The organism is Rugosimonospora africana (assembly GCF_016862975.1).
Lineage (GTDB): Bacteria > Actinomycetota > Actinomycetes > Mycobacteriales > Micromonosporaceae > Rugosimonospora > Rugosimonospora africana.
Map to the genome: position 1 here is coordinate 57,672 of NZ_BONZ01000031.1, position 57,671 is coordinate 115,342.

Below are 57,671 nucleotides of genomic sequence, written 5' to 3' on the forward strand. Positions count from 1 at the left end.
GGGCGACGGCGACCTGGTGAAGCTGCCGATGACGGCGATCCGGTTCACCCCGGACCTCGACATCGACAACCGGGCGCCGGCCGACCGGCTGTTCGCCATCCCGGTCTCGCTCGATCGTCAGGTCGGGGCGGCGAAGGCCCGGACCACGACCTTGACTGTCGAGGCATCGTTCGACGATGGCAAGACCTGGCAGAAGCTGACCGTGCTGCGCTCCGGTGAGAAGGCGCTCGCCTGGGTACGCAACCCGGCCGGCACTGGCTTTGTCTCGTTGCGGGCCGCCGCGACGGACAGCAGCGGTAACACGGTCAACGAGACCATCATCCGCGCCTACCGGTACTGAGAGTGGGTCCCGGACGCGGCGCGCACCGGCGCCGCGTCCGGGTCACCGGCGCCGGTGCGGCCGCTGGCCCAGCCGGCCCGCTCGATGGCGGCGCTCCGTTCGATGGCGGCCCGCCGCTCGGCCGCGTCGTCGTGCTCCTCTCCGAGTTCCGCGGCATAGGCGCGCAGCAGACAATGCATCCGCCACCGGCCGTCGCCCGGCTGGATCAGTTGCTGCGCCTCGAGTTCGGCGAGCAGGCCGTGGGCGCGGCGCGCGGACACCCCGCCGACCGCGGCCGCCGACCGCCAGCTCAGCTCCCCGCTCGGATGCAGGGGCAGCAGCCGGAAGAGCCGGGCCGCCTCAGAGGTCAGGGCTCGGTAGGACCAGGAGAAGACCGCCTCCAGATCAGCCCTGGCGTCCCCGAAACCGGCCAGCCGGCCGTCGGCCCCGGCCAGCTCACCGGCGACCGCGGACAGGCCCAGCCCGGGCCGGCCGAGGCTGCGGGTGGCGACCAGCGCCAGGGCCAGCGGCAGCCGCTCGCACCGCGTGATGATCTCGTCGACGGCGTCCGGGTCGGCGACCGCCGCGTCGCCGAGCCACCGGATGAGCAGTTCGCGCGCCTCGGCGTCGGTCAGCGGGTCGAGGTGCAGCGAGTGAACGCCGACCAGCCCGGAGATCCGGCGGCGGCTGGTGGCGATGACCAGACTGCCGCCGGTGCCGGGCAGCAGGTGCCGGATCTGGTCGCGGTCGCGGCAGTTGTCGAGCAGGATCAGCATCCGGCGCTTCGCCAGGATGCCGCGGAACAGGCCGGCCTGGGCGTGCAGGTCCGCCGGGATGGCGCCCGGCGCGACCCCGAGGGACCACAGGAAGCCGCGCAGCGCCTCCGCCGGTCCCATCACCGAGTCGCCCGGGCCGAAGCCGCGCAGATCCGCGTGCAACTGCCCATCGGGGTAGCGGCCGGCCAACCGGTGAGCCAGGTGCACCGCGAGGGTGGTCTTCCCTACGCCGGGCATCCCGTCGATGACCAGCGCGGAGGCCCGCCGGTCCGCGGGCAGCAGCTCCCGCGCGGCGGCCAGGATGCTGTGGCGGCCGGTGAAGTAGGGGTGGTCGGCCGGCAACTGCATCGGCGGCTCGGCCCCGGCCGACGGCTTCGGGCCGCGGCGCGGCGTCCGGCGCGTCGAGCTGAAGTCGTCGGAGTCGGCGTCGAGCAAGCTTTCGCGGGCGTCGACCAGGCTTTCGCGGGCGTCGACCAGGCTCTCCCGGGCGTCGAGCAGGCTTTCGCGGGCGTCGAGCAGGCTGTCGCGGGCGTCGAGCAGGCTGTCGCGGGCGGCGCGCAGGTCGTCGCCCGGCTGGATGCCCAGCTCGTCGGCGAGCCGGTGCTCGATCTCGGCATAGGCCGCATGCGCCTCGGCCCGCCGGCCGTCCGCGGCCAGCGCCAGCAACAGTCGCGCCTGCAGCGCCTCGTCCAGCGGCTCGTAGTCCGCGGCCTGCCGGATCGCGGGCAGCACCGCGTGGACGCACCCGGCCCGCACGGCGGCGTCGGCCGCCGCCCGGACGGCCGCGGACCGCTCCCTGTCGACCGCGGCGAAGTCCGGATGCGCCCGGCCGCCGGCCCGCAGGCCGGCGGCACACCGGTCGCGCCACAGCGCCAGCGCCTGCCGGTAGAGCTCGACGGCCGGCTCGCCGGAGCTGTGGCCGGCCTCGGCGACCAGGTGGCGGAACCGCAGCAGATCCAGCGACTGCCCGTCGACGCACAGCTGGTACTGCGCGCCGTCGCGGATCAGCACCGAGCCGGATGCCCGCGTGGGCAGGCTCGGCTCGAAGAGCCGCCGCAGCATCCCGACGTGCCGGTGCACCACATTGACCGCGCTGGGCGGGGGATCGGACTCCCAGAGCAGGTCGACGAACTCGGTGATGCTGACCGCGCCGCCCGCTCGGGCCAGCAGCAACGCCAGGATCAGCCGCTGCTGCCGGGTACCCAGGTCGATCTCGGACTGGCCGCGCCAGGCCCGCACCGGGCCGAGGACGGCGAAAGACAGCGGGCCGGTCATCCCTGATGCGATCCCTGTGCGTGTGCGGTGCTGGTTGCCTCGTCCGCCGAAGCATGGCAGGGCCCGCACCGGGAAACGGGCGCGCCGCCGCGGCAATGTGAGCTTCGACTCGGCGGCGCCGGATTGCCGGGCGGTGCCCTCGCGCCCGCTCAGGCCGCTTGCAGGCCGGTACGAAGGGCGCGCAGCGCATAGTGGGTCCGCGACTTCACCGTGCCGATCGGTACGCCCAACCGGCCCGCGACCTCGGCCGGTGACCGCCCGACCAGGTAGACCTCGCAGAGCAGGCGGCGTTGCGCCGGACTCAGCCGGTCCAGCGCGTCCCGGATGGCGTAGGACGCCAGCGCCGCGCCGGTGGTGTCCTCACCCGCGGGAATCCAGGTCATGTCGACGAGCTGGACCTCGTCCGGGCGGCCCCGCTGCAGCCGGACGCGGTCGACGACCAGCCGCCGGGCGACGGTGAACAGCCACCGGCGGGCGGCATCGGGCTCGGCGGGCACCGCGTCGAGGTGCCGCCAGGCTCGCAGCATCGTCTCCTGGAGCAGATCCTCGGCGCTCTGCCGCTGGCCGCGGGTCAGGACGAGCAGCAGACGCAGCACGGCGCGGGCGTGGTCGGCATGCAGCGCGGTCATGCGCTCGGCCCGGCCGGCCGGTGATCTCTCGGGTTCCCGCGGCACGATGTCCCCCGTAACCAGTAGCAACGGTGAATGAGGCATGAGCCTAGGGACGATGCGGAGGGATGGACTGACGCGTGAGTGCGAATCGAGTGCCGTCGCCGATCGCGATCGGTCAGGTACCCGACGTGACCGCGGCGAGCAGGCCGGCCAGCCGCTGGCTCACCCGGGTCTGCGCGGGCGGGATCAGGGCAAGCGCCTCCTGCCATGCCCGTACCGCGGCGTCCTGCTCGCCGGCGGCGGCCAGGGTGTCGCCGAGCAGCGTGAGCACCTCCGCGGCCGGCGCCGGTGCCGAGGCGTCCTGGTAGACCAGCGCCGACTTGCGCCAGCAGTCGACCGCCTGGCCGAGTTCCTGCCGGCCCGAATGCGCCTGGCCGAAGACCTCCCACGCCTCGGCGATGCCCAGCTTGTAATCCGCCGCGCGAGAGAGCGTCATCGCCTGCTCGGCGCAGCGCACGGCCTCGTCCTGGCGGCCCAGTTCGGCGTAGCTCGCTCCCATGATGACCAGGACGTCCGCGCGCAGTTTGTCATGTCCGGCCGGCCACGGCTCAAGGGCCGCGGACAGCGCCCGGACGACCTCCTCGTGCCGCCCCAGGGCGCGCAGGATCATCGCCCGGTTGAACCCCGCCCGGGTCATCTCGCCGTGCAGGCCGAGCCGGGCCAGCAGTTCCACCGCCCGGTCCAGATGCCCGAGTGCGGTCTCGTGCTCGTGCTGGAAGTAAGCCGCGCCGGCCAGGCTGCGGTGCATCCGGGCCTGCCCGACCAAGTCGCCGCCGGTCCGGGCGGCATCGAGGGCCACCTCGCCGGTCGCCGTCCAGTCGGCCCACCGGCCGCTGCGTTCGAAGAAGTGCTGCATGCCCAGGGCCAGCTGCCAGGCGTCGGTGTGCCGGCCCTGCCGGGCGGCCCGGCCGACCAGCGCGATCAGGACCTGCCGCTCGGCGGTGAACCAGCGCATCGCCTCGCCGTGGTCGGCGAAGCGCAGCGGCGTCTGGCCCGGCCCGGGCTCGATCATCGGTTGGTACTCGGAGGTCAGCAGCCGCCGGTGCGCCTGGTAGCAGGTGGCCCGGTAGAACTGGAGGCAGCTGCGCTGCGCGGCGGCGCGCTCGGCCGGACTGTCGGTCTCCTCGCCGAGTTCCGTGGCGTAGGCCAGCAGCAGGTCGTGGGTGCGGAAGCGGCCCGGCGGGTCCTCGCTGATCAGGTGCGCGTGGCTCAGCTCGCCCAGCAGCGCCCGCGCGCCGCGCAGCGGGACGCCTGCCAGGCCCGCCGCCCCCGCGATCGAGATGTTCGGTCCGGGATGGATCGGCAGCAGCCGGAACAGCCGGGCGGCCGGGGCCGACAGCGCTCGGTAGGACCAGGAGAAGACGGCACGCAGGCCGGTCTGCGTGCCGTCGCCGTCGAAGCCGTCCAGACTCCCGGGCGCTCGGGCCAGCTCGGCGGCGATCTGCGCCGCCGGCGTGCGCGGCAGGCTCGCCGCGCGGGCGGCCACCACCGCCAGCGCGAGCGGCAGCCGACCGCAGCGGGCGATGATGGCGTCGATCGCGGCTGGGTCCGCTGCCACGCGGCGGGCGCCGAGCGGCCCCAGCAGCGCCGCGCGGGCCTCCTCGACGCTGGGCAGTCCGACCGGCAACGGGTGGGCGCCGGCCGTGGTCAGTAGCGTGCCGAGCCGACTGCGGCTGGTGACGATCACCAGGCAGCCGGGGCTGCCCGGCAGCAGGTGCCGGATCTGCTCGGCGTCCCGGCAGTTGTCCAGCACGATCAGCAGGCGCCGGCCGGCAAGGCGGCTGCGGTACATGCCCGCCTGGGCGTGCAGCTCGGCGGGGATGCCGTCCTGCGGCACTCCGAGCGAGCCGAGGAAGCCGCGCAGTGCCTCGGCCGGGCTCATCCTCGGCTCCCGCCCGTCGTAACCGCGCAGGTCGACGTACAGCTGCCCGTCCGGGTAGTCGGCGGCGAACTCGTGAGCGAGATGGACGGCCAGGGCGGTCTTGCCGACCCCGGGCATGCCGTCGATGGCGAGCACCGCCGGCCCGCCCGGACGCGTCAGCGCCACGCGGGCCTGCGCGATCAGGTCGTTCCGGCCGCTGAAGAAGGGCAGGTCCGGTGGCAGCTGCGCGGGCCGCGGCGGTGGCGGCTGCGACTGGGTACGCGCCGGCCGGATGCGCTGGTGCAGCAGCCGGTCGTAGGCCTCCCGCAGTTGCTGGCCCGGGTCGATGCCCAGGTCCTCGACGAGCCGGCGGCGCACCACCCGGTACACCTCGACGGCTTCGGCCTGCCGGCCGTCGGCGGCCAGTGCCAGCAGCAACCGGCTCTGCAGCGACTCGTCCAGCGGGTGCTGCTCGGCGGCGTGCCGTAACGGCGACAGCACCGCGCCCAGCCGGCCGCAGCGCTCGGCGGCGTCGGCGGCGTCCCGTACGGCCTGAGCGCGTTCGGCCTCCACGGCGAGGAACGCGGGATGCACGCGGGAGACCGGTTCCAGGCCGGCGGCGCACCGGCCCCGCCACAGGCGCAGACCGTCGAGGAAATGCCGCAGCGCCGTCTCCGCGTCGCCGTCGTGCAGGCTCCGGCCCGCGTGCCGGATCAGCGACCGGAATTTCAGCAGGTCAAGGGACTGTTCGTCGGCGGCAAGCCGGTAGCCCGACGGCTCCCGCAGGATGTAACGGCCCGCCGAACGGGTCGGCAGACCGGGCTCGATCAGCCGCCGGAGCACCCCGACGTGCCGGTGCACGACGTTCGCGGCGCTGGCCGGGGCCTCCTCGTCCCAGAGCAGGTCGACGAGCTCGGCCAAGGGGACCGGTGAACCGGCCCGGACCAGCAGCAACGCGAGCACCAGGCGCTGCTGGCGGGCGCCCAGACGCAGCTCGGCGCCGGCGCGGACCACCCTGATCGAGCCGAGCACCGAGAAACCGATCGTCTCGCCCGCCTCCGTCCGCACCCGGCAACGGTAACCGGCCGACAGGATCCCTTCGACAACCGATCACCACGTCAGCCGGTACGTCGGGCCGGCGTGGCGGCCTTCTTCGTTCCGGTGCCCCGTTTTGCCACGGTAGCCGGGCGAGCCGGGGTCGCCTTTGTCGGCGCCTTGCGAGCGGCCGTCGTCTTGGCCGCCGTGGTCCTTTTGGCGGTCTTGGCAGCCGTCGTCCGCTTCGACGCGGCCTTCTTCGCGGGGATCGTCCTGGCCGCGGCGGTTTTCCGTGCCGGAGTGGCCTTCGTCGCCGGAGCGACACCGGCCGTCGCGGTGGACTTACCGGCGGCGGTCCGTTTCGCCGGTGCCGTCTTGGCGTTCGATGTCTTCTGGGCCTTCGATGCCGTCTTGGCGTTCGATGTCTTCGCGTCGGCTCGCTTGGCCCGGGCCGCATTGGTAGCGGAGGTCTTCTTCGCAGCCGCACGCGGGGCGGCTGGTTTCTTCGTAGCGTGCTTCGCAGCGGCCATGGTGTATGTCTCCTGACGGGAAGGGCCACGGCTTTTCGTCTGGCTAGCGGGCGTCGTCCTCCATATGCCACCCGCCCGTTCCGCTCGGTTACCTTCTCCAGGCTGGCGGAGCCTCGGCCTCGCTGCTCCTCATGACATCACGGTTGCACCGCAAGGTCCCACGCGTTGCCAATTCTCACAAGGGTTGTGTCCACACCGGAATCGCTGGTGGTCTCGCACGACCGGTCCTCTGGCAATGCCGCCCGGACGGGTCCTTCCGCAAGGTAGCTTGGGCGAGAGGGCGCCCTTCAGCACCGCAACGAGAACGAGATGGGCTGGAGGGGCCGCTGAAATGAGAGAGCGGGGACCGCTGGCCGGCCGGTATCCGGCGGTGGCGACGATGGTTGCCCTGGCCCTGATCCCGTACCTCGTGCTGTCGGCGGCGCTGCAGCCGGTGATGCCGATCATCAGCCAACAGCTCCACATGAGCACGGAGGAGATCAATCTGGCGGGGGGCCTGGCGAACGCCGGCTACGCGTTGGGCACCGTACTGTCGGTGCAACTCGCTCAGCACCTGCCACAGCGCCGGATGCTGATCGTCTACGCCACCATTCTCGTGATCGGCTCGGTGCTCGCGGCCGCGGCGAACGGGCCGGCCCTCTTCATCACCGGACACGTCCTGCAGGGACTGTGCACCAGCCTCCTGCTGATCGCCGCCGTACCTCCGTTGGTCACCGGGTTCCCGCTGGCGAAGGTGCGCCCGACAGCGGTGATCATGAACCTGTCGATCTTCGGAGGGGTCGCGCTCGGCCCGCTGATCGGTGGCATCCAGGCCGAGGCGAACGGTTGGCGGCCGCTGTTCTGGGTGATCGCGGGTATCGCCGCCGTAGCGTTGGTGCTGGTGGTGCTCACCTTCCAGGACGTACCGCCGGCGGCGCCTGACGCCACGCGCTCTCCCGTCGCCGTCGTACTGGCGGCATCCGGTTGCGTGGCAGCGTTCTTCGGCGCCACGCAACTGCTGACCCGCAAGTCTCTCGATGCCTCCACCCTGGCGCCGCTGACGGCGGGCGTCGCGCTCATCGGCATCCTGCTCGTTCAGCAGGATCGCGCCAAGCGCCCGCTGCTGACCGTGCGTCCCATGACGAGTACGCTGCCGGTGGCTGGGGTCCTGGCCGCGATGTCCGCGGCGGCTGCCTCCGTATCCGCGATCGCGTTGATCGGCGTTCTACTCCAGGATCGGTTCTCGCCCCTGCGGCTCGGATTGGTCTTCCTGCCCGAGTTCGCCGGAGCGGTGATCACCGCGCTCGTGTTCGGGGCCGTGTTCGCGACCCGAGGGCTGCACTATTTCGCGCTGACCGGGATGGCCTCCCTCAGCGCGGGAATCGCCCTCGTCGCCGCTTCCGTTCCGCCCAGCACCACTGTGGCCCTGATCGGAACGACACTGATCGGCATCGGTGTGGGCGCCTCGGTGACCCCGGCTCTGTTCATCGCCGGTTTCTCGCTGCGCAACATCGCCCTGCAGCGGGTGTTCGCGATCGTCGAGTTGCTGCGGGCGGTGTCCGCGTTCATGATCACGCCGATCCTGCTGTACATTGCCACGACCGTCGGGAGCAGACCGTCCGATGGCCTCCGAACCACCCTCTGGATCTGCCTCGGTATATCCGTCGGCGGTACGCTGCTCGCCATCGCGCTGTACGCACTCGGGGGAGTGCGCCCACCGGCCCCCGCCCTGCAGCGCTGGTTCGGCGGCGAACCAGCGTGGGACTCTCCGCCCCTGCTCACCAAGGTCCGCCGCGGCGCCCACAGGCCGGAGCCACCGACCGAGACGAACGCGCCAACAGCCTTCTGACACGGACACGGACACTGACACTGAGGCGGAGGCGGTGCTCGACCGTGCTCGCGAGCACTCGGTCATGCGCGACCGGGACGTGATCAGCCGGAGCGGGCGAGGGCGATGACGCGGTCACGTACCGGGGCCAGGCAGGTGGACGGGCTGCACGCCGCATAGCTGACGACCACCTCGGCCCGCCCCTTCCCGGTTCTGTTCACCGGCACCGTAATGGTTACCGGGCCGTCGGGATAGACGGTCAGATCGACGTCCAGATCCTGGATCCGCAAGGTTTTCACCGGCGCGTCCGCGGACGGGCTGCCCGCCTCGCGCAGGGTGCCGCGCACGGTCACCGTGGTGGCCAGGCCGAGGCCGTCCACGCCTCCCGGTGGCAGATCCATGCTGTACAGGTGATAGCCGGTCTTCTGCGGAGTGAACGTCGCTCGCACGTGCTGGGTTCCGTCCGGCCCGGCAGTCAGCGTTGCCACCACGGTGACGCCGCTGTCATCCAAACGACCGGACAGGTCGGCCGGTGGGTCGCCCGCGTCGGCTCCAGCGCATCCGCCCGCGAGAACCGCGACGGTCATCGCGGTCATCAATGCGCGGCGCACGGTCAGCTCTTGGGCGCCCAGTGGGTCAGGAACCCGTTGACCTGATCACTGTTCATGGTGCGTGCGTTGGCGAACGAACCGTCGTTGGTGGCCACGAGAACCTTGCCGTCGGGCGCCAGCACGACCAGCGCGGGGATGCCGCTCGTCCGCAGCGTCACGTACTTCTCGGCGAAGTCGAGGTTGTGGTCGAACTGGCCAACGTCCACCGCCACCACATGATAGTCGCGCTGAAGCAGCGGCTTGGTCTCCTTCGACTGGAACAGCTTGTCGAGGACTCTGCAGTCGGGACACCAGTCGGCGCCGAAGTCGATGAGGACCTCTTTGTGATCGGACGCGGCCAGCGCGACCGCCGCTTTCAGGTCCGCGGCCGGATCCCGTGCCGGGTTGTAGTCCTCCGGGATCGTGTCCACGGCGGCAGTCGGCGGCACCGGAGCCGCCGATGAGGTAGAGCCGGCGGGTGCGGGGGCAGCCGCCTTTGGCGCACCCGTGGCGGCGCATCCGGCCAAGAGCAGCGCGGCACCGATGACGGCCGCAGGGCCAATTCGTCGCAGCATCGACCGGTCCCCCCGTTAACGAATTGGTCGGGCGCGCACGAGAGTAGCGCACAATGCCCGGCGCCTCTGTCCCTACTGTTCATGCCCAGATCGCACGGCACGCCGACGCGCCCCGCGGGCGTTCGCCTGCGGGGCGCGTCGGATCGGGCGGGACGGCTACGGCAACCAGGCCGGCCCCTGTCCGGTCCAGCTCACCACGAACAGGATGTCGTCGAGCGTGCCCGCGGCGAACAGCGCCGCGGCATCGTCGCCGAAGCTCAGTTGCCAGTCCCCGGTCGGATCGGCGCCCACGAGGGGAAGCCAACCCGCCGCGTTGCCTCGCCTCGTGCTGGCGATGCCGTTGGTGGCCAAGGCGTCGCCGCCCTGCGCGCCGCGGCGCAACGAGACCGTCGTGTCGGGTACCCCGTGGTCGCTCGAGAGACTCACCGCCACGTCCGCGGTCGACAGGCCGTCGATGCCGAGCGGGAAGTCCACGTCGCGCAGGGTCAACGTGACCGACCGGTTGCCGGGATCGGCCGGATTGTTCAGGTCGTACCACTGGTCGGGGAAGTCTCGGGCGAGACTGAACACGCAGTCGGCGCCGCGCTGGCGGTTGGCGTTGAGCCCGGCCACCACTTGACTGCGGTAGCTGTCGCTGGACAGGGCCGTGTATTCGATGGTCACCAGTACATCGACGATGCTGGAGTAGTCGAACGGGTTGGCGGCTCGGGGAAGCTGAAGCTCCCAGGTGGTGTCCACACCGCCGGACTCGAACGGCAGCAGCATGTCCGACTGCAGGTCCAGTTCGAACACCCCGCTCGCGTTCAGCGGCGAGGTCAGCGCGACCACACCGGGGTCATGGCGCACCACGATGTCGGTGAAGACGCCGTCCTTGCCGGTGGTGACGCGGGAGATGCCGTTGGAGTACAGGGTGGCGCGGATACCCCGCTCCGGTGGCGTGAGCGCCACCAGGCTCGTGCGTACCTGACGGATCAGGCGCAGGTAGTGGCCCGGGAAGTCGTTGTCGAACAGGGCCATCGGAGTGGCGAAGGACAACACGCCGGTCTGGCGGAACTGGAGGAACTCCACCGGCATGAGCCGGGCCAGTGAGAAGGTCTGGCTCAGGTTGAGCCGGCGCCGCTCAGAACTGAACGCGTACTCGTCGAGGCGGGTCAGGTCCTCGCTGAGCTGTTCGGCACCGGTGAGGCCGCGGCGGCTGGTCTGCGCCCCCGAGGTCAGCTCGGCCGGCGACTGCCAGTAGTCGTTGCGGATCAGGGTCTGCGCCGGCTCGGCCCGCTCGAAGGAGAGCTGCGCCTGGGCGAGCCGGGCCGTGGCCGTGGCCTGTTGCAGGAAGTACCGGTAGACCCCGCCGAGCGTGTTGCTCATCCACAGGTACAGGTCGGCGTTGGTGAACTGTCCATTGAGGAACTTCAGGGTCGCCACGGCCTGGTCGTACTGCAGCGACGCCACGGACTGTTCCTGGATCGCGATGGTCACCTGATCGTTGGCCGTGACCACCTGAGCCTGGGCCACGAGCGAGTCCTGCTGGGCCGAGGTCTGCTGCACCCCCCAGTCGCTTCGCCGCTGCTCGATGCCGGCCTGGAGCTGGTTCGCCTGCATCTGCGCCTCAACGTCGTTGAGCTGCATCTGGGACCGCCCCTTGAGGGCGATTCCGGCGGCGGCCACTGCCGCCATCGCCGGTTTGAACCCGAAACTCAGTACGTCGTCGAGCGTGTTTCCGGCGGACTCGGCCGCCTGTGCCACCCCGATGACGACGTCCTGCAGGGCGAGGTCGTCCTTGATGCCGCGCATCTGCGCGTACTCGCCCAACAGGTTCGTCTCGTACTGGTTGGGCCCCGAGGCGAGGAGGTCGCCGTACGTCGCGGACATGGTGTCGGCCTTGACGCGTTGCGCCACCGCGGCCGTGACCGCGTCGTTGGCCTCCTTGACCCGGCTCGCCGACAGGGAGACCTGAGCCGCGTTCAGGTCGATCGCCTTGAGCGCGTCGACGAGCCGCAGGTTGCGATCGTCGTACTTCTCCAGCGCCGCCAGGTAACCCGCCTCCATCTGGGCGGCCTGGGCGGTGATCTGCCGAGCCCGATCCAGCAAAACCTTGAACCGGTACGGGGTCGGCTGGGTGACTGTCGTGGCAGCACCGTTCAGCTGCATGCGCGGCATGCCGGCCACGTTGCGGCCCTGGCGCAGCTTCGCGAGTTGCACCTGTGCCAGGGATCGCAGCTCGTCGAACTCCGGAACGGGCAGCGCCGGCTCGCCCGGATTCAGCGGGAGCTGCGGCTGGAGCACCGGCAGATCAAGCAGGCGCAGCGCCGCGAGGTAGAGCGCACGGGCGTTGGCCACCGACTCGTCGGTCTCCCGGCTGAACTCGGCGTCCGCGAAGTCGAGGTGGCACCGGATGATGGAGAGCAGGGTGTAGCGGGTGTACGGCGTTGGCCGGTTGGCCACGAGCGTGAACGGATCGAGCCTCGTCGACCAGCCTGGCAGGAAGGTGAGGTTCGGCCGGAACGACGTCTCCAGATCGATCCGGTCGTAGATCGAGACGGGTTGCCCATCGACGTCGTACGGGTAGACGAGCCAGTACCAGTCCAACGCCGACTGGTAGTCGCCGGCCGACTGCAGCCGCTGCGCCAACAGCATCGGCACTACCCAGAAGACCTCCTTGGCGACCTGGTCGGACTGCCGCGTCGAGATGTCGTGCACATCCTGCTGGTGCTTCGCCGAGCGGTGCGGGTCCAGGTAGGTGAAGGACGGGGTGAACTTCGCGTCATGCAGGTACTGGGCGGCAAGCTGACTCGCCGCGGCACCGGTGAACGGCCCCGAACCCCGGATGTTGTCGAACAGCGTGTCCAACGGCGCGGGCGGATCGGCACCCGGCACGAGCAGCGTCGGGTCCAGGTGCCGCTCGGGGAAGAGGAAGGCCATGGTGGCGGCCTGCCAGGTGCCCAGCTCGCCCAGCCATGCCCAGGCCGGGGTGAAGGCGTCGATGTCGATCGTCCAGCCGGAGGCGGGATGGTTGTGGGTCAGCTCGCCCGAGCGCTTCGCCGACAGCAGTGCCTGCACGCTTTCGATGCCCTGCCTGAGCCGGGTCGTGCGCAGGGTGCCGGTCGCGAGCATGTCAACGAGGAACAGCGCCGACATTTCCTCCCCGATGTCTCCGGTGGTGCTGGGGGCCAGGTCGGCGAGGAGGGCGTCGCGCAGGATCGGCAGGGCCAGTTGTTCGGTGTCCGCGACTGCCCGTGCGCTGGCGTCGACGACGTTCTGGCGCTGGGCGGTCCGGGAGCGCAGCACGGTCTGCCAGTCGCCGCGCACCCGTGCGTCCACACGGTACGAATTGACCTGTGGCGCCGCGTCAGCCAGTACGAAGAAGTCCGGCGAGAGGACAAAGGCGGTCTCCTGTGCCTGCCAGGCGGCATAGAGCGTCTGCTTGTGCGCGCGGGTGAGCACGGCGATGCCGTCGCTCCACTCGGCCGCTGTGACAGTGCCGGCGGCCGCGAGGCGGCTGAGCTGGCGCAGGTACAGGAAGCCGGCCCGGGTCAGCCCGACCGCCGCGAGCGCCGCGGTGATGTCGACACCCTGGCCGTCCTTGGTCTCCAGGGCGATCAGGTCGACTCCGGGCAGGGCCTGCGCCTGCATGGCCGCCAGTGCCTTGGTCGGGTCCGGATTCGTCGCGCGCATGCCGTCGAGAAGGGTGACGTAGTCGCTCAGTTGCTTGGTGCGCTGGACGAGCAGGTCGCGGATGGGGTCGCTGTTAGGGCCGGGCGCCACGTCGGCGCTGCCGATCACGTCGGGGTCGGCGAGCACGAGGAACGACCGCGGAGGATTGGGGTGCTGGTCCTGTGCGGCCCAGGCCGTCGCGAGGCCGGTCAGCCGCCAGGTGAGCGTCAGTGGCGTGGTCGGTTGGCGCAGCGGATCGGGGGCGGCGCTCTGCGGGAGCCCGAAGAGGTTCTCCAGGGCCGCCTCGGTGAGCGCATCGCCGTCGAGCACCAGCTGATCCAGCTCGTCCGGGGTGGTCTTGGAGAGGCGGATGCCCAGCCTGGCCGCGAGCGCCTGCCGGGTGTCGGCCGTGGCGCCCCGGGCAAGCCGAAGCTCGGCGTAGGACGTGCCCATGGCCGCCAGCAGCGCGGCATAGGCCGTACTCCGGTAACTGCTCTCACCGGCGGCACCCGGGCCGGTGGCCGTGTGGGTCGCGGCGATGCGCGCCCGCAGCAACTCGACCGGTACCCGTAGCTGGTTGACTTCCTGTCCGCCGCGGTCGGCCTCGGCGGACAGCGGCTGGCTCAGCCGGTCCAGCGGTTGCCCGAGTACGTCCACGAGCGCCTGTGTGTCCAGCGGGGCTGGCGGCGGTCCGGGCAGGGTCACCTGCTCCTGCGCGAAGGAGAGCAGCGCCGCGAGGTACTCGCGTTCTCCCAGGCGCTCCTCGAGCGTGGCCGGTGTGAACGAACTGATCACCGTCACCGGTGTGGGCACCGGGGCCGACATCGTGTTGCCGGCGTTGTCGGTCGCCCAGACGTAAATGGTGTGGGCGCCGAAGCCGACCAGCGGTACGGCCGCGGTCCAGGAGGTGAAGTCGTTGCCGGACAGCGCGTGCCCGGCCGTGCGGGTGCCGGTCGGCGAGAGCGCCCAGGCCACCGAGGCGCTGCCGCCCACCATGCCGCTCTGCGTGTCGCTGGCCCTCCCCTGCACGGTCGCGGTCACGTGCCCGGTGGCGTCGCCCACGAGGTTCGTATGCGGCAGCGGATCGCTCACGATCACGTGCGGCGCGCCCACGTCGTGGCCGTTGATCGAGACGGTCTTCGTGGAGCCGATGCCGTCCCGGTCGGCCACACTCACCGCGATCGGGCGCGCCCCGATCGGCGTGGGCAGCAGGCTGATCGTCTTGCTGTAGTCGGTGGCGTTGGTCTGCTCCACCGTGGTCTGACCGTCCCAGGCGAGCGTTACCGTCATGGGGAACGGCTGTCCGGCGGGTATGGTGACGTGTACGCCGAGTTGAGCGCCGCCCTCGTTGAGGTCCACCACGGCCCCGTCCGTGGGCGCCGCCACCGTGAAGCTCGGCGGCACGGCCGCCACCACGTGCACGCTGATCGGCGTGGCCGCGAAGACCCGTCCGTCGGTGGTGCGGCAGAACGCCTGCACCGTGTGGTCTCCCGCGGTCGCGAAGGTCACCTTGAAGGCGCCGCCGCCGCCCGAGTGGTCGCGGATCTCGACGTTGTCGAAGCTGAGGTCCGTCTCGTTGTAGGTGACGATGGGCTGCGGCTGCCAGGTGCTGGTGCGGATGTCGAGGACGTAGTGGGCGCCCGCGAAGGCGTTCACCGTGACGAACGTGGGGATGCCGGCCACCACCCGGGCCGTGACGGGGGAGATGTCCACGTGCGGCTGGATGTCGGGTGGCGGGGGACCGGGGTCGGTGATGCGGGGCACGATCCCGCCGCTGATCGCCGAGCCGCCCACCGGCGAACCGTCGGTTGTCGAGCCACCGTCCACAGTGGTCAGTTCATCGATCGTCATGTCACACCATTTCCTCTGTCGTAGCTGGATTGCCGTGCCGGTCGAACGGCGGACCGGTCAACGCCGTGCCCTCTGCTCCGCGTCCTCGCGGATGATCTGCTCGATGACGTAGTTCTGAGCGGCCTCGTAGCCCTCGGTGTAGTGCCGTTCGAACCGGTCCCAGATGCGGCTCCGCAACGCCTTCTCGCCGAGCTCTCGCGCCTCCTTCTCCTCCAGTGCCTGATTCAGTTGCGCGTTGTCGGAGCGCATCCCGCCGAAGAAGGTGAGCAGTATGGAGGCCCGCATACAGGCCCGGCCGAGGATCATCTCGGCCGCGACGTCCGTGGCCGCCGTTCCCGCGATGCCCTTGGCCACCTCGTAGCTGTGGCGGGCGGAGAAGTTGTTGAAGAGGTCCATGACCAGGATGGCGAGGCCGGCCAGGCGCAGCAGGGTGGCGCCGGACATGCCCTTGAGCGGGCCCTCCGGTTCCGCGGTGGCCCCAGGCCTGCCGGGAGGGCCGGGGGGTTTCCCGGGGCCGGGAGCGGGACTGGAACCGCCGCGGAACCAGCCGCGCGGACCCCACCACTGCACCATCCGGTTCACCAGTGTGGTGTGTTCGGCGATGCGCTCGGTGAGGTCGTTGAGCTTGGCGATGGTCTTGGCGACCACCTCCCGGTACGGCACCTCCCGCGAGTTCTGCATGTTCCTCGCCACGTCGCCGCGCAGCGCCTTGCCGGCGACCGCGTCGGCTCTGGCCTCCGCCGCCAGGGCGTCAAGCTCACGGCGCACCTGGATCAGGCGCGCGTCGAAGCCCTGCGGCAGCTTGACCTCCGGGTCGGGCGCTCCGGCCCCCATGTTCTTCAGGTCCGCCAGCACCTGCCGGGTCGAGCCGGTGATCTCGTCGGAGACCTGGCCGAGCCGGCGCGCGGTCTCCTCGAACCTGCGCTCCAGCGCGTCGACCCTGCCCTGGTAGTCCTCGACCGATCTGCTGACCGCGTCACCACCCTCCGGCGAGCGACCACTGGGGTCGTGCCAGTTCATGGGATTGCCGTACGCGTAGACGTAGAGGCTGGGACCGTTCGCCACGCCGTCCGGGTCGCAGGCGGTCCACCGCCCGGTCCACGGGGACAGGTAGCGGGCGCCGTGGTAGCCGAGGCCGCTCTCCTCGTCACGCTCCTTGCCCGTGAAGCGGTACCGCTTGCGGGCGAAGCTGCCGAAGCTGGTCTCGCCGTACGGCGTGTACTCCTCACGGTTGACCAGAGCGCCCGCGTCGTCCAGCACGGCCGTGCTGCTGCCGAGGTGGTCGGAGAGGTGCACGGCCACGGCGGGACCGAGGTCGTCCGGGTGTGCCGGGCCGACCCGGACCAGCGCGACCCTGCGCCGCTCGTCCATCACGTGGATGTGGTTGTTCTGCGAGTCCTCTGTGGCCGCCCAGCGGTGGTGCTCGAAGACCTCGCCCAGGTAGTGGACCACCTCGACCGCGCCGCCCTGACGACGTACCAGTTTCTTCACCCGGCGCCCGGATGAGTCGTAGAGGTACTGGGCGTGCACCGACGGCTCGGCGAGGGGCACCTGGGTGGCGAAGGCCGACAGGCGGCCCGCGTGATTCCAGGTGAAGTGCCGCGTGGTGGTCTCGGACAGCTGGTTGCCGTTGGCGTCGAAGGTGTAGTCGTACGCCGTCTGGCCGACGCTCATCCGCTGCAGCTGGTTGCCAGGGGCCGCCAGGGTGAACGTGCGACGGGCCCCGCCGACCGCGTCGTGGGCGAGGGAGAGCAGGTTGGCCAGGGCGTCGTAACCGTAGGACTCGGTGTACGCCTGGGTCTGCGTGGCGTCGTCGCCGCGCGGCTGGTCGGTCCACGGCGAGCCGGCGGGTGGCGCCTGGAACTCCCGACCGGTCGCCGTCAGCAGCCGGTAGAGCGGGTCATAGGAGAACCGTCGGTCGAGAGCGTCACCGCGGCCGATGAGGCCGCGCAGCACCGGGTCGCTCACCCCGAGCGCGTCGGGGTTGTTGGGGATTCCGCTGCCGGGTGCGCGCTCGCGCAGGGTCTGCAGGTTGCCCACGAGGTCGTAGTCGTAGCCGTGGTCCTCGATCGCCGCGCCCACGGGGCGGTAGGTCACCCCGTCCACTTTGTACCGTTCGCTGCGCTCCCGAACCAGGCGGAACGTGTGCGGGTCATACGCGTACCGGGTCATGACCCCGTTGCCGTACGCGATGAGCGTGCGCTGCCCCTTGGCGTCGTAGGCCACCCGTTGGATGTGCACCGCGCCGTCGAGGGTGAGCGTCTCGATCCCGCCGGACCGGTTGTAGGTGGGCACCAGCATCCGTCGGCCACCGGCCACATCGGATGGGAAGAGGTGCCGCACCACGCGGCCCAGCGCGTCGTAGCTCGTGTTCGTGGTGTAGCCGGTCGCCTCGACCAGTTCGGCGTCGCGCGCGGCCTGGGTTTGGCCCGGCGCGGGCGTCCACTCGACCCGGAACGGGCTGATCCGCCAGCCGTTGGCCTGAGCGCCCCGATAGCTCGCGAGCACCGGCGCGTCGGCGATCACCCGGCGGGTCGACTCGATCAGGTTGCCGGCGAAGTCCATGGCGGTCACGGTCACCAGGCCGGCCTCGTCGCGCTGGCGTACGGGGCGGCCCAACAGGTTCTGCGCCCGCGCCGCGGCCCGGTCGGCCGCGGGCTGGTCGGGGGTGCCGGCGTCGCCGTACTCCACCATGTGCCGCAGGGTCACCGGGCCGCCCGCGCCGTCGCGTGCCCAGGTCAGCACGGGCCGCCGCAGCGCGTCGTGCGCGCTCAGCGTCAGCGCTCCACGACCGTCGCGGACCTCGACGGTCGAGCCCACCGGATTCGGCACGCTGTCGCGGCGTCCCGCGTCGAGACTCTCCACCCGCCAACGCCGCTTGGCCAGATCGAACCGCGCCGAGAACGCGGTCCGGCCCAAGGCGTCCACTATGGACACGACGTTGCCGTGGATGTCGTAGACCGAACGGGTGGTGAACCAGTCGGTGCTCTCGGCGCCGTTGCGTGCGACAGCCACCACTGTCCGGCCGAGTGCGTCGATCTCCACGCTGCCGGGCGTGTTCCAGTGGCCACGGTAGGCGGCCGCCGCGTCGCCGTGGGTACGGCCCGCGTTGTCGTTCGCGTCGTACGTGTAGGACTCCCACGGCGTGGGCGTGTACGTGTCCGGATCCGTGAGGTCGCCCGGGATTCCGAAGACGACTCGCTTCTGGCCGCCGTCGGGGCTCACTGTGCGCACCACGCGGCCCAACGGGTCGTAGAACTGGGTCGTGCGCTGGCCGAGCTGGGCGCCGGCGGGCGGGGCGTAGTCGAACCCGGTGGAGAAGTACGGCTCGTACTCGGCGATCACGCGGCCCTTGTTGTCGAAGACGTGCGATCCCGACACCACCACGTTGTCGACATCCGCGGCGCCCCTGGTACGCCCGACCGTGTCGCCAGCGGGTGCCAGGTCACCCTCGGGCAGGACGGCGCCGCCGAACGCCGGATCGCCGAAGAGCGTCTCCTCGGCCTGGGCGCGGCTCTGCAGGATCCGGCCGAACCCGTCCGAGAACTCGACCGAGACGATCGTGTCGTCGCGCTGCTCCGGCGGCACGTCGGTCTGGCTGTCGTGGAACATCCGCCGGGTGCTGCGCACCGACGCGGGTACCCCCCGCTCGGCGAAGGCCCGCAGGTCGTAACTCATCCGGACGCTCGGTTCGACCAGGTCCCCGCCGCCGTCGCGGCCGCGGACGAACTGGGCCGTGACCAGTCCGGCCGGCGAGAAGACGACGCTGCTCGTGTTGCCGTTGGCGTCCGTGGCCTCGCACGGCTGCAGCAGGCGGTAGTCGTACGTGGCCGACGTCGCCAGGCCGGCCGCGTCCACGATGGCCACGGGCAGCAGGTCGTGCTGGTCGTACACGGTCGTGGTCGGCGCGCCCATGGGATCCAGGGACTGCAGCACGAGTCCGCGCGGGATCGCGCCCGCGGTCTGTACGTCATAGCGGCGGCTCACGGTCGCCACGTAGTAGCCACCGGGCGAGCCGGGCACGTCGGAGTCGGCGTAGTGCGCGTATCCGGCCAGCGGCGGCATGCGGTCCCGGAATGCCTGCGGGTATTCGGCCGGCCACACCGGCGCCGCCCCGGGCACCAGGTACGGTGGGCGGTCCACGCCGTCGGGGTGGAGAGCGTCGAGCAGGTCGTCGGTGAAGGCGAACGTCTCGGCCCGGACAGGCAGACCGTGATCGCCCAGGGCGCCCAGCGGCAGGCCCAGGAAGGCCGGGCCGTCGTAGAACGTACGCGCGTGCGCGAACGCCCGCAGCGCCATCCCGTCCGGCAGTTGTCCACTGAGGACGGTGTCGCGCAGCTCGAACACCGAGGGCCGGCCGTCGTTGACCACCTCGAAGCTGCCCGTGCGGGCCACCCGGTCGACGAGGTAGAGGCCGTCGTCGTCGCGGCGGGCGTACTCGGTGGTGGTGTAGCTGGCCAGGTACGGCTCGGTGGGGGAGGCGGACGCGGCGAGCGGGTCGCGTCCGCGCGGCACGGCCGTCGACAGCCGCCTCGCGGCGAGCCCGTACGCGTCGTAGCCGTCCACAAAGCTCAGCCTGGTGAGCGGCTCGTTCCCGCGCTCCCACTGAGTGACCCGGGAAGCGATGGGGAACGCGAAGAAGACGCGCTGCCTGGTCAGCTCGCCCGGCTGCAACGGCGACTCCTCCCGGACCCCACCCAGCGCCTCGGTCACCGTGTACGGCCGCGCCTGCCGGTCGGTGCCGTCGAGCGCGTACAGCTCGGTGCGCAGCACCTGACCGCGCAGGGCCCGCAGTGCCGAGCGCCGGTCGGCTCTGGGCAATCCGGCCAGGAACGCGTTCAGGTCGGCCGGGCGGGACAGCAGTGGGGTGTCGCCGGACCAGTACTCGGCACTGAGGTCGAGTTCGGTCCAGTCGCCGGCCTCGATGGCGGCAACCGGACCCGGGTGGAACCAGGTCTTCGTCACGGTCGGCGGGGAGAAGTGCTCGGGCGGTACGCCGTCGGCGCCCGTACCGACCGTCTCCGTGTCGAAGTGTTCGACCATGGCGAACCCGCGGAATTCGCGCTCCACGCCGTCCCAGTAGCCGTGGTGGTACCGGTACTCCGTGGTGAGCCGACCGCCCGAGATCTGGTCGGTCACCTCCACCTGGGCGACCGCCTGCACGGGGAACGGCAGCGTGGTCCGCCACCGCGTAGCCGGACTCCTCGCATCGCGCAGGTAGTCGGTCGTGGAGGCCCGGTACCGCACGGTCGTCTTGGCCCCGAGGCCGTTGTCCATTGTGGTCAGCAGGTACGGCTTGGTCCCGCCGGTGAAGTCGAGGAAGCGCAGATTCGGTCGGCCGGAGCCGTCGGCCGCACGGCTGTAGAGCAGGCCGGAGGTGCCCGTGCCGTGCAGATCGGTGAGCTGGAGCGCATCCAGGTTCGCCACCCAGGGCGTACCGGTCACGATCACTGGGCTAGGGGTCCAGTCGTTGCCCGACAGGTTCCCCCACACCGTGACTCGCCCGTCGTCCACGTAGAGCAGGTCCGCGACTCCGTCGCCGTCCACATCTCCGAGCAGGAGCCGGCGCGGGTCGTAGTCGTCGGGCAGCCGCGGTGAGTGGCGCATCGTCACCTTGTCGCCCCACCGACCGTGGCCGAGGTTCGGCCAGTACGCGATGGAGCCGCTCTGCATCAGCACGAGGTCGGTCAAGCCGTCGCCGGTCATGTCCGCCAGGCGCACCCGGGGATCGGCCAGGTCCACGGCGGGACCGGGCGGGCTCACCACGGCCGTGCGCCGCCAGGCCAGCCGGGGGTCCGGATCGTTGAACCACGTCGACAGCCGGGTGCCCGAACTCAGCACGTCGGTGAGGCCGTCGCCGTCGAGGTCCACGAGCTTCACGCTCGGGTCGGCCAGCGCGACACTCGGCGCCTGACGGTAACGCTGGAACGTCCGCTGTGACCAACCGCCCGCGAAGGTGGTGGGGAAGTACCCGGCCGCACCCTCGTCCGGCGAGACCATCAGGTCGAGCCGGCCGTCGCCGTCCGCGTCCAGGAGCCTCCCGGTGGTGCCGAGCGGGAACGGCGGCGCTTGCGCGAAGGTGCGGGGCCGGTCGAACTGCCCGTTGCCATTGTTGCGCCAGAATCGTTGCGCGGCGCCGAGCTCGACCACGTCGGGCAGGCCGATTCCGCGCAGGTCGACCAGGGCCAGGGTCGGATCGCTCAGTGAGGCCGTGGGCAGGCCGGGCCCGGTCACCGGCGCGAACCGCCGGGCCGCGGGGTCGAACGCGGAGTAGTCGAACCTGACCGAGGGGAGGGCTTCCTCAGCGGACGCCGGATCAGGGCTGCCGCCGGAGCCGTCGCCCAGACCGCCGAGCCCGTCGCCCAGACCGCCGGGGCCGCCGGCTGGACCGCCGGGGCCGTCTCCGGGGCCGCCGGCCGGGCCGCCGGGGCCGTCGCCCGGACCGCCGGGACCGTCGCCTGAACCGTCGCCTGAGCCGTTGCCCGAACCGGTGCCTGAACCGGCGCCCGAACCGGCCCCGGCACCCGATCCGGACGCGGCCTCGTCGATGCCGACGGCGGTGAATCCCGCGAGCAGCGAGACTCCGTTGAAGCCCGCCTGCACATAGTCGAGCCGGTACTCGCGGGCCACCCGCGCCACACCGTCGGCCGCGTGCGTGGTGACCCGGATCGTGTCGCAGCGAAGCGTCGTCCTGATCTCGAAACCGGAGCGGTACTGGGAAAACGGGTCCGGCCGCGGTGAGTATCCAAAGTCGACGGTCACGAGAAACGACGCGGTCGCCGGGTCACCATAGTCGGCGTAGGAGATCCGCGCGAGCAGTGGCTGGCTCCAGGAGTGACTCGGTTCGGTGCTTTCGTCCCGCAGATACTCGTACCGGATCAGGTTGCCCAGCGGATCGGCGGTCTCGGTGATCCGCCATCCGAAGACGCGACCCTGCCCGCTCGGGTCGGCCACCACCGCGGGATCGCGCCAGCCGGCCGGTGCGTCCTGCGGACGGGGTGTGCCGTATCGGGTGCGCATCCCGTCCCTGGTGCGCACCTCCCAGTAGTCGTCCGTGGCGTCGCTCACGTGCTCGATGCGCGCGAACATCCCCTCGGAACGGGGCCGGTACCGCACCCGGCCCGGGTACGCGCCCGCGACCGGTACGAGATCCTCGGCCCCGGACAGGATGAACACGTCGGCGTCGTGCCCGCCGTCCACATAGGTCGGTACGCCGAACGACGTCTTTCGGGTCACGCCGGGCAGGCCGAGCCGCCAGCCCAGCCCGAACGGTCCGTTACCCGTACCCGTGCTGTACCCGAGCGTCAATTGCGGTTGCAGGCCGTGGCGGCCGGCCGGAACGGCAATCGGGACCGAGCAGTTGCCGGTGCCGGTGAACAGGTCGGGTGAGAACTTCTCACCCAGGCCGCTCACCGCGCCGCCGCCCTTCGGCAACGAGACCACCGATGCCGGGGACGCCGTGTCGCTCGTACCGTCTGCGCTCATGTCGTTTCCCCCACGGGTCGGCTAGGGACGCGGTGACCGGACCTTCTCGCGCGTCATCGGGGAGGCGTTCCATCCCGTTCCACCGCGATGTGGAACCCACTGCGACCTGGAACGGGATGGAACGCCGGATCGGGCAACGGTTTGAGTGGGAGTGTGCGATGGGGTTCAGGGATGGGGCGGATCTGCCCGACAACGCGCGCGGAAACGGCGACGTGTCGCCATTGATCGATATCGCGCGGGCGGTCCTGGCCAGGATGGGCGCCGGGGCGTGGACCGTGGATGTCGGCGAGTTCTGGTGCAGTCTCAAGCCACCGGGTGCGCGGTTGCCCGGGCAGGGCTGGAAACTGCACGTCTCGGCCAACCAGCTGACCGCGCCGGTGGTGCTGGCCCGGGTCACCGAACTTCTGGTCGGGCAGGACTGCCCGTTCAAGTTCGCGCGGGGCCGCAGGGAACTGGGCAAGTTGCTGTCCAACCGGATCCGCCGCGGCTCCGGCGGCAAGTTCATCACCGTGTACCCGGACAACGACGCACAACTGCGGCACCTGGCCGAACTGCTGGACCGGGCAACGGACGGGCTGGGTGGGCCGCGGATCCTGTCCGACCGCCAGTTGCGCCCCGGCAGCAGCGTTTACTACCGGTACGGTGTGATCAGCAACCCGTCCGTGCTGACGAACGACGGCATGTTCGAGTCGATGTTGACTGGTCCGGACGGTGAACTGATCAAGGACGAGCGGCGGCCGCTGTTCAGCCCGCCGCCCTGGGTGGAGCCGCCACTGCCGTCACCGACGTCGCCCGCACCGGTATCGCCCGCTCCGGCACCGCCCGCATTGGCATCGCCCGCATTGGCATCGCCCGCGTTGACACCGGCGCCGTCGGAGGACATCGCCGCGCCCGTGGTGCTGATCGGGGACCGGTTCGAGGTGCGCGGCGCGATCCGGCACTCGTACCGCGGCGGTGTGTACCGGGCCGTCGACCGGGAGACCGGCGCCGAGGTGGTGCTGAAGCAGGCCCGCCGGCACACCCTCAGCTCGCTGATCGGTACGGACGCGTGCGACATGCTGCGTCATGAGGCCGAGATGCTCGACCTGTTCGGGCCGCTGGGTCTGGCCCCGCACCGGGTGGCGCTGGTAGCCCATCAGGACAGCCTGTATCTCGCCCAGGATCTGGTACCCGGGCAGACCCTCAACGCCTGGGTCGTCGACCGGGCCGCGTCGGAGTGGCACGGGGCCGGGGCCCCGTGGCCGGAGGTGCTGGACAAGGTCCACCGGCTGGTCGAGTTGGTCGACGCGGTGCACCGCCGGGACATCGTGTTTCGCGACCTCAAACCCAACAACGTGATGGTCACGCCGGACGGCCGGCTGCGGCTGATCGACCTGGAGTGCGCGGTGCGCACCGGTTCTCGCGTCCTGCCGTTCGCCACGCCCGGCTACGCGGCACCCGAACAGCTCGACGCGCCGCCGGTCGGGCCGGCGCCGTCACCCCGCGCCGACCTGTTCGGCCTCGGCGCCACGATCTTCTACCTCGCCTCCGGCATCGAGCCGGTGCTACCCACCGACCGGCCCGCGTCGCGCCGTGGTGAAGAACGCCGGGCCGTGCTGCTGTACCGTGCGGGCGCACGGATGCCTGCCGTGCGGGCGCTGGCCCCGCTGATCGCCGGGCTCACCGCAGACGACCCGGAGCAACGGTGGAGCCTGGACCGGGCGCGCGAATTTCTCACCGCGACCGCAACCGCAACCGTGACCGCAACCGCAACCGCAACCGCAACCGCAACCGTGACCGCGGCCGCGGACCGCGCGGCCGGCCGGGCGCCCCAGGCTGGGGCGGGGGCCGGGGCGAGCGCCGGCGTCTGGGCGAAGCCCGGCTCCATGGGGGAGGCCGGTCTCGGCGCCGCGACGGCCTCGCCCGCGGAATCCGACCAGCTTCTGGCCGACGGACTGCGTCATAGCCTGCGTTCCATGACACCGGGGCGCCGGTGGCTGTGGTCCCCGGGCGAGGGCGGCCGACTCACCGATCCCTGCTGCGTGCAGCACGGCGCCGCCGGAGTGCTCGCCGTACTCACCCGGGCCGCCGGCATTCCCGTCGCGGGCGGCGCCGGCGTCGGCATGGGTGTTGGCGTCGGCATGGGTGTTGGCGTCGGCGAACTGCGCGACGGGATCGCGACGGTTGCCTACTGGATCGACAGGCGTTCCCGGGACACCGAGAAGGTTCTGCCGGGACTCTACTTTGGACGGTCGGGTATCGCCTGGGCCCTGTACGACGCGGCCACGCTGCTCGGCGACGGCACGCTCGCCGAGCGGGCGGTGGATCTGATCGGCGAGGTACCGGTGCGGTGGCCCAACCCGGACGTGTGCCACGGTGTGGCCGGCGCGGGCATGGCACACCTTCACCTGTGGGCCGCCACCGGTGACCCGGCGCTGCGCGGACGTGCCGTCGAGGCCGCCGACGCGCTGCTCGACGCGGCCGTCGAGCGGGGTCGCGGGCTCGTCTGGCCGGTGTCGACGGATTTCGACTCCGGCTTCGCCGGGCAGAGCAACTACGGGTTCGCGCACGGCCTCGCCGGTGTCGGTGCCTTCTCGCTGTACGCCGGCCTGGCCACCGGGCGGCCCCAGTACCTGGACGCCGCCCGCCGGGCGGGCATCACACTGGTGTCCGGAGCCGACACGGTGGACGGGGCCGCGTACTGGACCGCCGGGGTGGACGGCGACACGCAGCCCCGCGTGCACTGGTGCCACGGCTCCTCCGGTGTGGGTACCTTCCTCATCCGGCTGTGGGCAGTCACCGGCGAGCCCCGGGTGCGGGAGCTTGCCGAGGCCGCGGCGACCGCCGTGTACCGGGGCCGCTGGTACACCCGCCACGCGGCCTGCCACGGCCTCGCCGGCGACGCCGAGTTTCTGCTGGACGTCGCCGACCTGACCGGCGAGGCCCGCTACCGGAACTGGGCCCTGGAGTGCGCCGGCATCCTGCATGCCCGTCACGCGATCCGCGACGAATTGATGGTCGTGACCGACGCCCCGGATGACGAGGATGTCTTCGTCGAGTACAACAGCGGCTTGGCCGGTGCCCTCGGGTTCCTGCTGCGGGTGCGCCACGGCGGCCCGCGGTGGTGGATGCTCGATCACCTCCTACCCTCGGCCGCCGGCCAGGCTCGGCATGCCGACGCCCGCATGACACGACAACCGCTGGCCGTCACGTCGTAGCGGCCTCGCGGATCGTGCCCCGCATACCCGGGGTGGTCTGCACGCCCATCCCGTTCAATCCGTACGAGCGCAGAAGGGAGGCGAAACCCATGAGCACCGATGACGCTCTGCTGGAGCTGCTCCGGGCCGAACTCGACGACGCCGAGTTCACCCGGTGCTGCACCGGAAGCTGTGACAGCAACGACACCAACACCACCCAGACGGACTTCTGACCGGGCAGGCACCACGATCCGTCAGAAATCCACCAACCCAGATTGTGGTGGCGGGGCACTGCCCCGCCACCACGGTCACGACAACGCGACGTCGCGCCAGATAGCTCACGCACCGGTGCCGCCCCCGGTTCACTGACCGGGTCCCATCGTCCAGAGTAGGACTTTGCGAACCGGATCGGCCCGAACCCTTGATAGATTGCGGTGGATCTTCAATCTCTCGGGGCATAGGACGCGGTGGTGAACAATAATCCGCTACTGGAGCGGGAGGCGGCGCTCGCCTCGCTCGGCGAGTACGCGGCGCAGGCCCGCACCGGCGCCGGCCGGTTGGTGTTGGTCGCCGGCGAGGCGGGCGTCGGGAAGTCGACGTTGGTCGAGCGGCTGCGCCGGGACCTGCCGGCCGCCCGCTGGTGGTGGGCGTCGTGCGATGGCCTGTTCACGCCGCGACCGCTCGGCCCGCTGTTCGATCTCGCCGACCAGCTCGGCGGTGACCTCGCTGAGCTGATCCGGGCGGGCGCCGGTCGGGAGGAGCTGTTCCGGGCGCTGCTGCGCCAGGTCGGCGCGCCCGGTTCCCTGGACGTGCTCGTGATCGAGGACATCCACTGGGCCGACGAGGCGACCCTGGACTTGTTGCGGTTCCTGGGGCGGCGACTGCAGGACACGGCGGTGCTGCTGATCGCGACGTACCGGGATGACGCCTTGGCGCCCGACGATCCGCTGCGCGTGGTGCTCGGTGACTTCGGGGCGCTACGGTGCACCCGCCGGGTCGGGGTGGCGCCGCTGTCCCCGCAGGCGGTGGCCGTACTGGCGCTCGGAAGCGGGTTGGCGGCCGCCGACCTGCACCGGTTGACCGGTGGTAACCCGTTCTTCGTGACCGAGGTGCTGCGGGCCGGTGCCGGCGACGTACCGGCGTCGGCCCGCGACGTGGTGCTGGCCCGGGCCGCCCGGCTGACCGGGCGCGCGCGCGAGCTGCTGGACGTGGCCGCGCTGATCGGTGCCCGGGTCGAGGTGCGCCTGCTGGAGACGGTCACCGGCCACCCGGCGGCCGCGGTCGACGAGCTGCTGGCCGGCGGCCTGCTGGTGGAGGACGGGACCGGCGTGCGGTTCCGGCACGAGATCGCACGGCTGGCCGTGGCGCAGGCCGTGCCGGCCTACCGCAGCCGGCACGTCCACCGGCTGGTGCTCGCCGGGCTGTGCACCACCGACTGCGAGAACGAGGCCCGGCTGGCCTTCCACGCCGAGGCGGCCGGCGACGCGGCTGCCGCGCTGCGGTACGCGTCGGCCGCCGCGTACCGAGCGGCCCGGCTGGGCTCGCACCGGGAGGCGGCGGCCCAGTTCGAGCGCGCCCTGCGGTTCGCCGGCGAGGCGGACGCGGCGACCCTCGCCGGACTGTACGAGGGGCTCGCCTGCGAGCTGGGACTGCTCGACCGGTGGCAGGAGGCCGAAGAGACGGCGTTGCGCGGGTTGGCTTTGTGGCGCGCGGGAGGGGACCGGCTGCGCGAGGGCGATGCGCTGCGCCGGCTGTCCCGGATCCGGTGGAACATGTGCCGGGGCGAGGAGGCACTGGCCGCGGTACGGGCCGCGGTCGCGACGCTCGAGCCGCTCGGCGACAGCAGGGAACTGGCCTGGGCGTACGCCACGTTCGCCAACCAGCGGATGCTCTACGGCGCCTATCGCGCGGCGACTGAGCTCGCGGTGCGGGCGCAGGAGCTGGCCGCCCGGTTCGGCGCCACCGACGTGCAGAGCGACGCGCTCGACACGCAGGCCGCGAGCGCCGCCATGCTCGGGCTGGAGTGGACCGCGATGATGCGCCGCGGGCTGGACATCGCGCTGGCCGGCAACCACCACGATCAGGCGGCGCGCGCCTACGCCAACTTCTGTGGCATCTACTCCTGCCGGCGGGAGTTCGCCGCGGCGCAACGGTATCTCGAGGAGGGCCGGCGGTACTGCGCCGAGCACGACATGACCACGTACGCGTTGTGCCTGCTCGGCGAGCAGTCCAGCATCTTCGAGCGCACCGGGCGTTGGGACCAGGCCGTGGCGCTGAGCGAACAGCTGCTGCACGAGGCCGGACCATCCCAGGCCAACCGGTTGTGCGCGCTCATCCAGCTCGGGGTGCTGCGCGCCCGGCGCGGTGCTCCGGGCGTCTGGGACTGCCTCGACGAGGCGGCCGCGGCCGCCGAGGAGTCCGGTGAGCCGTTGATGCGGGTACTGGCCCGGTTGGCCCGGGCGGAGGCGTACTGGCTGGCGGGCCGGACGCCGGAGGCGCGGCGCGAGGTCGAGCTCGTCGACGAGCTGTGCGCCGCGACCAACGAGTGGTACCGGGGCGCGGTCGCCGTGTGGCTGGCCCGTACCGGTTCCACCCGGCGGGTACGGGGTGAGGTCGCCGAGCCGTACCGGCTGCTGCTCGACGGCCAGCCGGCCCGGTCGGCCGCCCGGTGGACCGCGCTGGATTCCCCGTACGAGGCGGCCCTGGCTCTGGCCTCCCCGCCGGATGAGGCCAGCCTCCGCGCGGCGCTGGACCTCCTCACTCCGCTGGGCGCCGGGCCAGCCGCCCGGATCTGCCGGCAGCGGCTGCGCGAACTGGGCGCCCGGTCGATCCCGGCCGGCCCGCGCGCGGCCACCCGGGCGCACCCGCTCGGGCTGACCCGCCGCGAGCGGGAAGTCCTCGACCTGATCGTCGCCGACCACACCAACGCCGAGATCGCCGAGAAGCTGTTCATCTCGGCCCGCACCGTCGACCACCACGTCTCGGCGGTCCTCGCGAAGCTCGGTGTACCCAGCCGCGCCGCCGCCCGGCAGGCGGCCATCGGCGACCTCGCGACCGAAAGGTAGGCACCGCGCCGCCGAACATGGGCAGCCGTCGCCGATCCGCTTGACGGGCCCGCTACCTACCGTCGGGGTACGCCAACGCGACAAAGGAGACCGGCATGCCTCTCTACCTGGACGTCCACACCATCACCGGCGGCGTCGAGCTGGACGACGTGTGCCAAGCGCACAAGGCTGACCTGCAGACGCAGGCGGCCCACGGGGTCAGCTACCTGCGGTACTGGGTGGACGAGCGGCACGGGCGGGTCTTCTGCCTTGTCGAGGCACCCTCGGCCGGCGCGGCGGAGGCGGTACACCGCGAGGCGCACGGCCTGGTCGCCCAGGAGATCTACCAGGTCCAGGAAGGTTGTTAGGGGCGGTGGCAACCGACGGCGCGCGCGCTCTGTGGGAGGACGGCGATCTGCGTACCGCCCGCGACTTCTTCGAGGCGGCCTACCGACGGGCCGAGCGGGACGGGGACGCGCCGGCGCTGGCCGAGTCGGCGCTCGGCCTGGCCGGTCTGGGCGTCCACGAACACCGCGGGTTCGCCGAAGCGGTGGCCGTCCGCGACCGGCTGCGGCGGGCGGCCGCGATCGTGGCACCCGACTCTCCGCTCGGGCTGCGGCTGCACGCGCGGCTGGCCGCCGAGTCGGACTACCGGTCGGGCGGGTACGCCGCCGTCCTCGACGCGGTCGAGCGGGCCGGGCGGGTGGCCGACCCGGTACCGGTCGCGGAGGCGCTGAACCTGGCCCTGCACTGCCTGCTCGGCCCCGACCACTCGGCGCTGCGCCGCCGCCTCGCGACCCGCCTGGCGCGCGTGCGTACCCCGCGCCGTGGGGACCTGTTGCTGGGTCTGCTGTGGGGTACCGCTTCGCTCGTGCTCGACGGCGATCCGGATGCGGTGCGCAGCCTCGCCCGGCTCCACGCGGCACTGGCCGAACGCGGGCATGGCGTGGTCGGCTCGACCGCACAGGCGCTCGACGTGATGTTCCAGATCCGCGCCGGCCGGTTCGAGGAGGCCGAGCTGACCGCGAAGGAGTGCGCCGAGGCGGGCGCGGCCGCGGGGCATCTGGCCGCGCCGGCCTGGCACGCCGCACAGCTGGTGAGCATCCGGTGGTACCAGGGTCGGCTCGCCGAGCTGTTGCCGATGCTGGAGGAGACGGCGGCCCTGCCGAGCCTGAGCCCCACCGACTACTCCGTGCAATCGGCGCTCGCGTTGGCCTGTGCCGTTTCCGGGGACGCCAGGCGGGCCCGTGGCACGCTGGCCGGCCTGACCGGGTACCCGCTGGCCGGCCTGCCCCGGTCGGGCACCTGGCTCGCCACCCTGTCCCAGGTGGTGGAGACCGCGTACCTGCTGGGCGACACCCAGACCGCCGCGGAGGCGTACGAGCTGCTGGCCCCGTACGCCCAGTTGGCGGCGACCATCGGGCCGGGCGTCACCTGCTTCGGCTCGGTGGAGCACGCCCTCGGGCTGGCGCGGCTGACCACCGGCGACGTGGCGGCGGCCTGCGCGCACCTGGACCGCGCGGTGCGCGCGGACGATGCGCTGGGGCACCGGCCGGCGGCCGCGCTCGCCCGGCTCCGCCTGGCTACGCTGACTCCGGCCGCCGCCAGCCGCGTCACCACCAATGACGTCACCGCCAACCACGTCCCGACCAATCACGTCACCACTAACCACGTCGCCACCGACCGCTCCACGACCGCGGCCGGGGCCGTGCCGGACCCGGCGAGCTGCCGGCGGCAGGGGCGGCGGTGGCTGGTCGAGGCCGCCGGCCGGGCCGCCGTCGTCGACGACTGCCGTGGCATCGCCTACCTGGCCGTCCTCCTGGCCCACCCCGGCCGGGAGATCCGCGCCGTCGATCTCGCCGCCGGCCCCGCCGAGCCCGCACCCGACGGCCGGCCCGCCCCGGTGGCCGGCGAGCCGTGGGGTACCCAGCCGCTGCTCGACGACCGGGCCATCGCCCAGTACCGGCGCCGCCTCGCCGCGCTCGACGAGGAGATCGGGGACCACCAGGCTCCCGGCGGCGGTCCCACGCGCGCCGCACAGGCCCGCGCCGAGCGCGACTGGCTGCGCGGCCAGCTGCGTTCGACCACTGGCCTGGGCGGCCGCGCGCGGGGCTTCGCCGGAGCCGATGAACGGGCCCGCATCGCCGTCGGCAAGGCCATCCGGCGCGCGCTGCGCAGCATCGCGGACGCCGATGCCGAACTCGGCCGCGCGCTGACCGCCGCGATCCGTACCGGCCAGCGCTGCGCCTACCACCCCGAAGGCGAACATGATGACCTTGCTCGATGCGCGTCGGCCTGCTGACGCGCTGACACTGGCCCACCGCCGGCTCATGCGACCCGGCCTCGATGCCGTGCGCCACCAGGTCACCGAGGACCTCATCGCGGAGAGCTTCCGCACCGGGCGGCACAGCGACCGGCTCGTCGGCCTGCTGTGCCACTGCGTCGACCTCATCCTGGCCGGGGACCTACGCGCCGCGCGGTGCCTCACCGAGCTGCGTGCCCTGCTGGTGCACGACGACGACCCGATGGTCGGCTTCCTGGTGCGGGCGATCGAGGTGATGTTCGAGATCCGGGCCGGCCGGTTGGACCTGGCCGAGCAGCGCGCCGTCCAATGCGCGCGAGCCGGTGCGGCGGCCGGACATCCCGCCGCTGCCCGGTGGTACGGGTCGCACCTGATTCTCATCCGGTGGTACCAGGGTCGGGTCGGCGAGCTGCTGCCGATGATCCGCGACCTGGTCGCCGCCAACGCCGGCCCGACCGACTACTCGTACCGATCGGCGCTCGCCGTCGCCGCCGCACTCCGGGGCCGGCGGAACGAGGCGCTCGATGCGTTGGCCGCCTGCGAGCTGGCCGCCATGCCACCGTCGGCCAGCTCGCTCGTGACTCTGTACGGAGTCATCGAGGCGGCGCACCTGCTGGGCGCGACCGACGCCGCGGCCCAGGCGTACGACCTGCTGCGCCCGTACGCCCGGATGTCCGTCACGGCCGGGCCGGCCATCGCCTGCTTCGGGTCGGCGGAGCACGCCCTCGGGCTGGCGAAGCTGACGGTCGGGGAGCCCGCCGCGGCCGTCGAGCACCTGCGCAACGCGGTACGCGTCAACCTCGCCCTCGGTCACTGGCCCGCGGCCACCCTCGCCCGCCACCGCCTCGCCGCCGCCCTCGACTGTGCGGACGGGCCGGGGCCGCGTACCCTCGCCCGGCAGGAGGCCGACACCGCTCGCCGGGACGCCCGCGAATTCGGCATGACGCTGCGGTCCGCCGTGGCACCCCGGCCGACCGTGGCCGACTGCCGGCGCGACGGTCGCGAGTGGCGGATCCGGCTCGGCAGCCGGGTCGCCACCGTCGAACACTGCCGCGGCGTGACGTACCTCGCCACGTTGCTCGCCAACCCGGGGCGCGAGATCCCGGCCGCCGAGTTGGCCGCCGTGTCCGACACCCCACCGACCCTGCCCGACCGGTACCGGCACCGGCTCGCCCAGTTGCAGCGGGACATCGAGCGCGCCGACCGGGTCGGCGACCCGGACGCGGCGGCCGAGGCGCACGCCGAGCGTGAGGCCATCCTGACCCGGCTGCTGGCCACCGCGCCTCCCGGTGTCGAGCCCGGCGTCGATCCGGGTGAGGGGTCCACCGACCGGGAGCGTGCCCGCATCGCCGTCGGCAAGGCGCTGCGCCGCGCCATCCGCCGGATCGCGGCGGCGGATGCCGACCTGGGGGAGTTGCTCGCGGCAACCGTCCACACCGGACAACGCTGCGCGTACCTCCCACTGACCCAAACCTGACGGCCGCGTCAGGAGCGGGCTCATCGATGTGACGCGTGTCACGGCACCTCACATCTGGCGGGGCTAGGTCGTCGGTTGGTGCGAGCCACCAGGCATCCTCCCCGACGGAAGGAGCGTTCGTGTTCGGCGCTTACGTCACGGTCACCATTCTCGCCTCGGTCTTCACCGGCATCGCCGCCGTCACCTACCTGATCGGCCACGACTATCCCAAGGCTCAGGTGGACATGAAGCGCCTCCCGCGCTCGTGGATGCCGAGACTGGGCGCTCTGCTGGCGGCGGGTTCTGTGGGGCTGCTGGCCGGTTTTGCCGTGCCGCTGCTGGGCACCCTCGCCGCCACCGGCCTCGTGCTGTACTTCATCGGCGCGCTCATCGCCCACCTGCGGGTCGGCTCCCGCAAGCTCGTCGGATGGGCCGTGTTCTTCGCTACCGTGGTGGCCACTCTGGCGCTGAACCTGGCGTACCACGGCATCTGGTGACTCAGTGAGTGTGATGGATGTGTCTGGGAAGAGGTACTCCATGCGTCTTGCGTTACGCACGTTGTTGTTGCTGCCCGTGGCGGCACTGCTGGGCCTGGGGGCGGTGCCGACCGAAGCCTCGGCGGCGGTGACCGACCCGGAATTGCGGGTGGTCACCTGGAACATCTGTGGTGAGGCGGGCGGCCTTCCGGGCAGCGACGCGTACTGCCCCTACCGCAACGACCCGGCCGCGAAGGCCGCCGAGATCGCGAAGGTCGTCGTCGAGAACGACGCGAACGTCGTCCTGCTTCAGGAGGTCTGCGGCGGCGAGGACGGTAGCCAACTCAGCCTGCTCGCCGCCGATCTGGGACCACAGTGGAGCGTCCGGCACGCCGCGGCGCAACGGCCGGCCGACGGCGCGAGCTACTGCCGGGGCGTCGGCGCCAACGACCTCAAGGGTGACATCGGCGAGGCGGTCGCGGTCAAGGCGACGATCACCGAGACGACGATCCAGCCCACCGTGCCCGCCACGCCGGCGGTCAACCTTCAGCAACTACCGATCCTCTGCGTGCGTACGCTCGAATGGACGACCCGGATCTGCACGACACACGTCCTGGCCGACGCGAACGACCCGCGGCGGGCCGGCCAGATCGACAACATCCGGAGCGCCGTCTGGCCGGACCGGTACGACCTGGTGCTGGGCGGGGATTTCAACCTGTTCCCGGATTCCGCTCTGCTCGCCCCGCTGGAGGATGCGTTCGACGAGTGTGACCGGCACTCGTACGCTACCGGCGACGCGGTCAACGAGGTGACTCATCACGCGTGGTCGGGCGACGACGAGGTGTGGAGGAAGCGCGACCACATCTTCGCCGCGGTGCCGGGTGCCGGTACGCTCTTCCACCACTGCGACGCCGATCTGTCCGAAGTGGACCTGTCGCACTACGGGCTGCCGGACGGTCCCACCGGCTACTCCGACCACGCTCCGCTGATCGGCTATCTGCGGACGCGTACGCCCGCTGCCGCAACGGTTCCCGGTGACCTGACCGGCGACGGCCGGCCCGACCTGACCGCGATCGACTCGAGCGGCCGGCTGCGGCTCTACGAGGGTCGCGGCGACGGTTCGGTGGTATGGCCGAACGGGATCATCGGCACCGGCGGGTGGTCCGGCGCGGCGATCAGCCACCGGGGCGATTTCACCGGCGACGGGACCGAGGACATCGTCGCCCGGGTCGGTGACAGCCTCTGGGTCTACCCGAACCAGGGCTACGGCCGCCTCGGCACGCGGGTCGCGATCGGCGCCTCCGGCTGGTCGGGAGTGTCGCAAGTGGTCAGTGTCGGCGACCTCACCGGCGACGGATACCCGGACGTGGTGGCGATCCGCGGCGACCAGCTGTACCTGTACCCCGGCGATCCCGCTCACCGGCCGGCGCTCCTCGCGCCGCGGCTGATCGGCACCGGTGGCTGGAGCCCGATGACGCTGACCGCCCCCGGCGACGCCGACCACGACGGCCGCCCCGATCTGCTGGTCCGCGACACGGGCAGCGGCATCCTGTACCTGTACCGCGGCCAGCCGGACGGCACGTTCGGCAACCGGACCGTCTTCGGTACGCGCGGCTGGACGCTCGACAACCGGCCGCTGCTCGCCGCCGGTGACGCCGACGGCAACGGCACCGCCGACCTGTGGGCCACCGCGGGCGACGCGACGTTGCAGTTCTACGCCGGCGGGACCGACAGCTCCGGAAACCCCGCCGACGGCCCCCGCACCCAGGTCGGCGACAGCGGTTGGGACGCGATCACCCGCATCGCCTGAGACGACCGGACGGCCCGTTCGTCCGGCATCGGGGGTAGACCGGCGCGGCGTCACCCGACGCCGCGCCGGTCGCGCGACTGGATTCTGGCGTCTTTTCGGCTAGCTGCCCAGGTAGCGCAGGACCGCGAGGACGCGGCGGTTGTCGCCCTCGTCCGGGGGCAACCCCAGCTTGTCGAAGATGCTTGCCACGTGTTTCTCCACCGTTCCGCCGGTCACCACGAGCGCGTCGGCGATGCCGGCGTTCGAACGCCCCTCCGCCATCAGCGCGAGCACGTGGCGCTCGCGCGCGGTGAGCGACGCCAGGCCGTCGGCGCGGCGGCTGGCGCGCAGCAACTGGCCGACGACCTCGGGATCGAGTGCCGTGCCGCCCGCGGCGACCCGCTCCAGCGCGTCAGCGAACTCGGTCACGTCGGCCACCCGCTCCTTCAGCAGGTACCCGACGCCCGCCGCGTTGCCTTCCAGCAGCCGGGCCGTGTACCTGGTCTCGATGTACTGCGACAGCACCAGCACCCCGGTGCGGGGGTGCTGGCGGCGGATCTCGAGCGCGGCGCGCAACCCCTCGTCGGTGTGCGTCGGCGGCATCCGGATGTCGGCCACCACGACGTCGGGCCGATGCTCGGCCACCGCGGCCAGCAGTGCGTCGCCATCGCCCACGGCAGCGCACACCCGGTGGCCGTGGTCCTCGATCAGCCGGGCGAGCCCCGCCCGGAACAGCGCCGCGTCCTCCGCGATCACGACCCGCGCGTTCATACGTGTAGCGGGAGTTCGACGGTGATCTTCGTTGGGCCGCCGGGCGGGCTCGCGACCATGAGCCGGCCGTCCACCACGGCGACCCGCTGCGCGAGCCCGGACAGGCCGGTGCCCCGGGCCGGGTCGGCGCCGCCCGTGCCGTCGTCGGCGACGCTGAGCAGCAGCACGTCCCGCTGTTCGGCCGCCCGGATGGCGATCTTGTTCGCGAAACTGTGCCTGGCGGCGTTGGCCAGCAGCTCGGCGGCGCAGAAGTACGCGATGGTCTCGATCGCCGGGGTGGGTCGGGCCGGGACGCTGACCTCCAGCTCGACCGGGATCGCGCTGTCGGCGGCCAGCGAGGCGAGGGCGTCCGCCAGCCCGTTGTCGAGCACCGGCGGGTGGATCCCTCGGACCAGGCTGCGCAACTCGCCGAGCGCGTCCTTGGCGCCCCGGAGCGCGGCGTCGACCAGCTCGCGGGCAGCCGCGGCGTCCGGAACCTCGGCGCCGTCGCCGAGCTTCTTCCGGGCCATGCCGAGGTTCATGGCCAGCGTGGCCAGCCGGATCTGCGCGCCGTCGTGCAGGTTCCGCTCGAGCCGTCGCAGCAGGGCGGCGGAGTCGTCCACGGCCAGCGCCCGGCTCAGCTCCAGGTCGTGGACCCGCTGCGCCAGCCGCCCGGGCCCGAGCATGCCCCGGATCAGCCAGGCGTCGGCGGACGTGGCGGCCCTGGTCACCCACGGGGCGGCCAGCAGCATCGCCGCTCCCGCCGCGGCGGCGGCGAACGTGCCGGGGAGGGTGGCGACGCGGAACGTGCCGTCGCCGAACAACCCGAACGGCGTGAACACCGGCACCGGGTTGAGCCGCACCCCCGGCGAGTTGTTGCGGAACGCCCCGAACAAGAGCGGGTAGCTCAGGTTGACCAGCCCGCCGATCCAGAAGAACACGGCGTACAGCTCGATCAGGCCGAGCGGCAGCTTGGCCAGCAGGTAGGCCACGACCCGCCAGCCGGCCGCGTCGCGGGGACCCGGGCCGGGCCAGGCCCGACCGTCGCGGCCCCGCCGCACCGGCGGCGGCGCCGCGACCCGCACCCCGAGCAGCCGGGTCGCGAGCATGCGCTGCAGCGAGCCGAGTCTCCGGGCCGCACTCGTCGACACCAGCAGCACGAGCAGCAGCCCCAGGCAGACACAGGCGATGGCCGCGTGGGCCGGGGACGGGTTGCCTCGTCCGGAACTGGCCACCCACCAGGTCAGGTCCATCATGAGAAGGAAGAGCGCCAGCGGGTTGACCACGAGGAACGGCAGCCCGGCCAGGCAGAACAACAGCTCGCGACCCTCACGCCGGGTGAACGGCGCCACGACCGCCGCGCGGGCGACCGCCCACGGGCTCCCGGCCCGCGCTTGGCCGCCCGGCGGCGGGTCCACGGTCGGCGTGGTCACCAGAAGGCCCATGCCGCCATTCTCCTCCCTCCCGCCCTATCTCCTGCTCACGCGTCCCGCCGGGCCAGCAGCCATCCACCGACCGCCAGTGCGATCACGGCGTACAGACCCAACATGCCGAGCCCGGCCCACGCGGACAGGAAGTGCGGGCAGGACGCCTCGCTTGTGCCGCAGGTCACCGGCTTGGTCGTGCTCAGCGAGTTCTCCAGGATCAGGATCGGCATGTACGTCGCCACGCTGTGCGCGATGATGCCGATGACCTGGGCGACCACGTACACGCCGGCCACCAGTACCCCGACCGCGGCCGCGCTGTGCCGGATGATCGCGCCCAGGCCCAGGCCGAGCAGCCCGATCAGGCAGAAGGCGGCCCCGGACAGCACGACCGCCCGCAGCACGCCGGGCTGGCCCAACGAGGGCGCCGCGACGCCGTGACGCAGCGTGACCGCGTCGGCGAAGAACGCGATGAACGACGCGGCCTCCCCGACGATCAGGGTCACCGCCCCGAACACCGCCGCCTTCGCGGCCAGGACCAGGGGGCGCCGCGGGACGGCGGCCAGCGTGGCCCGGATCGTTCCCGAGGAGTACTCGCTGGTCACGGTCAGTACGCCGAGCGCACCCACCAGCAGCAGGCCGGGGACCACGCCGGCCATCGCGTTGTTGGTCAGGTCCCCGGAGGCGTTCCGGGTGTTCAGGCCCACGGCGGCCCCGATCCCGACGGTCCCGGCGGCCGTGACGGCCAGGGTCCACCAGATGGAGCGCAGGCTGCGCAGCTTGATCCATTCCATCCGGGCCGCCTGCGCCAGCCGGTAACGGCTGCTCCGAGCGCGAGGCTTGCGGGTCTCCCCGGTCGTGGTCATGACCTGGCCTCCTTCGTCGTGTTTCCCCGGTACTCGACCGCTTCATTGGTGAGCCGGAAGAACGCGTCCTCCAGCGACGCCGACCCGGCCGACAGCTCGGCGACGGTCGTGTCCGCGAGCAGCCGCCCCCGGCCGATCACCACCAGCCGCTCGGCGGTCAGCGCCATCTCGCTGATCAGGTGGCTGGACACAAACACCGTGCGGCCCTCCGCGGCCAGCGACTTCAGCAGGTCGCGGATCCACCGGACCCCCTCGGGATCCAGCCCGTTCACCGGCTCGTCCAGCAGCAGCACCGCCGGATCGCCCAGCAGCGCCGCGGCGACCCCCAGGCGCTGCCCCATCCCGAGGGAGAACTTCCCGGCCCGCCGCCCGGCCGCGCTGGTCAGGCCGACCATGTCGAGCACCTCGTCGACCCGGGCCGGCGGAATCGCGTTGCTGGCGGCCAGCGCGGCCAGGTGGCTGCGGGCGCTGCGGCCCGGGTGGAACGCCTTGGCTTCGAGCAGCGCGCCGACCTCGCGCAGCGGCCAGCGCAACTCGCGGTAGCGGCGGCCGCCGACCCGCACCTGGCCGGCGTCGGGCCGGTCCAGGCCGAGGACCATCCGCATCGTGGTGGACTTGCCCGAACCGTTGGGGCCGAGGAAGCCGGTGACGCTGCCCGGCCGCACGTCGAAGCTGAGCGCGTCGACCGCGACCGTCGGTCCGTATCGCTTCGTGAGATTCCGGGCCTCGATCACCCGAACTCCTTCCGTCGTCGGTGCTTACGGAAAGTCACGCTAGCCACGCGGCCGTCCGGGCAGGACCCGGCTAACGGCCGTCTTCGGCTGGGGGATTTCCCCCAGGCAGGCCCGCGCGCTCCGGCGGCCGGGCGCCGGACGCCCTGAGGGGGCGGCGAGCCCGCAGGGCGATCGCCGTGTAACCGAGGAGTCCGACCACGGCGAAGGGGACCGCGCAGGAGATCCCACCGAGCAGGAACGCCGTGGCCAGCCCGGTCCCGGTGGCGTGCGTGGAGCTGGCAGATCCGCCCAGGGCCCACACGGCCGCGAGGAACGTCGCGGCCAACCCGCCGAGCACCAGCGACGAGGCGGCGAGCTTGGTCGAGGTGATCAGCCGGAGTCGTGGCTCCTGGCCGGTTTCGAGCTGGCGGATGCGAACGCCGAGCAAGGCCATGCCGCCGATCGCGGCCCCAACTCCCAGCTCCTCGCCCTCGGCGGGATGGACAATCTTCAGCAGCGCGGCGGTCAGCGCGGTACGTCCGCACATCGCGACCGCGCGGCGGTCGGCGGCGAGTTCCCGGCCGGCGAGGTAGCTTCGCTGCAGTGCGCCGAGGGCCGGCAGCATGAACATGGCCGAGCAGATCGTTCGAACGATCGTGAGCTTGAGCGGATCGATGTTCACCACGTGATAACGCTCATGCTCAAGCACGGCGTACAGCTCCTGGTCGCAGAGCGCTTCGAGCAGGCCGCGACTGACCACCACGCGGGGGCTGAGGACGCGGTACGCGTACGAGAAGGGTGGGCTCGCCTCGACCAGAACCACTCGCCCGCGCAGTCCGGTGGCGTCCGCCGCGGCGGCGAGCCGATCCGGCAGCGGAGCGCGCAATGCCCGTACCCGGCGAGAGAGCTTGACCGAAGCCAACGTCTGGCGGGCGAGCGTATGGCAGGCAAGCGCCGTGCCGCTTGCGGCCACGACCGCGAGCGACGTCACCAGCAGCATCGCCACGACGGTGGCCACCCCGCGGCCATTGCTGACCCGCATGCGCAGCATCGGTTCGAGCACGCCGGCCATGCCGCCCCAGAGCGAGAACGCGCTCACCAGCACGGCGATCGCGGTCAGCGCCAGGAAGCTGCGATTGGCGCGGTCGGGCATCATCGAGTCTCCTCGTCGAGCAGGGCCCGCAGCCGCCGCAACAGGTCAGGATCGGCCTTGGCCTCGCTTACGAAGTGCGCGATCGCCGCATCTCCGTGGGTCTGGATCACCTCACGCGTCGCGATTGCCGCGGCATCGCTCGCGGTCGCCTCGTACTGGTAGCGGCGAGCCGCGCCGCTGCGATGCAGGACGCCCTTCGCGACCAGCCGGTTCATCACGGTCATGACGGTCGTGTACGCGAAGGGCTCCGGACGCCGGGAGTTCAGGTCATCGAGAACCTGCCGCACGGACAGCGGAGCCGCACGGGCCCACACCACGTCCATCACGGCGGACTCCAGCGGCGCGAGCCCGCTGTGTGTCTTCTTGGGTCGTCCAGCCACGACCGCACACTACTACATTTTTGTAGTGTACGGTGCGCGGGTAGGAGACACGCCGCACAGACACGCCAGGCAAGGGGACCGCACATGGACAAGGTCGAAGCAATACCCCAAGCACCACGTCAAACCGTCGCATGGGCGGTCGTGCGACAGCTGGGCACCTGGAATCGCGCTCAGTGGAAGGTCGCCCGCCGGACCTATCTCGTCGCGCTCCTGCTGATGGGCATCGTCGGCGAGACGCTGCCCGGAGCCTCCTACGGTCGCATCGTGCCGCTCGAGTGGTGGAACTGGGTCACGATCGCCGTCGCCCCGGTGCTGATCGCGCTGATCGCGGCGACGTTCGTGACCGAGGGCGGGCCGAAGCGATCGCGACGGACAGCGAAGGCGAGCGCCGGAACCGGCGCCACGATCGGCACCCTGGCGATGGCATGCCCGGCCTGTAACCCGCTCGCCATCGCGCTGTTCGGCGGGTCCGGAGTGCTGTCGTTCCTCGCCCCCGAGCGCGGCCTCATCGCGCTGTTGTCGGTCGTGCTGCTCCTCGTGACGCTCGTACTGCGCCTCCGCACCGTCCAAGCCTGCACGGTCACCTACCGGCAAACCAGTTCAGCCCCGTCCCCGAGCGACCAGTCATCCGCCTCACCGTCGCGGTAGTTTGCCCGGCCGGCAACCTTGGGCAGCTTTCGGCAAGCTCGCCTACGGCTCGAAGGTCAAGAGCCGCGCGTTGGCAGCTGTGCTCAGATCGACGCGGGTGATGCGCGAGGGGTCCAGATCCGTCCAGGTCGATACCGGCTGGACCGCGTCGCCCGTCGCCGTCCACTCCGCGACGGACAGGCTGCGGTGGTCCCTGGTCGCGACGGTCAGGAGTAGCCGCCACCTGGTGTGCGCGACGACGTCCGACCAGCCGCACAGAAGCGAGATTCGTGAGCCGTTCGCCATCGGCTCGAGCGTCAGCAGGGCGTACAGAGGCGCGGGTTTCGCTACGGGTCGCATCACTGCCACGATCGCGTGTTCGCGCTCCGGTCGCGCGGCGAGGACCGGAGCGACGGCGAGGCAGCCCGCGGCCAGGACGACGGCCGCGGACACCATCGCCGCGTGGCGGTGGGACGTCCGCGCAGTGTGTGGGCGGCGGCCGCCGGGCAGCGGCTGCCGGGTGGCTTGCGTCGCCGCGGCGGCCCATGCCTGCTCTCCCAGACGAGCGAGCAGCGCTCTCGTGCCGACTAACCGGGCCACCTCAACGCGGCAGCGCTGGCAACCGGACAGGTGTGCCTGGTACCGCACGCGTTCCTCGTGACCCAAGGCACCGAGCACGAATGGCCCGGCCTCTACCGCCCACTGTCCACAACCGGCGGGATCAACCACGCCTCACCGCCCGCCCCCGGCGCTGTGGCTGCCGCCTACCTGTATCCGAGTCCGCCTCACGATGGTGGTACGCAGAAGCCGGGCCGCTTGGCCTTAATCTTGTGATGTGCTGTGGGTCACAGCAGATGAACGCCGCGAACCTCGCGCGGGTCAGTAGCCGTAGCCGCCATAGGTACCGTAGCCGCCGCCGGGTGTGCCGGTCGGCGCTGCGCCGGAGGGTGCGGCACCGCCGGCGAGGGCCGCCGCGTGCCACGAAAAGTTGGTGCCGCCGAAGGAGTCCTTGAAGCCGTTGCCGCTCGCGGTACCCGGCCCGCCGTCCTGGGCGAAGGTGTAGAGCGGCTTGCCGTCATAGGTCACCTGGACCGATCCATCCGGGCGGTGGATCGTGCTCACCGTACCCGTCACGCCGCCGCCGGAGGTGGGCATCACGCCGGCCGACACGGTGAGCGGCACCCAGAAGCGCAGGCACGTGTCGACGCAGTGCACGCTGCCGTTCGCCTCCTGGTCCGCGAAGTACAGGGTCTTGCCGGCGGAGTCGGTCAGGGCGCTGCCCACGCCCGGAACCTGGCGGCTGGTTACCGTCGATCCGGAGTCCGTGGCGGCGTCCGAACCGCCGTGCGATTTCGTCCCGCAGCCGGCGAGCGTGATGGCCGCGCCGAGCACGGTGACTCCCGCGATTGTCTTCCACTGCATGTCCTGCGCACCTCCAAAGTGGTTTCGCTAGGTGATACGCGGCAGGTGGCCGAAGGGATTTCTGAACTACGGACGGACGTCCAGGCGGATCCCCGGGCGGGTCATCTCGATGGAGGCGACCTGGCTGACCGCTACGGGCAGCGGGTACCCGGCGGTGCCGACCTGTCCGGAGACCTGACAGATGCCGGCGCCGTACCGCACTCCGCCGGTGGTCACGACGGACATCGTGTAGCCGCCCGGTTGCGGTGCCGCGGTGAGCGCGACAAGGATCCAGGCCGGGGTTCCGGGGAACAGGTAGACGTGTCCGACGACGAGCCCCGCGTCGGTGGTGACCGGCGCGCTCTTCGGCGCCTGATCGTCGTCGACGACGAGACCGTGCCGGTACTGGTCCGCCAGTTGCCGGTCCGGGGCCGTGCGCCACAGCACGGTACCCGCGCCGATCCCGGCGGCCAGGATCAGTGCCATCGCACCGACGAGTGCTCGGCGTGCCGCGCGAAGCGTGCGCGCCGGTACGGGAGCGGGGCCGTCCCACCGCGGAAACAGGCGCCGGATGGTTGCTCGCCGCCATCGGGCGGTCGCGGGCCGCTGGGGGACGCGCGCCGCCGTGAGGTCCTGGATTCGTCGCACGACTCTGAGGTCGAATCCCTCCGGCGGTCGCTGTTGTGGAGCAAGCAGCAGGAGTTCGTCGGCGGTACGGGCGAGTTCGGCGAGATCGCGCTGACAGGCGGGGCAGTCGAGGACGTGCCAGAGAATCTGCGCCCGGTCGTGTCCGGTTGCCGCCGTGGTGGCCAGTTCTGCGAGCATGGGCCGAACCTGCTCGCACGGAGACGGGTTACTCATCGCGGACCTCAAGTTGGCTACGGAGCCGGGCCAGACCCAGTCTGATGCGTGTCTTGGCCGTGCCGATCGGAATCTGTTCGCGCTCGGCGATCTCGCGGGCGGTCAGGCCGTAGATGGCGGCGAGGACGACCGCGACACGTTGGTCGTGGGGCAGCTGAGTCAGCGCGGCGCGAATCCTGTGCGCGTCGGCCAGCTGCTCCGGGTAGTCGTCGGTCTGGCCGTCGTTGACCTGGGAGATCATGTCGATCAGAACGTCGGGATCGTAGGGTCGGTCGCGGCCGAGCCGGACCGCGTCGATCGCGGCGTTACGCGCGATCGCGAGCAGCCAGGTCGTCACCGCGCCGCGTCGTGGGTCGTAGGCGCCGGCGAACCGCCACGCACGGACGAATGCCTCCTGAGCGACCTCTTCGGCGACTGCGGGCACTCCGACGATGGTCAGCGCGAGTCCGAAGACCCGCGCCTGGTGACGACGAACGAACGCGGACGCGGCCTGCGCGTCGCCCGCGGCCATACCGGCCAGCAGCCCATCGTCGGTGACCCCCATGAAGATAGGTACGCGCCGGGGCGCGGAAGGGATCTATCCGCGCCGTGACGATTTTGGCAGTCGCGCCGTGACGATTTTGGCAGCCGAGGGCGTGGCGGCGACGGGGCCGGTGAAAGTTCAGGCCACATCTGCTCGCAGCGGCGGGTCCGCGCCTTCGCGGGTCACTGTCACCGACGCGCACCGGACGGCGAAATCCAGGATGTCGCGCAGGCACTGGTCGCTGAGGGTCGGCAGGGAGTCGCGGCCGGCTACATTCAGGACTCCAAGATCATCGAGCGCCGCGAGTAGCCCGGACATGAACGAGTCACCCGCGCCGATCGTGTCGCGGATGTTCGCCGGCGGTGCCGTGACGTCGACGGCCGCCTTGGCATTGACCGCTCGTGCGCCTTGCGCGCCGCGGGTCAGCACGGCCAATCTCGCGCCAAGCGCCAGCCAGCGTTCGAGCACGCGCTCGGCGGGGAGCGAGGGATAGAGCCATGCGATGTCCTCGTCGCTCGCCTTGACTATGTCGGTGCGCGCGATGAGGCTCTCGGCGCGTTCGCGTATCGAGTCCCGACTCCCCATGATCGCCGGTCGGATGTTCAGGTCGTAGCTCAGCATCGTCGAGGGGCGACGCGAGTCGAGGATGGTGTCGGCTACCGACGCCCCGGGGTGCATCACGCCGCCGATCGACCCGATGTGCACGGCACGGAAGTCTGCCGATGTGGCGGTGATGGGCGCCAGATCCCAGGTGATGTCGAAGCGATAGGTGGCGTTGCCGGCGCTGTCGAGCTGGATCTCGGCGACGGATGTCGGCCGGGAGGTCCAGGACTCGGGCGTGATGTGTACGCCGCTTGCGCGGACGTGTTCCGCGACGAGTTGTCCCGTGTCGTCGTTCCCCAGGCAGGTATGGAGAACCGTGGTCAGCCCGAGCCGGGCCAGTCCGACGGCTACGCTCATCGGGCTGCCGCCCGGGCGGCGCTTGCCGTCGAAGACGTCCAGCAGCGCCTCACCGATGACCAGTACGCTCATGCGGCCCCTCTCCCGCAGGCGGCCGGGCCGCACCCGGCCACCTTCGGGCGTAGGTCTTCGCGGCCCGTCATGTCCGGTCTCCCAGCAGGGCCCGCATCGCGAAGCGCGACCCGTGGATTCCCAACTCCTCGCGGGCCGCGAGGTATCCGGCGACCAGCCGACGGTCGGTGCTCAGATCGCCGAAGACCGGGGCGTACTCCAGCAGGGAGCCGGGGCGCGTGTGTTCCTGGGCCACCAGCGGCAGCAGGTCGCCTGCCCGCCGGTCGGTGATGGTGCGCGCGTTCTTCCCCAGGCCGCCTTCGAGGTATCTGCTCCACGCGGCGAGCACCAGTACGCAGCAGTCGATCGGCCCACCGGCGGCGAGCTGGTGACGAAGCACCGGGATCAGGAACTTTGGTAGCCGGTCGGACGCGTCGACGGCCAGGCGCGCGAGAGTGTCCCGTACCGCCTCGCCGGCAAACCGTTCGATCAACTGGTCGCAGTACGCCGGCAGGTCGACGCCGGGTACGGGACGCAGCGTCGGGATGGCCTCGTGTTCCAGGTAGCGGCGCAGAAAGGCGACGAACAGCGGGTCACGGCTCACCTCGTGGACCCACGTCTGGCCATCGAGCAGACCGAGGTAACTCATCGCCTGGTGCGAAGCGTTGAGGAGCCGCAGTTTCATCAGCTCGTACGGCTCGACGTCCGGGACGAGCTGGACACCCACCGACGCCAGGTCCGGCCTGCCCGCCGGGAAGTGGTCCTCGACGACCCACTGGATGAAGCTCTCCGACTGCAGGGCCCAACGGTCCTCGATACCGTACTCGTCACGCAACGCTTGGCGCGTACCGGCCGTGGGTACCGGGGTGATGCGATCGACCATGCAGCACGGGAAGCTCACCGTGGCGTCGATCCAGTCGGCGAGCTGCGGGTTCCGTGCGCGTGCGAACGCGACGACAGCCTTCTTGGCGACGTGCCCGTTGGCCTGCATGTTGTCGCAGGACAGGACCGTGAATGGTGCGGTGCCTTTTTCGCGGCGGCGCCGCAGTGCCTCGGTGAGGTAGCCGAAGGCGCTGTGCGGGTGTTCGGCACCGGCCAGGTCGAGGAGTGTGAGTTCGTCGTGGGGGTCGAACTCTCCGGTGGCGTCGTCGATGCCGTAGCCGCCCTCGGTGATGGTCAGCGAGACGATCCGGGTCGACGCGTCGGTGAGGACGTCCAGGACCGCGGCCGGGTCGTCGGGAGCGAACAGGTAGCGGATCAGCGTGCCGATCACGCGGGACTGTTGGGTTCCGTCGGGCGCGCTGGACGTCAGGACATAGAGACCGTCCTGGGCGTGGGCCGCGTCGCGGGCGGCGGCGTCCTGCGGCAGCAGACCTACGCCGCACACACCCCAGCTGGTGTCGCCTGCGGCGGCGATCCCGTCGAGGTAGACCTGTTGATGAGAACGGTGGAAGCCACCGACGCCGAAGTGGACGATGCCGACCCGCAGCGCCGAGCGGTCGTAGGCCGGGGTCGCCACGCGCGGGTCCAGTCGGTCGATGGTCGCAGCTGTCAGCTCAGTCACGGGCGTGACGCCTTTCGCGTATCGTCGAGGATCGGGCCGATGGGTGTCGCGGCCCGGGATTCGTGGAGTCGTGGACGTCAGGAACGTTGTGCCGGAACGTCTCGCGTACGCCGAGCATCCTCGGGCTCGCGGACCGCTCGGTCGCGCAGTTCCGCGAGAGCCGACGCCGCCGAGCACAGGGCGCGTGCCGCGGCGGGTACGCGGTCGGTCAGGTCCGCCCAGCCGTGGGGGAGGGTGGCGGAGGGCAGGTAGACCGTCGGCACTCCGGCCTCGACGAGACGTGCCGCGTATGCCTGGCCCTCGTCGTGCAGCGGGTCGAAGTGGGCCGTCGCGATGACCGCTGCCGGTGAGGTGGACATCTCGTCGTGGAAGACCGGTGCCACAGTCGGATTGCGGTACTGCTCCGGTGTCGCGTAGGAGCGCCAGTAGTAGTTCATGGCGGCGCTGGTGAGCCGGTATCCCTCCGCGAACGTGCGGTAGGACGCCGTGTCCTGGCGAGGATCGAGTGCCGGATAGAGCAGCAGTTGGGCGTCGATGAGATCGGAGAACTCGTTGGCCATGACAGCGGCGAGATTGCCCCCTGCGCTGTCGCCTGCCACGCCCAACCACCTGGGGTGGTGACCGGCCGCCCAGCGGATGGCCGTGGCACAGTCGGATCGCGCCGCGGGGAACGGGTGGTCCGGAGCGAGACGGTAGTCGACGGAGACCACCGCCGCGTCGACAACGCTACAGATGACTCGCGCGATCGCGTCGGCGGTGTCGAGCCCGCCGACGACCCAGCCGCCGCCGTGAATGTAGACGATGATGTCCTGTGTGCTCCCGCTCGCCGGTGTGTAGAGCCGCACCGGCACCGAGGTCTCCGGCCCGTCGATCGTGCGGTCTTCGCTGCCGACGTTCGTCGTCGGCGTGGCCGGTTCCCGCAACCAGGCCGTCGTCGCGGCAAAATCCTTGCGCAGCTGTTCTGGGTCGGAGTCGGGACCGACGTTCATGGTCTGCGCGAGATGCTCGATGACCTGGGCGGCAGCGGGATCGAGGCGCGGTTGGCGCACAGATGTCTCCATGGGAAAGAGTCCAGGCACGGTCACGGGGCAAGGGCTCGCTGCAGAGCGCGCACCTGGATGTCCAGGCACTCCAGCCCCAATCGGGTGGCATCGAATGAGTCGAAGGAATGAAATCCGCGACCGAAATGGTGGAGGTCGACGGGTACGCCGGCGCTGGCCAGCCGGGTCGCGAACGCGAGGCCCTCATCCCGCAGCGGGTCGTACTGTGCCGTGATCATCAGCGTCGGCGGAAACCCGCTCACGTCCGTGGCCCCGGCCGGAGACGCAAGCGGAGACAGCGGTTCCGCGCGGTGTCCGGTCTCGCCCAGGTACAGCGGCCACAGCCGATGGACGGTATCGGCGATGAGCACGGGGGTATCGGTGAACTCATTGACCGACGCGGTCGCGAGCCGGGCGTCGAGCACGGGGAAGAGCAGCATCAGAAAGACCGGAGAGATGCTTGGGTGCTCCGATGCCCACAGTGCCATCGCTGCGGCGAGACAACCTCCGGCGCTCAGCCCGCCGAGGGCGACTCTCGACGGATCGCAGCCGAGCGCCGGTGCGTGTTCGACGACCCATTCGAGCGCGTCCTGGCAGTCCTCGATCGCGGCGGGGAAGGGATGCTCGGGGGCGAGCCGGTAGTCCACGGCGACGACGGCGACCTGAGCCTCCCGCGCGTAGTGGATGCAGCGGTTGTCCTCGCTGTGAAGCCCGCCGGTGACGAAACTGCCGCCGTGGATGAACAGCAGCACCGGCAGGGTGGAGCGGTGCCAGCGGGCGGACCGGTACAGCCGCATCCTGAGCGCTGTGCCGTCTCTGCGCTCGCCGGTCAGCTCAAGGATGTCGACGTCATCGGCGCGCCGGGTGGTCTGCGTCGCGAGCGTCTGTTCCATCTCGCGGGCGGCGGCGAGGTTGTCCAGCGTGATCCGTGGCGACAGGACCTGCATCGCCGCGAGTTCGGGATCCACGTAGCGTGCCTGGACCGTCCAGTTCGTGGTCATCGGGTCATCCCCGCCGGTACAGACGCTTGCGACGCAGGTGGTCGATCCCGACGGCCCCGACGAGGATCGCGCCGACGATGATGTTGTTGTCGTCGGGCGGTACGTGCGCGACGACCAGAGCGTTGTCCACTGTGGAGAGCAGCAGTGCGCCGAACGCCACCCCGGTGATGCTGCCGAGACCGCCGAATAGGCTCACCCCTCCGATGAGTACGGCGGTGACGACGTTGAGGGTCGTCGTCGCGCCGCCGGCCTGCACTTGGCCGGCCCCGACGCGCGCGGTGTAGATGATCCCGGCCAGGGCCCCGGTGGCTCCGGCGATGGCGTAGAGGGCGAGGTCGAGTCGCACGACGCGCAGGCCGTTCTGGATCGCGGCCTGGCGGTTGCCGCCGAGGGCGCGGACGTTCACCCCGAACCGGGTGTGTTCCAGGATGAACCAGCACACGACACCGACGACGACGGCATAGAGAATGACGTCGGGGATACCCAAGACGTCGCCTTGTCCCAACTTCGTGAACGCGTCCGGCAGAGGCAACACGTCGTCGCCCTGAGATACCTGGGTGTCCAGCCCCAGTAGAACGAAGAACGTGCCGAGGGTCGCGATGATCGGTGGGACGTGCCAGTAGGTGATGATGAGGTGGTTGACGATCCCGACCAGGGCGCCGACCACGACACCGAACAGCACCGCCAACGGCCACGGGACATTCCGGACCAGCAGGAGACTGGTACTCAGGGCGCCGAGCGTGAACACACCGCCGACCGAGAAGTCGAGTCCGCCGCCGATGGTGAGCAGAGCCGCACCGCAGGCCATCACGAAGTAGATGACGGAACTGCGGAACAGTTCGAGCACGTTGTCGCCGCTGAGGAATGCGTGGTTGCGGGTAAAGGCGGCGAGGCCGATGACCACGATGACGAGGATGAGAGTGAACTCCTGCCGCAGGAGCGCTCGTGACAGGATGCCGCGGTGAACCGGGGCTTGCCCCGTGGCCCGCGAGCCGGCGGCCGGCTCGTGGTCCGCGATCGAGGGTGGCTGGGTGGCGGTCATGCCGCGTCCTTCGTGACTCGGGTGGGCCTCGGATCGCCGGGGAACGCCCCGGTGATGAGCCCGACGATTTCGTCGCGGGTCGTATCCGCCGTCTTACGGGTGCCGACGCTCACTCCCAGTCGCAGGACGGTGATGCGGTCGGCATGGGCGAAGACGAACTCGAGGTCGTGGCTGATGCAGACCACGGCCTTGCCGGCGGCACGCAGTTCTCCCATGATCGTCCCCACTCGCGCCGACTCCTGGACGCCGAGAGCCGCGGTCGGCTCGTCGAGCAGGATGAGTGGTTTGTCCATCCGGACGGCGCGAGCGATGGCGATGATCTGCCGCTGTCCACCGGAGAGCAGGCCGACGGGTGTGTGGACGTCTCCGACGCGGACTTTGAGATCACTGAGTACCTTGGCCGCGTCGCGGGCCATCCGCTGACGGTCCAGGACGATGCCCCAGCGGCGCGGCAGGCTCCCGAGCGAGAGGTTCTGCGCGATGTCGAGGCACTCGACCAGGGCGAGGTCCTGGTAAACCACCGCGACACCGAGATCCTGCACCGTCGTGGCGTTGTGCCTCAGGTCAACCGTCCGCCCGTTGAGGTAGATCTCGCCCGCGTCGGCCTGGTGGATACCGGTGACGATCTTGAGCATGGTCGACTTGCCGGCACCGTTGTCGCCGACGATCGCGTGGATCTCGCCGGGCCAGGCCGAGAAGTCCACGTGTTCGAGGGCCTGGACGGACCCGAAGCTCTTGGAGATCCCTCGTAGTTCGAGGGCGGGGCTGATAGCGGAGGCCCCGCCGGTGGTCAGATCCGTCATCCCCAGCCTTGTCCGATCAGGGACGTGAGGTCGTCCTTGGTGCCGATGGTCTCCTTGGCGTCGATGTGCGCGGCCACCGTCTTGCCCTCGGCCTTGTCCGCCACCGCGTCGAGGACGGTCTTGCCTTCATCGCACAGGCCCTGCAGCCATGCCCCGTACGCGATGCCGTCCGCCACCGCCTCCTTGCCGCCGTTGTCGGCGCCCGACGCGACGAAGACGACCTTTCCGACCAGCTTCCGAGCCTTGATCGCGGCCACGACACCGGGCGTGACAGAGCCCATGTGGCTGGCGATGACGTTGATCTCGGGGTGCGCGGTCAGCAGCGCGTTGGCCTGGTCCAGAGCCTTCGCGGCGTCGTCGTTGGTGTAGACGGTCCCGACGACCTTGACGTTCGTCGTGGCCTTTGCCGCGGCCTCGACCCCGTCCGCCCACTGCTTGGCCTGGCCGGTGTCGCTCTGCGCCATGAGGCCGAGATTCTGCTGTCCGGGGCGCTTGGCGATCGCGTCGACGAACATCTTGCCGAGTTCGGCGTAGTTGGGGCCGACGACGACGTCACCACCGTCGCCGTACAGCGAGCCCGTGATGATGCCCGCCTTCTGCGCCTGTTGCAGTACCGGGGTGAACGCGTCGCTGGCCGGGAACGTGATGATGGCGCCCTTCTTGCTGGCGGTCGCCTGCTGGATCTGCTGGATCATCTTCGTGGCGTCGAGGGTGCCCCCGGTCGGGCCGCTCTCGGTGAAGTCGATCCCGCGGGTCTTGGCCTCGTTCGCCATGCAGTCGCCGATGGTGCGCCACGCCGGATACTGCGGCAGCGGGTTGACGAACTCCGCCGACGTCAAAGGCGCACCCGTCGTCGTGGCTTTCGTCGTGTTTGTCTGCGATGTGCTGCCCGCATTCGGGTTCGCGGCACATGCCGACAGGACCGCCAGCGTCGACGCGCACGTGGTGACAAGAAGTAACCGGTACGGGAGAGCCCGGTTTTGTGTGGACATGCGAAATCCTCTCAGCCGAGCGATCGGCTAGGGGTGGGTGTGGAGAAGATGATCTGAGTCTCGCGACCGGCGGCGCGTAACAACATCAGAACCTGGCTGAAATCGCAGCCCTCAAATCCGCCAAGTGGCGGAATCGGCTCACTGGCAGTGCAGACGCCAGAAGAGCAGAGCTGTCCGGGCCCGGTACCGTCCCACGGCCGTGCCGAGACTCATGCCGAGCTGTTCGGCGAGGGCCTGCGCCCGGTAGTTGACGCTGCTGTGGTGCATATGCGCCGCGGTGGCCGCTTCCCGCAGCGAGTTGGACGCGCAGATGAGGTCCAGGAGGTCGAGGTCTTCCTTGCCGCGGCGCCCGGCCGCGACCGACGCGATCGCCCGTACGTCCGCGAGCTTCCGGATCCCGTCGCGGTCAAGCCCGTCCAGCGCGATGAGGCACCCGAGATCGGCGGTGTCGATCAGCGCCGGCCACGTCGGCGACATCGCGGCGAACCGCAGGCCGCGGTGAGCGGCGCGCCACGACACGTCGGCGCGCTCCGCCGGCACGGTGGGTCCGATGCAGCCGGTGATCCCGTTCGGCAGGGTGGTCGATGCCGGCAGCGGTGACCCGATGACCGCGGCGCTGGTCCCGCTGAGAGCGGCCAGGACGACGAAGCCACCGAAGGCCGCGCGCAGCTCCGACAATCGGTCCGAGAGGTCGGCGCCGGCGACGGCGACGACTCTGACCTGCTGGCCGGCGCGGAACCCGAGCAGCTGGGCCGCGCGGCTGGCGTCGGGTTCGGAGATGCCGCCGCCGAGGAGATACTGCACGATGGCCGGGTCGGCGGGTCCGGAGACGGGGCTGCGCTCGGGGGGCCGCCGTCTGGCGTGGGCCGCGGCGACCGCCAACGCCATCCGCTCCATGATGAGGTCGTCCCAGTCGCGCTCCGTGTCGCCCTCAGGGCGTGCGAGCCAGACCCGCCCGATGACCGCGTTGCCATGGACGACGGTCCGGGAGATCGTCCTCGCGCAGGTCTCCTGGGCCGGCCGTCCGGCGGGCGTCATCGCGCACGCGACGTCGTGGAGGTCGTCCTCCGCGCCGGCCGTCGCCTCGGCCAACACCGCGGTGGCGCGCGTGACGGCTTCGATGTCGGCGTCGTGTCGAGTGAGCTGGTCGAAGAACTCGATGATGCGCAGGGCACGCTCGGCTGCGGAGTCGATTGTCGAGACCCATCGCAGCAGCCCTTGCATGCGGGAACTGTAGCCGCATGATCCGCGCGCCTGCCCGCCGGATGGCGGACGCAGGCCCGATACGCCACTTTCGTAGTCGTTTGGTGTTGTCGCTGGCGCGCAAGCGGGCGGCGTGATTTGTCGGTGGCCGGCGTTAGCCTCCGCGGCGAGAAACTCGAGGAGGCAGGACTGTGCCGTTGGTACGCGAGGCCGAAGTCGACGACTACTGGCCGATGTACGGAGCGCTCTACGTCAAAGACGTCCGCGAGCCCGACCGGGCCGGGCCGCCGGTCGGTGAGTTGCTGGCCGAAGGCGTCGTGCGCACGTCCCTGGGGTCAATGGCCCGGGCAGGCGACGGCTGGCTCATGGACGTGGCGAACGACTGCGAGCACGTTGTCCGCATCGAGGTGCACGACGGCCCGCCACCGGCCGACGACCTGTCCCGTTGGGACGCCGTGATCGAGACTCCGTATGCCAGTTCCGGGGTGGCCGGCCTGAACGTCGTGAGCGGTGGCCCCGTCGGCGAGCCGGTCGTGCTCGGGCGGCCCGGCCTCTACCGGGCCAGGTGCGCCCGCCGGCCCAGGTTCCCCGGCTCCGGCCCGATCGGCGTCGCCTACCGGTACCGGCTGCAGTTCTGGCCAGTGGACGCGCCACCGGAGCCGCCCCAGGTGCTCCGTCGTCGTGACGTGGTGGGTGGCGACCGACCGGGCGCGGTGCGGGATCCGAACGACACCGGCTACCACGCCGCGGTCGCCGACGTCGTGGCGCTGCTGCTGTGGGCCGCGGAGGCGACGACGCCGGTGACCCTGTCCTGGCTGGCCGACCGCCTGCTCACGTCGGCCGCGACGATCCGCACGGTCCTCGAACATCCGGCCGCGGGACTGCTCGTCGTCGCCGGGGACCTGGACGATGCCGAGGCCCCGCTGACCATCACGATCCACGAAGATTCGATCTTTCCGAACGCACGCCCGCGCGGCGGATTCCCCACCAGAGCCGCCCCGGCCCCGGCCCCGGCCTCAGCCGCGGCCCGCCGCGCGGCCACGAAGGCCACGGCCGCCGGGAGGCCGAAGATTGCTCGGCAGCATCGGCGCAAATCTCAGTGACGCATCCGGGCGGGCAGCCGCGGCGAACCCGGCGACTGTGACGCCAGTCGCATGCGCCGACTTCGATGTCACACGTGCGGGTCGGCGAGCGTCTGTAGTCAGATATTTCTCTGGCTCGAACGATGGAGGATGAGTGCGCAAACTCGAACGAACGTTATGGATGTCTCCTCGCCGGTTCGCCACACTGTGCCTGGCGTTCCTGGCGATCCTGGCTCTGTCGCTCCAGCCGGCCGCACCGGCCCGGGCCGACTCGCTGCCGATCGAACCCGCGCCACCGCTGCGGTTCGTCAGCTACAACATGTGCGGCAACCACTGCCCGATGGCCGACGAGGGCCCTCGCGAGCGCTACATCGAGCAGCAGGCCAACGGCACCTCCTGGAACGCCGACGCCATCTTCCTCGTCGAGGTCTGCTCGAACCAGTTCAACGACATCCTCGACGCCTTGCGGCCCCTGGGTTTCGACGGCTACTTCGTCGGTACGCGGGCGGTGACCGCGAACGTGTGCAAGGGGAACACGTACGGCATGGCCACCCTCGTGAAGGGACCGATCGTCCAGCGCCAGGCGATCACCCTGACGCCGAGCGTCGACGACGAGAGCATCACCTCACCGTGCGTCGAGACGTACCTGCAGAACCGTGCCGCCTGGGCCTGCTCGGTGCACCTGTACTGGGGCGACACCGCGCACAACGGCCCCAACCTTCGGGCGGCGGAGGCGTCCACACTGGCCGCGAAGGCCAAGACCTGGCAGGACGCCGGGATCCCGGTCCTGCTCGGCGGCGACTTCAACGCCAGCCCGCTCACCAAGCCGCTCAGTTCCTTCTACAGCAGCACGCTCACCGGCGGCATCGGTTCCTTCCACGAGGCCGACGAGACCGACCCGGACTACTTCGCGTCCTCCGGCTGCGACCCGGCCGCCACCGCTTGCCGGTCGGGCGAGACCACGTTCGGTACCGCGAAAATCGACTATGTCTTCTTCAGCGATGGCGATTTCCGCGACATCCACGGCGACGTGCTGCCCGCCAACGGCTACTCCGACCATCAGCTGGTACGCGCGGCGGCGTGGTGGCCGGACTGCGGCCTGCCCGGTACGACGAGCGCCGGGGTGATTCGGCGCGACGCGCACGGGCGGCTGTTCCGCTATGCGGGCCGGCCGGACGGCACGGTCGCCCCGGCGTGCGAGGCGGGCTTCGGTTGGGGCTCGATGCGTACCGTTGCACGGCATGGGGACTTCGACGGTGACGGGTCGGAGGATCTGCTGGCGATCGACTCCAGTGGCGTGCTGTGGCGCTACCCGGCCGACGCGGCCGGGCAGTTCTCCGGCTCCACCCGCCACCAGGTGGGGACCGGCTGGCAGGGCTACGACGTGCTGCTGGCGCCGGGCGACTTCGACGGGGACGGCAAGCCTGACCTGATCGCCCGCGACGGTTCCGGTGTGCTCTGGCTGTTCCCCGGCGACGGCAGCGGCGGGTACACGACGGCCAGGAACATCGGTACCGGCTGGCAGATCTACTCGATCCTGCTCGCCCCGGGCGACTTCAACGGCGACGGCAAGGCCGACCTCATCGGCCGTGACAGCGCGGGCGTGCTCTGGTTCTACGCCGGTACCGGCACCGGCACGTACGCCGTCCGGAAGAGCATCGGTACCGGCTGGCAGGTGTACGACGCGATCGTGGGCGCCGGTGACGTCAACGGCGACGGCAAGGCGGACCTGATCGCCCGCGACCCGTCCGGCGACCTGTGGTTCTACAAGGGCGACGGTGCCGGCGGGTACGCGCCCAAGGCTCAGATCGGCTACAGCTACCCGGCCGGCGAGCTGATGTTCTGAGATCTGGAGGCGGTGGGGTCCGTGTGCTCGCGGGCCCCACCGCCCGAGTGGCACCCGACCCTGCCCGGGCCTCGGTCCGAACCGCCGGGCGGGGTGCGACTCAGGGCGCCTGGTCTTCGGCGAAGGCGGCCAGCGTCTCGGCGTCCCACGGCAGCCGGTTGTCGCGGAGGTCGTCCGCGATCGATCGGACCCACTGCGCCTCGGCCGCGGTGACGGCCCGGAGGTATTCGCTTTCGAGCATCGCGATCCTCGGTAGACCGAGTCCGGCTTCGCGCGAGAGACTCTCGTCGAGCGCGTCGACCCTCTCTTGCAGCGCGGCCAGACGTCGGTCGAGCGTGGCGAGGAAGTCCTGTGGGGTGAGCAGGAGCAGGTTTGACAGCGCGGCCGGGAACTCGGGGAACTCAGGTTTGGGTACGCCCAGCATCACCGTGATCCACTGGCGCGCGACCGCCTGTCCCGCTTCGGTGATCTCGTAGACGGTGCGCTCCGGGTATGCCTGATCGCGGGACGTCTCCCGCACGGCGATGAGCCCCTCGGCTCGTAACCGCTCCATGGTGCGGTAGAGGCTGGCGCGCTGATTCACGTTGACGACGTGGTCCTTGCCCCACTGTTGGATGAGGCGCTGCACGCCGTACGGATGAAGAGGTTTGTAGTGCAGCAATGCCAAGATCGTCAGAGCCATCGGTGAACCGTTCACGATCGATATGCTACACCCAGCGTAACTAGTTGACATGGGACTAGTCCCGATGAAACTATCTCGGTCATGAGCGACTTGGTCATGAGCGACTTCGAGACCCACTCCGTCACGTCCCAGGACGGCACCCGTGTCGGCTACCGCCAACTCGGCGAGGGACCGGGCATCGTGCTGCTGCACGGCTCGATGGAATCGGCGCAGAACCACATGCAGCTGGCACGCGCACTGGCCGGCAGGTTCACCATCTACCTGCCCGATCGCCGCGGGCGCGGCATGACCGGTCCCTACGGCGACGCCTATGGCATCGAGCGCGAGGTCGAAGACCTGCGGGCGGTCCTCACCGCGACCGGCGCCCGCAACGTCTTCGGGGTCAGCGCGAGCGGGCTCGTCGCCCTCCAGGCCGCCGTTTCGCTGCCGGAGATCGAGCGGGTCGCGGTCTACGAGCCCGCGTTGTTGGTCGACGGATACGACCAGGGGCTTGTCGGTTGGATCGACCGGTTCGACCGCGAGATCGGCGACGGCGACGTCCCGGCCGCGCTGGTCACCAGCATGCTCGGCCTCGAACTCGGCCCGAAGCTGCTCAACTACCTGCCTCGCTGGCTGCTCGAAGGCTTTACCAACCTGGCGATGAAGAGCGAGGACAAGTCGGCCGGCCCCGACGACGTCACGATGCGCAAACTCGCACCGACCATCGGCTACGAGGGCCGGCTGATCCGCCAGATGGCCGGCACGCTCGGCACGTTCCAGGACCTGAAGACACCGGTACTGCTCCTCGGCGGCAGCAAGGGACTCGCATTCCTGAAGCCCAGCCTCGACGCGCTCGAGCGGACCCTGCCGAACGCGACCCGGATCGAATTCGCCGGACTCGACCACGGCGGCTCCTCCGACGTCACGAAGGCCAATGCGGGTGGGAAACCGGAGGTCGTCGCTCCGGAACTCCAGCGCTTCTTCGGTGCGGTCGACGTCGAGCGGTGACGTACCCCGGCGAGAGCGCCGCGACGATCGTTACGGTCAAGACGCGTCCCGGGACTCGCCCCACGACGCGTCTTTGGAGAACATGAGGCGTGAGTGCTGATGGCTTCGTCGGGCGGACGTACCGGTGGCAGGACTGGAGCCTGTCCGACCTGACAGCGGCCAAGGAGGCGAGCCGCCGGACGGTGAGCCTCGTGGTACCCGCCCGCAACGAAGCCGCGACGGTCGGCGCTGTGGTGAGCCGCATCCATACAGCACTGGTGGACAGCGTGTCGTTGCTGGACGAGATCGTGGTGATCGACTCCGATTCCGAGGACGACACCTTCGCGGTCGCCGAGGATGCCGGCGCCGTCGTCTACCGGTCGCGCGACATTCGTCCCGACCTCGGCAGCCAGCCGGGGAAGGGCGAAGCGATGTGGAAATCACTCTTCGTCACCCGAGGCGACCTGCTCGTCTTCATGGACGCCGACCTGGTCGACTGGGACACGCATTTCGTGCCCGGCCTCCTCGGGCCGTTGCTGACCTCACCCGGGATCGCACTGGTCAAAGGATTCTACGAACGTCCCTTCGTGGAAGGCGACCGCGCGTCGGCCTACGAAGGTGGCCGAGTGACCGAACTCGTCGCCCGGCCACTCATCGCCCTGCTGTTTCCGGAGCTGGCCGGACTGGCCCAGCCGCTGGCCGGAGAGTGGGCGGTGCGCCGGTCGCTGTTCGAGACGCTGTCGGTCCCCACCGGGTACGCGGTGGAGTTGACCGCCCTGATCGACACCTGGCGCGGCCTCGGCGCCGATGCCATCGCCCAGGTGCAACTCGGTCTCCGGACCCACCGCCACCAGGCACTGCGTGACCTCGCCGCGATGGCCACACAGGTCACGGCGGCCGCGTGGTCACGGGCAACCGACAAGCCGACGGCCGACACCGTGCTGCTGCGCCAGCACGTCCTCATCGACGGCGCGCCAGTCGAGCGCGTACGGTCGGTCTCCTTGACCGAACGCCCGGCAGCGAGGTTGGTCTGACGACGCTCAGGCTCGCCCGGCACCCGTTGCCTGACTCC

General features: G+C 71.1%; 42 protein-coding genes (1 of these 42 only partly in view). 16 read left to right on the forward strand and 26 right to left on the reverse strand.

Annotation, left to right across the window (positions count from 1 at the left end):
* Positions 1-340, forward strand: the 3' end of a protein-coding gene (locus tag Raf01_RS16620; RefSeq protein WP_203918799.1) for a S8 family peptidase. The gene continues 3,005 nt to the left of window position 1, outside the view; 340 of the gene's 3,345 nt are visible here — the last part of the coding sequence; the start codon falls outside the window, past its left edge; the stop codon is at positions 338-340.
* Here Raf01_RS16620 and Raf01_RS16625 read toward each other — a convergent pair.
* The 3 genes from Raf01_RS16625 to Raf01_RS50550 all read right to left on the reverse strand — a co-directional run bounded on the left by Raf01_RS16625 (position 328) and on the right by Raf01_RS50550 (position 5,970).
* A complete protein-coding gene (locus tag Raf01_RS16625) occupies positions 328-2,370 on the reverse strand; it encodes an AfsR/SARP family transcriptional regulator (protein WP_203918800.1) in 2,043 nt (680 codons plus the stop codon). The genes Raf01_RS16620 and Raf01_RS16625 overlap by 13 nt on opposite strands.
* 149 nt (positions 2,371-2,519) lie before the next feature.
* Positions 2,520-3,044 carry a sigma-70 family RNA polymerase sigma factor gene (locus tag Raf01_RS16630; RefSeq protein ID WP_203918801.1) on the reverse strand — a complete coding sequence of 175 codons (525 nt, stop codon included), beginning with the start codon at positions 3,042-3,044 and terminating at the stop codon, positions 2,520-2,522.
* Positions 3,045-3,156: 112 nt separating this feature from the next.
* Complete coding sequence (locus Raf01_RS50550) at positions 3,157-5,970, reverse strand: AfsR/SARP family transcriptional regulator (RefSeq protein ID WP_203918802.1); 2,814 nt, start codon at positions 5,968-5,970, stop codon at positions 3,157-3,159.
* 72 nt (positions 5,971-6,042) lie between these two features.
* Here Raf01_RS50550 and Raf01_RS16640 point away from each other — a divergent pair, with 72 nt between their 5' ends.
* On the forward strand, positions 6,043-6,483 hold the full coding sequence (locus tag Raf01_RS16640) for a hypothetical protein (protein WP_203918803.1): 441 nt from the start codon (positions 6,043-6,045) through the stop codon (positions 6,481-6,483).
* Positions 6,484-6,798: 315 nt separating this feature from the next.
* Positions 6,799-8,295 (forward strand): MFS transporter, encoded by a 1,497-nt coding sequence (locus Raf01_RS16645; RefSeq protein WP_203918804.1) that lies wholly within the window; start codon positions 6,799-6,801, stop codon positions 8,293-8,295.
* 83 nt (positions 8,296-8,378) lie between these two features.
* On the opposite strand, the gene Raf01_RS16650 is transcribed toward Raf01_RS16645, so the two are convergent.
* The 4 genes from Raf01_RS16650 to Raf01_RS16665 form a co-directional block, all read right to left on the reverse strand.
* Positions 8,379-8,885, reverse strand: a complete 507-nt coding sequence (locus Raf01_RS16650; RefSeq protein ID WP_203918805.1) for a protein-disulfide reductase DsbD domain-containing protein — start codon at positions 8,883-8,885, stop codon at positions 8,379-8,381.
* A 2-nt stretch (positions 8,886-8,887) separates the two neighbouring features.
* On the reverse strand, positions 8,888-9,295 hold the full coding sequence (locus Raf01_RS16655) for a thioredoxin family protein (RefSeq protein ID WP_203918806.1): 408 nt from the start codon (positions 9,293-9,295) through the stop codon (positions 8,888-8,890).
* A 300-nt stretch (positions 9,296-9,595) separates the two neighbouring features.
* Complete coding sequence (locus Raf01_RS16660) at positions 9,596-14,941, reverse strand: Tc toxin subunit A-related protein (protein WP_203918807.1); 5,346 nt, start codon at positions 14,939-14,941, stop codon at positions 9,596-9,598.
* 57 nt (positions 14,942-14,998) lie between these two features.
* Positions 14,999-22,426, reverse strand: a complete 7,428-nt coding sequence (locus Raf01_RS16665; protein WP_203918808.1) for a SpvB/TcaC N-terminal domain-containing protein — start codon at positions 22,424-22,426, stop codon at positions 14,999-15,001.
* Positions 22,427-22,584: 158 nt separating this feature from the next.
* Between Raf01_RS16665 and lanL the strand changes: the two genes are divergently transcribed.
* The 8 genes from lanL (at position 22,585) to Raf01_RS16700 (ending at position 34,690) form a co-directional block, all read left to right on the forward strand.
* Positions 22,585-25,623: a class IV lanthionine synthetase LanL gene (gene lanL, locus Raf01_RS16670; RefSeq protein ID WP_203918809.1), complete on the forward strand. Its 3,039-nt coding sequence runs from the start codon at positions 22,585-22,587 to the stop codon at positions 25,621-25,623.
* A gap of 89 nt (positions 25,624-25,712) precedes the next feature.
* Positions 25,713-25,835: a hypothetical protein gene (locus Raf01_RS50555; RefSeq protein WP_275412994.1), complete on the forward strand. Its 123-nt coding sequence runs from the start codon at positions 25,713-25,715 to the stop codon at positions 25,833-25,835.
* A gap of 237 nt (positions 25,836-26,072) precedes the next feature.
* A complete protein-coding gene (locus tag Raf01_RS16675; RefSeq protein ID WP_203918810.1) occupies positions 26,073-28,667 on the forward strand; it encodes an ATP-binding protein in 2,595 nt (864 codons plus the stop codon).
* Positions 28,668-28,762: 95 nt separating this feature from the next.
* Positions 28,763-29,014, forward strand: a complete 252-nt coding sequence (locus tag Raf01_RS16680) for a DUF4242 domain-containing protein (protein WP_203918811.1) — start codon at positions 28,763-28,765, stop codon at positions 29,012-29,014.
* A gap of 5 nt (positions 29,015-29,019) precedes the next feature.
* Entirely contained in the window at positions 29,020-30,948 is a 1,929-nt protein-coding gene (locus Raf01_RS16685; RefSeq protein WP_203918812.1) for a hypothetical protein, read from the forward strand.
* Entirely contained in the window at positions 30,917-32,425 is a 1,509-nt protein-coding gene (locus Raf01_RS16690; protein ID WP_203918813.1) for a tetratricopeptide repeat protein, read from the forward strand. The genes Raf01_RS16685 and Raf01_RS16690 overlap by 32 nt, the downstream gene beginning before the upstream one ends.
* A 119-nt stretch (positions 32,426-32,544) precedes the next feature.
* Complete coding sequence (locus Raf01_RS16695) at positions 32,545-32,901, forward strand: DoxX family protein (RefSeq protein WP_203918814.1); 357 nt, start codon at positions 32,545-32,547, stop codon at positions 32,899-32,901.
* Between the two features lie 40 nt (positions 32,902-32,941).
* A complete protein-coding gene (locus tag Raf01_RS16700; protein WP_203918815.1) occupies positions 32,942-34,690 on the forward strand; it encodes an FG-GAP-like repeat-containing protein in 1,749 nt (582 codons plus the stop codon).
* Between the two features lie 99 nt (positions 34,691-34,789).
* On the opposite strand, the gene Raf01_RS16705 is transcribed toward Raf01_RS16700, so the two are convergent.
* The 6 genes from Raf01_RS16705 to Raf01_RS16730 all read right to left on the reverse strand — a co-directional run bounded on the left by Raf01_RS16705 (position 34,790) and on the right by Raf01_RS16730 (position 39,955).
* On the reverse strand, positions 34,790-35,440 hold the full coding sequence (locus Raf01_RS16705) for a response regulator transcription factor (protein WP_203918816.1): 651 nt from the start codon (positions 35,438-35,440) through the stop codon (positions 34,790-34,792).
* Positions 35,437-36,864, reverse strand: coding sequence for a sensor histidine kinase (locus Raf01_RS16710; RefSeq protein ID WP_203918817.1), 1,428 nt, complete (start codon positions 36,862-36,864; stop codon positions 35,437-35,439). The genes Raf01_RS16705 and Raf01_RS16710 overlap by 4 nt, the downstream gene beginning before the upstream one ends.
* A 35-nt stretch (positions 36,865-36,899) precedes the next feature.
* A complete protein-coding gene (locus Raf01_RS16715; RefSeq protein ID WP_203918818.1) occupies positions 36,900-37,709 on the reverse strand; it encodes an ABC transporter permease subunit in 810 nt (269 codons plus the stop codon).
* Positions 37,706-38,443, reverse strand: a complete 738-nt coding sequence (locus Raf01_RS16720) for an ABC transporter ATP-binding protein (RefSeq protein ID WP_203918819.1) — start codon at positions 38,441-38,443, stop codon at positions 37,706-37,708. The genes Raf01_RS16715 and Raf01_RS16720 overlap by 4 nt, the downstream gene beginning before the upstream one ends.
* A 70-nt stretch (positions 38,444-38,513) precedes the next feature.
* Positions 38,514-39,578: a M56 family metallopeptidase gene (locus Raf01_RS16725; protein WP_203918820.1), complete on the reverse strand. Its 1,065-nt coding sequence runs from the start codon at positions 39,576-39,578 to the stop codon at positions 38,514-38,516.
* Positions 39,575-39,955 carry a BlaI/MecI/CopY family transcriptional regulator gene (locus Raf01_RS16730; protein ID WP_203918821.1) on the reverse strand — a complete coding sequence of 127 codons (381 nt, stop codon included), beginning with the start codon at positions 39,953-39,955 and terminating at the stop codon, positions 39,575-39,577. The genes Raf01_RS16725 and Raf01_RS16730 overlap by 4 nt, the downstream gene beginning before the upstream one ends.
* 141 nt (positions 39,956-40,096) lie before the next feature.
* Between Raf01_RS16730 and Raf01_RS16735 the strand changes: the two genes are divergently transcribed.
* A complete protein-coding gene (locus tag Raf01_RS16735) occupies positions 40,097-40,603 on the forward strand; it encodes a hypothetical protein (RefSeq protein ID WP_203918822.1) in 507 nt (168 codons plus the stop codon).
* A 42-nt stretch (positions 40,604-40,645) separates the two neighbouring features.
* Here Raf01_RS16735 and Raf01_RS16740 read toward each other — a convergent pair whose 3' ends face one another.
* The 12 genes from Raf01_RS16740 to Raf01_RS16795 form a co-directional block, all read right to left on the reverse strand.
* Positions 40,646-41,311: a zf-HC2 domain-containing protein gene (locus Raf01_RS16740; RefSeq protein WP_203918823.1), complete on the reverse strand. Its 666-nt coding sequence runs from the start codon at positions 41,309-41,311 to the stop codon at positions 40,646-40,648.
* A 150-nt stretch (positions 41,312-41,461) separates the two neighbouring features.
* Positions 41,462-42,004, reverse strand: coding sequence for a COG4315 family predicted lipoprotein (locus tag Raf01_RS16745; protein WP_203918824.1), 543 nt, complete (start codon positions 42,002-42,004; stop codon positions 41,462-41,464).
* Positions 42,005-42,070: 66 nt separating this feature from the next.
* On the reverse strand, positions 42,071-42,808 hold the full coding sequence (locus Raf01_RS16750) for an anti-sigma factor family protein (RefSeq protein ID WP_203918825.1): 738 nt from the start codon (positions 42,806-42,808) through the stop codon (positions 42,071-42,073).
* A gap of 28 nt (positions 42,809-42,836) precedes the next feature.
* Positions 42,837-43,388 carry a sigma-70 family RNA polymerase sigma factor gene (locus tag Raf01_RS16755; protein WP_203918826.1) on the reverse strand — a complete coding sequence of 184 codons (552 nt, stop codon included), beginning with the start codon at positions 43,386-43,388 and terminating at the stop codon, positions 42,837-42,839.
* A 117-nt stretch (positions 43,389-43,505) separates the two neighbouring features.
* On the reverse strand, positions 43,506-44,399 hold the full coding sequence (locus tag Raf01_RS16760; protein ID WP_203918827.1) for a PfkB family carbohydrate kinase: 894 nt from the start codon (positions 44,397-44,399) through the stop codon (positions 43,506-43,508).
* Between the two features lie 67 nt (positions 44,400-44,466).
* Positions 44,467-45,942, reverse strand: a complete 1,476-nt coding sequence (locus tag Raf01_RS16765; protein ID WP_203918828.1) for a mannitol dehydrogenase family protein — start codon at positions 45,940-45,942, stop codon at positions 44,467-44,469.
* 77 nt (positions 45,943-46,019) lie between these two features.
* Entirely contained in the window at positions 46,020-46,991 is a 972-nt protein-coding gene (locus Raf01_RS16770) for an alpha/beta hydrolase (RefSeq protein ID WP_203918829.1), read from the reverse strand.
* A 32-nt stretch (positions 46,992-47,023) separates the two neighbouring features.
* Positions 47,024-47,983, reverse strand: a complete 960-nt coding sequence (locus tag Raf01_RS16775; protein WP_203918830.1) for an alpha/beta hydrolase — start codon at positions 47,981-47,983, stop codon at positions 47,024-47,026.
* A gap of 4 nt (positions 47,984-47,987) precedes the next feature.
* Entirely contained in the window at positions 47,988-49,025 is a 1,038-nt protein-coding gene (locus Raf01_RS16780) for an ABC transporter permease (protein WP_203918845.1), read from the reverse strand.
* A complete protein-coding gene (locus Raf01_RS16785) occupies positions 49,022-49,828 on the reverse strand; it encodes an ATP-binding cassette domain-containing protein (protein WP_239133666.1) in 807 nt (268 codons plus the stop codon). The genes Raf01_RS16780 and Raf01_RS16785 overlap by 4 nt, the downstream gene beginning before the upstream one ends.
* Positions 49,825-50,667 carry a sugar ABC transporter substrate-binding protein gene (locus tag Raf01_RS16790; RefSeq protein WP_203918831.1) on the reverse strand — a complete coding sequence of 281 codons (843 nt, stop codon included), beginning with the start codon at positions 50,665-50,667 and terminating at the stop codon, positions 49,825-49,827. The genes Raf01_RS16785 and Raf01_RS16790 overlap by 4 nt, the downstream gene beginning before the upstream one ends.
* Positions 50,668-50,958: 291 nt before the next feature.
* Positions 50,959-52,044 (reverse strand): CdaR family protein, encoded by a 1,086-nt coding sequence (locus Raf01_RS16795; RefSeq protein ID WP_203918832.1) that lies wholly within the window; start codon positions 52,042-52,044, stop codon positions 50,959-50,961.
* A gap of 170 nt (positions 52,045-52,214) precedes the next feature.
* Here Raf01_RS16795 and Raf01_RS16800 point away from each other — a divergent pair, with 170 nt between their 5' ends.
* Entirely contained in the window at positions 52,215-53,126 is a 912-nt protein-coding gene (locus Raf01_RS16800) for a hypothetical protein (protein WP_203918833.1), read from the forward strand.
* Positions 53,127-53,286: 160 nt separating this feature from the next.
* On the forward strand, positions 53,287-54,951 hold the full coding sequence (locus tag Raf01_RS16805; RefSeq protein ID WP_203918834.1) for an FG-GAP-like repeat-containing protein: 1,665 nt from the start codon (positions 53,287-53,289) through the stop codon (positions 54,949-54,951).
* 100 nt (positions 54,952-55,051) lie between these two features.
* Here the strand turns inward: Raf01_RS16805 and Raf01_RS16810 are convergent, their stop codons facing one another.
* Positions 55,052-55,633: a PadR family transcriptional regulator gene (locus Raf01_RS16810; protein WP_203918835.1), complete on the reverse strand. Its 582-nt coding sequence runs from the start codon at positions 55,631-55,633 to the stop codon at positions 55,052-55,054.
* Positions 55,634-55,714: 81 nt separating this feature from the next.
* On the opposite strand from Raf01_RS16810, the gene Raf01_RS16815 reads away from it, so the two are divergent.
* Together Raf01_RS16815 and Raf01_RS16820 are read left to right on the forward strand one after the other, a co-directional pair.
* Positions 55,715-56,620 (forward strand): alpha/beta fold hydrolase, encoded by a 906-nt coding sequence (locus tag Raf01_RS16815; RefSeq protein ID WP_203918836.1) that lies wholly within the window; start codon positions 55,715-55,717, stop codon positions 56,618-56,620.
* Between the two features lie 89 nt (positions 56,621-56,709).
* A complete protein-coding gene (locus tag Raf01_RS16820) occupies positions 56,710-57,633 on the forward strand; it encodes a glucosyl-3-phosphoglycerate synthase (RefSeq protein WP_203918837.1) in 924 nt (307 codons plus the stop codon).
* Positions 57,634-57,671 lie beyond the last annotated feature (38 nt).

Excerpts from the sequence above, each read along its gene's own strand:
- Raf01_RS16625 (WP_203918800.1), bottom strand. The coding sequence starts at position 2,370 with ATGACCGGCCCGCTGTCTTTCGCCGTCCTCGGCCCGGTGCGGGCCTGG.
- Raf01_RS16645 (WP_203918804.1), top strand. The coding sequence starts at position 6,799 with ATGAGAGAGCGGGGACCGCTGGCCGGCCGGTATCCGGCGGTGGCGACG.
- Raf01_RS16660 (WP_203918807.1), bottom strand. The coding sequence starts at position 14,941 with ATGACGATCGATGAACTGACCACTGTGGACGGTGGCTCGACAACCGAC.
- Raf01_RS16665 (WP_203918808.1), bottom strand. The coding sequence starts at position 22,426 with ATGAGCGCAGACGGTACGAGCGACACGGCGTCCCCGGCATCGGTGGTC.
- lanL (WP_203918809.1), top strand. The coding sequence starts at position 22,585 with ATGGGGTTCAGGGATGGGGCGGATCTGCCCGACAACGCGCGCGGAAAC.
- Raf01_RS50555 (WP_275412994.1), top strand. The coding sequence starts at position 25,713 with ATGAGCACCGATGACGCTCTGCTGGAGCTGCTCCGGGCCGAACTCGAC.
- Raf01_RS16680 (WP_203918811.1), top strand. The coding sequence starts at position 28,763 with ATGCCTCTCTACCTGGACGTCCACACCATCACCGGCGGCGTCGAGCTG.
- Raf01_RS16690 (WP_203918813.1), top strand. The coding sequence starts at position 30,917 with ATGACCTTGCTCGATGCGCGTCGGCCTGCTGACGCGCTGACACTGGCC.
- Raf01_RS16700 (WP_203918815.1), top strand. The coding sequence starts at position 32,942 with ATGCGTCTTGCGTTACGCACGTTGTTGTTGCTGCCCGTGGCGGCACTG.
- Raf01_RS16705 (WP_203918816.1), bottom strand. The coding sequence starts at position 35,440 with ATGAACGCGCGGGTCGTGATCGCGGAGGACGCGGCGCTGTTCCGGGCG.
- Raf01_RS16710 (WP_203918817.1), bottom strand. The coding sequence starts at position 36,864 with ATGGGCCTTCTGGTGACCACGCCGACCGTGGACCCGCCGCCGGGCGGC.
- Raf01_RS16715 (WP_203918818.1), bottom strand. The coding sequence starts at position 37,709 with ATGACCACGACCGGGGAGACCCGCAAGCCTCGCGCTCGGAGCAGCCGT.
- Raf01_RS16725 (WP_203918820.1), bottom strand. The coding sequence starts at position 39,578 with ATGATGCCCGACCGCGCCAATCGCAGCTTCCTGGCGCTGACCGCGATC.
- Raf01_RS16745 (WP_203918824.1), bottom strand. The coding sequence starts at position 42,004 with ATGCAGTGGAAGACAATCGCGGGAGTCACCGTGCTCGGCGCGGCCATC.
- Raf01_RS16750 (WP_203918825.1), bottom strand. The coding sequence starts at position 42,808 with ATGCTCGCAGAACTGGCCACCACGGCGGCAACCGGACACGACCGGGCG.
- Raf01_RS16755 (WP_203918826.1), bottom strand. The coding sequence starts at position 43,388 with ATGGGGGTCACCGACGATGGGCTGCTGGCCGGTATGGCCGCGGGCGAC.
- Raf01_RS16760 (WP_203918827.1), bottom strand. The coding sequence starts at position 44,399 with ATGAGCGTACTGGTCATCGGTGAGGCGCTGCTGGACGTCTTCGACGGC.
- Raf01_RS16775 (WP_203918830.1), bottom strand. The coding sequence starts at position 47,983 with ATGACCACGAACTGGACGGTCCAGGCACGCTACGTGGATCCCGAACTC.
- Raf01_RS16780 (WP_203918845.1), bottom strand. The coding sequence starts at position 49,025 with ATGACCGCCACCCAGCCACCCTCGATCGCGGACCACGAGCCGGCCGCC.
- Raf01_RS16785 (WP_239133666.1), bottom strand. The coding sequence starts at position 49,828 with ATGACGGATCTGACCACCGGCGGGGCCTCCGCTATCAGCCCCGCCCTC.
- Raf01_RS16795 (WP_203918832.1), bottom strand. The coding sequence starts at position 52,044 with ATGCAAGGGCTGCTGCGATGGGTCTCGACAATCGACTCCGCAGCCGAG.
- Raf01_RS16805 (WP_203918834.1), top strand. The coding sequence starts at position 53,287 with ATGTCTCCTCGCCGGTTCGCCACACTGTGCCTGGCGTTCCTGGCGATC.
- Raf01_RS16810 (WP_203918835.1), bottom strand. The coding sequence starts at position 55,633 with ATGGCTCTGACGATCTTGGCATTGCTGCACTACAAACCTCTTCATCCG.
- Raf01_RS16815 (WP_203918836.1), top strand. The coding sequence starts at position 55,715 with ATGAGCGACTTGGTCATGAGCGACTTCGAGACCCACTCCGTCACGTCC.